Here is a 57,671-nt window from a genome sequence, read left to right as displayed (position 1 = left end):
GGGGTGGCTTTGCCGGAAATGATGGGGATGCATAACGTGCTGTTGGTGCCCGCCCTGCCAGCGGCCCGCTGTTCTCCATCTGCTGAGGAGCCTGCCTGATGCATGACGACCGCACCCTGGTCGAAGCCCGTCTGAAGCGCGTACTGACCGAGCGGATCCGCCCCGCGGTCTATCCCGAGTCGGTGCCGCTGGAGGTGGGCGTGTGGCACGCGCCGGGCGAGCCGGTACCGGTGGCCGAGGGCCTGGCCGCGCCGCGCGAGCCGATCGCGGTCGGCACGCCGTGGGGGCCGCCGTGGGGCACGAGCTGGTTCACTGTGAGCGGCACCGTCCCCATGGAGTGGACGGGCAAGATCGTCGAAGCGGTGCTCGACCTCGGGTTCAACCCGGACAAGACGGGCTTCCAGTGCGAGGGGCTGGTCTACCGGCCCGACGGCACCCCCGTGAAGAGCCTCAACCCCCGCCAGCAGTGGGTCCGCATCGCCGGACCCGCCGAGGGCGGCGAGGAGGTGCGCCTGCACATCGAGGCCGCCTCCAACCCGGTCATCCTCGACTACCACCCCTTCCTGCCGACCCAGCTGGGCGACAAGGAGACGGCCGGCACCGAGCCGCTCTACCGGCTGGCCCGCATGGACCTCGCCGTCTTCGACAAGACGGTGTGGGACCTGGTGATGGACCTGGAGGTGCTCGGCGAGCTGATGCAGGAGCTGCCCGTCGAGGGCGCCCGCCGCTGGGAGATCCTCCGGGCGATCGAGCGTGCGCTGGACGCCGTCGATCTGCAAAACGTGAACGGCACCGCCGCCGCGGCCAGGGCCGAGCTGACCGGTGTCCTGGCCGCGCCGGCCGTGCCGTCGGCGCACCGGATCAGCGCCGTCGGGCACGCCCACATCGACTCGGCGTGGCTGTGGCCGCTGCGCGAGACCGTGCGCAAGGTGGCCCGTACCGCCTCCAACATGACCACGCTGCTGGAGGAGGACCCCGACTTCGTCTTCGCGATGTCGCAGGCCCAGCAGTGGGCCTGGCTGAAGGAGCACCGGCCCGAGGTGTGGGCCAAGGTCGTCAAGGCGGTGGCGACCGGCCGGTTCGTGCCCGCGGGCGGCATGTGGGTGGAGTCCGACACGAACATGCCGGGCTCCGAGGCGATGGCCCGGCAGTTCGTGCACGGCAAGCGGTTCTTCATCGACGAGTTCGGGGTGGACAACGAGGAGGTGTGGCTGCCCGACACGTTCGGGTTCGCGGCCGGCCTGCCGCAGATCATCAAGGCGGCCGGGTCGAAGCGGCTGCTCACCCAGAAGATCTCGTGGAGCCAGACCAACACGTTCCCGCACCACACCTTTCTGTGGGAGGGCATCGACGGGACCAGGATCTTCACCCACTTCCCGCCCATCGACACCTACAACGCCTCCCTGCGCGGCGGCGAGCTGGCGCACGCGGCCCGCAACTTCAAGGACAAGGGCGTGGCCAGGCACTCGCTGGCCCCGACCGGGCACGGCGACGGCGGCGGCGGCACCACCCGCGAGATGGTGGCCAGGGCGGCCCGCGTCCGGGACCTGGAGGGCTCGCCCACCGTGACGTGGGAGACGCCCGCCGAGTTCTTCGACAAGGCCGAGGCCGAGTACCCCAATCCGCCGGTCTGGGTGGGCGAGCTCTATCTGGAGCTGCACCGGGCCACGCTGACCAGCCAGGCCAAGACCAAGCAGGGCAACCGGCGCAGCGAGGCGCTGCTGCGGGAGGCCGAGCTGTGGGCGGCTACGGCGGCTGTACGGGCGGGGGCCGGCTATCCGTACGAGGCGCTCGACCGGCTGTGGAAGACGGTGCTGCTGCACCAGTTCCACGACATCCTGCCCGGCTCGTCGATCGCGTGGGTGCACCGGGAGGCGCGCAGGACGTACGAGCTGGTGACCGAGGAGCTGAACGGCATCATCGGCACCGCGCAGCGCGCGCTGGCGGGCGAGCCGTCCGGCGGCACGCTGGTCTTCAACGGCGCCCCGCACGCCCGCCACGGCGTGCCCGCGGGCGGCGCCGCCCCCGAGAGCCCGGCCGCCGCCGTGCGGGCGGCGCCGCGGCCCGAGGGCGGGTTCGTGCTCGACGACGGGCTGCTCAAGGTCGAGATCGACGGGCGCGGGCTGGTCGTGTCGGCCTACGACCTGCGGGCCGGGCGCGAGACCGTCGCGCCAGGGCGGGCGGCCTGCCTGCCGCAGCTGCACCCGGACTTCCCGAACAAGTGGGACGCCTGGGACGTGGACGAGTTCTACCGCAACACGGTGACCGACCTGACGGCGGCGGACGACGTGCGCCTCGACGGGGTCACGGTCGTGGTCGAGCGCTCGTTCGGGGTCTCGTCGATGGTGCAGCGGCTCACACTCGCCGAGGGGCGGCTGGAGATCGACACCGAGGTCGACTGGCACGAGACCGAGAAGTTCCTCAAGCTGGCCTTCCCCCTCGACGTGCGCGCCGACCGGTACGCCTCCGAGAGCCAGTACGGCCACGCCTTCCGCCCCACCCACACCAACACGAGCTGGGAGGCCGCCAAGTTCGAGGCCTGCAACCACCGCTTCGTGCACCTGGAGGAGCCCGGCTGGGGCGTGGCCATGGTGACCGACTCGACCTACGGCCACGACGTCACCCGCGACGTGGACGAGCACGGCACCACGACCACGCTGCGCGTCTCGCTGCTGCGCGCGCCGCGCTTCCCCGACCCCGAGACCGACCAGGGCGCGCACCGCTTCCGCCACGCGCTCGTGCCGGGCGCGGAGATCGGCGACGCCGTGCGCGAGGGCCACTTCATCAACCAGCCCGAGCGCCGCGTGCCCGGCTCCGCGCCGGTCGAGCCGCTGGTCACGGTGGACGACGACGCCGTGGTGGTGACCGCGGTGAAGCTGGCCGACGACGGCAGCGGCGATGTGGTGGTCCGCTTCCACGAGTCGCGCGGCGGCCGGGTCCGCGCCACGCTGCGTCCCGGCTTCCCCGTCGCGGAGGTCGTCACGACCGACCTGCTGGAGCGGCCGACGGCCGAGCCCGAGCGGCCCGGCGACGGGATCGCCGTGGCGCTGCGCCCGTTCGAGCTGGTCACGCTGCGCATGAAGCGGGCCTGAGCCCGCACCGGCAGAGCCCCGGCGCCGGAGACCGCGCGCCGGGGCCCGGCCGCGTGTGACGCGGGCCCGAGCGCCGGCGGGGGTCAGCCGCTGAGCAGCGTGCCGAGGCGAGGCGCGTAGGTGGCGTGGAAGACGAGGGAGGCCGCACCGATCGCGGCGGCGTCGGCCGCGATCGGTGAGGTCTCCACCCGCACGGCGTGCAGCCGCCTGGCCATCGTCCGCCCCGCCACGGCCGCCGCGATCGCCTCCCGGTAGATGCCGCCGACCTCCCGCAACGCGGGCCCGCCCAGCACGAGCAGGTCGATGTCCAGCATGTTCACCACGCTGACGGCGGCCACGGCGAGGCGGTCGGCCACCCGCTCGATCACCGCGCGCGCCGCCGGCTCGCCGCGCGCCGCGGCCGCGCAGACGTCGGCGTGGTCGGCGCCGCCCGCGGCCACCTCGATCGCGCTCGGGCAGCACACCGCCTCCACGCAGCCCCGGTTGCCGCAGTAGCACGCGGGCCCGTCGGGCTCGACGGTGATGTGCCCGAACTCGCCGGCGTTGAGCGAGCGCCCGCGGTAGATCTGGTTGTCGAGGAACAGCCCGCCGCCGATGCCGGTGCCGAGGTAGAGGTAGGCGAAGCTGGGCGCCGAGCGCGCGATGCCGGCCCACCGCTCGCCGATCGCCGCCGCCGTGGCGTCGTTGTCGACGGTCACCGGGAAGCGGGTGTACTCCTGGAGCAACTCCTTGATCGGCGTGCCGGCCCACGCGGGCAGCCGGGGCGGGCTCACCATCACGCCGTCGCCGTCGAGCGGCCCCGGGCAGGCCAGCCCCACCCCGAGGACCTTGCCGTCCGGCACCCCCGCCTCGCGCAGGATGCGCCTGGCCGCCCGCGCCATCTGCCTGACCACCGCGTCGGGCCTGGCCCGCGGGCGTACGGGCAGGTGCAGCCGGGCGACCGGGCGGCCCGCCAGGTCCGCCAGCACGCACGACAGCGCCTTGGGATCGAAGTGCACGCCGACCGCGTAGCCGGCGCCGGCGTCGACCCGCAGGATGGTGGCCGGCTTGCCGCCGCGCGACGGCGCCGAGCCGTCCTCGACGACCAGGCCCTCCTCCAGCAGCCTGCGTACGATGACCGACACCGTCTGCGCCGTCAGCCCCGTCACGGACGCGACCTGGACGCGGCTGATCCCGTCGGAGGCCTGGATGGCCTCCAGCACCACGGCCCGGTTGTAGCTGCCGACCTTGGGCAGGTTGGTGCCCTGCTGCATGTGAGTCATATCACCACAGAGTGTTGACTTAGTAAATCAAAAAGACTTACGTTCTCCGCAACCCAAAGGAAACAAGGGGAGGCCGTGATGACACGTAGGCTGGCCGGTTCCCTCCTGCTGTTGACAGCGCTGACAGCAGCCGGTTGCGGCGGTGGCGCCGCCGAAGAAGCCTCAGGAACCAAGGAGCTCGAGGTTCTCTACAAGGTCGAGCCCACGTGGCCGCACCTGGAGAAGATGCTCACGGACGCGAAGAAGCAGTACGAATCCAGCCACTCCGGCGTCACGATCAAGCTGACCGGGGTGCAGGGCAACAACGAGGCCTACTACACGAAGCTGGCGCTGCTGAACCGCTCCGCGGACTCGGCGCCCGACATCTACTACCACGACACCTTCCAGGTGAACGCCGACGTCGCCGCGGGCAAGCTGGCCCCGCTCGACGAATACCTCACGAAGTGGCCCGACTGGAGCTCCCAGTTCCCCGACTCGGTCAAGGAGGCCGCGAAGGGCGCCGACGGCAAGATCTACGGCGTGCCGATCAGCACCGACACGCGCGGCCTCTGGTACCACAAGGACGTCTTCGCCAAGGCGGGCCTGCCCGTGCCGTGGGAGCCGAAGACCTGGAACGACGTGCTGACCGCGGCCCGCACGATCAAGCAGAAGGTGCCGGACGCCGTCCCCTTCAGCATGTACTCCACGAAGATCCACGGCGAGGCGTCCACCATGCAGGGCTTCGAGATGCTCCTGTACGGCACCCCCGGCGGCACCCTGTACGACAGTGCCCAGCAGAAGTGGGTGAGCGGCGGCAAGAACTTCACCGACGCGCTGACCTTCATCAACACGATCTACCGCGAGGAGCTCGGCCCCAAGCAGGCCGACGCCCACAACGCCAAGCTCGCCGACAAGGTCAACCACGAGTGGTTCCCGTCCGGCAAGATCGGCATCTCCCTCGACGGCGCCTGGACGCCGTCGGCCTGGAAGGAGACCAGCACCAAGCCGTGGCCCGCCTGGCAGGAGAAGATCGGCTGGACGGCCATGCCGACGCAGAACGGCGAGGAGCCCGGCGCGGTCAGCATGTCGGGCGGCTGGGTCATGGCGATGAGCTCCTACACCAAGCTCAAGCAGGAGGCGTTCGACTTCATCACCGTGGCCATGAACAAGGAGAACGCGATGACGTACTCCGTGAGCACCGGTGACCTGGCCGTGCGCAAGGACGTCGCGGCCGACCCGAAGTACACCGCCGACAACCCGTCGGTGAAGTTCTTCACCGAGCTCGCCGAGGTGACGCACTACCGGCCCGCCTACGAGGCGTACCCGAAGGTGTCGGCGCAGATCCAGGAGGCCATGGAGGCCGTCACCACCGGCTCGCAGACGCCTGAGGAGGCCGCCGCGGCCTACGCCAAGGCGCTGCCCGGCGCGGTCGGAGGCCCGGACAAGGTCGTCGCCGAATGACGGTCGCCACGGCGCCGTCCCCGCACGTGACGGGCACGCCCGCGGGCGGCCCGTCACGGCGGCGGGTCATGCGCTGGCTGCTGCCCCTGGGCCCGGCGCTGGTGCTGCTGGCGCTGTTCCTCGCGGGGCCCATCCTGTGGAGTGTCTACATCGCGTTCACCAACGAGACCCTGACCGGCTCGGCCTCGGTGAACTCCCAGTTCGTCGGGGTGGACAACTTCGTCAAGCTCTTCGACGACCCGAACTTCATCAACTCGTTCCTGCTCACGTTCGTCTTCGTGATCGGCTCGGCCGTCATCGGCCAGAACACGCTGGGCCTGATCATCGCGCTGCTGATGCGCGGGCGCGGCAGGGTGACGCGCAGCGCGGTCAACGGCGTGGTCATCGCGGCCTGGGTGATGCCCGAGATCGTGGCGGCGGCCTGCTGGTTCTCCTTCCTCGCCGAGGAGGGCACGCTCAACGCCGTGCTCGGCATCTCGCAGGAGTGGCTCTACACCGCGCCGATGCTCGCGGTGATCCTGGCCAACGTCTGGCGCGGCACCGCGTTCTCGATGCTGGTCTACTCGGCGGCGCTGTCGGAGGTGCCGAAGGACCTCGTGGAGGCGGCGGCGGTGGACGGCGCGGGCCCCGGCAAGCGGCTGCTGCACATCACGCTGCCGCTGATCCGGCGCTCGATCATGTCGAACCTGATGCTGATCACGCTGCAGACGCTGGCGAGCTTCGGGCTCATCTACGCCCTGACCGGCGGCGGTCCTGGCACGGCCAGCCAGACGACCCCGCTCTACATGTACGAGCAGGCGTTCCGCTACTTCGAGATCGGCTACGGCTCGGCCATCGCGCTGGTCATGCTGGTCATCGGAGCCCTGTTCTCGCTGATCTACCTGCGTCTGATCAAGGTGGAGGACGCATGACCAGACTCGCCGCGAGGGGCGCGGCCACGCTGTCGCTGCTGGTGATCGCGCTGGCGTTCCTGGGGCCCTTCATCTGGGTGCTCATCGCCTCGGTGCAGCCGGAGGCGACGCTGGCCGCCGCGCCGACCCTGACCTTCTCCCTCGCCAACTTCAAGGCCGTGCTGACCTGGGAGACGATCGTGCTCCCGCTGATCAACTCGGTCGTCATCTCGGGCTCGACGGCGCTGTTGACGGTGGTGGTGGCCGGGCTCGCGGCCTATCCGCTCTCGCGCTACCAGCTGCGCTACCGCCGCCACTTCATGCTGACGCTGCTGTTCACCACGGGCCTGCCGATGACGGCGATCCTGGTGCCGGTCTACGCGATGTTCTTCCGGTTCAACCTGTACGGCTCGGTGCCGGCGATGGTGCTGTTCCTGACGGCCAGCTCGCTGCCGTTCTCCATCTGGATGATGAAGAACTTCATGGACGGCGTGCCGGTCAGCCTGGAGGAGGCCGCCTGGGTGGACGGCGCCGGGTGGGTGCAGTCGCTGCGCGCCGTGGTGGGGCCGCTGATGGCGCCGGGTATCGCGGTGGTGGCGATCTTCGTGTTCGTCGGGCAGTGGGGCAACTTCTTCGCCCCGTTCGTGCTGCTGGACGCGCCGGAGAAGCAGCCGGCCGCGGTGACCATCTACACCTTCTTCTCGCAGTACGGGCAGGTCGCCTACGGGCAGCTGGCCGCGTTCTCGATCCTCTACACGGCGCCCGCGGTGATCCTCTACGTGGCGGTCAACAAGTACCTCGCGGGGTCGTTCAACCTCGGCGGCGCGACGAAGGGGTAGCTGGCGGATTCACGACAAGTCAGGATGTGGCCACCTCCATTTCATAGACACCGCAGTTCGGGACCACTAGAAATCCGGTATTCGTGCTTACCGATTCTCTGGAGGTCGTCCCATGCTGCGTGGCTTAAGCCGGTTGAGGTGGGGGTCGGCGCTCGCGCTCCCCACGGTCATGGCGGCCGCGCTGCTCGCGGCGCCCGCCGCGTACGCCGAAAGCGCCGGGCCCTTCACGGCCGCGGCGGCGAGCGGCGAGATCACCCTGATCACCGGAGACCGGGTGCAGGTGCGCGACGTGGACGGCGATCACCACGCCGTCACCGTCACGCCCGCGCCGCGCGCCGACGGCTCCGTGCCCACCTTCCAGGTGATGGAGACCGAGCGCGGCGTCACCGTCATCCCCGACGACGTCGCGAGCCTGGTGCCGGGCCGGCTCGACCCCGCGCTGTTCGACGTGACGGCGCTGGCCGAGCAGGACTTCGGCGCCGCCATCCCGCTCATCCTCACCTACGGCGCGAACGCTCCCAAGGCCGCTGTGCCCGCCGCCCGGCAGGAGCGCACGCTGGAGAGCATCGGCGGCGCCGGTGTGACGGTCGCCGTGTCCGACGCCCCCGCCTTCGGCGCCCAGCTCGCCGCGCTGGCCGCCCCGTCCCCGCAGGCCCGCGCGACGGGCGCGCTGGCCGGCGTCGAGAAGATCTGGCTCGACCGCAAGGTCAAGCCCACGCTGACCGAGAGCGTGCCGCAGATCGGCGCCCCCGCCGCGTGGGCCGCCGGGCACGACGGCGCCGGCACCACCGTGGCCGTGCTCGACACCGGCGTCGACGCCACCCACCCCGACCTCACCGGCAAGGTGGCCGGGCAGCGCGACTTCACCGGCGAGAACGCCACCGGCGACCCCCACGGCCACGGCACCCACGTCGCGGACACGATCGCCGGCGCGGGCGTGGACGGCGGCAAGGGCGTCGCGCCGGGCGCGCGGCTGCTCAACGGCCGCGTCCTGGCCGCCGACGGCTACGGCCAGCTGTCCTGGATCATCGACGGCATGGAGTGGGCGGCCGGCGAGCAGCACGCCCAGATCGTCAACATGAGCCTCGGCAGCCCAGAGGCGGGCGGCCCGCTCACCGAGGCGCTGTCCACGCTGACGCAGGAGTACGGCACCCTGTTCGTGGTCGCGGCCGGCAACGACGGCTGCGAGTCCTGCGTCGGCTCGCCCGGCGACGCCCCCGAGGCGCTGACCGTCGGCGCCGTGGACAAGCAGGACAAGCTGGCCCCCTTCTCCAGCCGCGGCCCGATCACCGCCACCCAGGCGGTCAAGCCCGAGGTGACCGCGCCCGGCGTGGACATCATCGCCGCCAAGACCGGCGGCGGGCTGGTCTCCATGTCCGGCACCTCGATGGCCACCCCGCACGTCGCGGGCGCCGCCGCGCTGCTGCGCCAGGCCCGTCCCGGCCTCACCGGCGGCGAGCTGAAGGCGCTGCTCACGGCCACCGCCAAGCCGGGCCAGGACATCCCCGTGGACGCCCAGGGCCTGGGCCGCATCGACGTGGCCGCCGCGCTGCAGAGCACGGTCGTCGCCTCGACCGGCACGCTCGACTTCGGCAGGAACGACGAGGGCGCGGCCAAGACGCTCACGATCGGCTACCGCAACCTCGGCGACCAGCCCGCCGACCTCGACCTGAGCGCCGGTGACGCGTTCACCGTCGAACCCGCCAGGCTCACCGTCCCCGCGGGCGGCACCGCGGAGGCCAAGGTCACGCTCAAGGCCGACCGGCCGGGCGTGCTGCGCCAGGAGCTCGTCGCGGGCGGCGCCCGCACGCTGCTGACCGGCAGCGTCGAGGAGGAGAAGGTCGAGCTGCGGGTACGCGGCATAGCCAGGGACGGCAGGACGGCCCGCGGCGGCTTCACCGTGCTCAACCTGGACGAGGGCACCCTCGTCGGCCGTGTGCTGCCCGGTGACCCCGCCCAGCCCTGCACCGACGCCAAGTACGGCTCGGGCACCTGCCTGCTGGTCAAGCCCGGCACCTACTCCGTGCTCGGCCACATCTTCACCATGCCCGCCACGCAGGACAGCACCGCCACCGGCGACCCGCTCAACGAGAGCCTGGTAGGCGACCCGGAAATGAAGATCACCAAGGACACCGAGGTCGTCCTGGACGCCCGCAAGGCCGTCGAGGTCAAGGTCGAGACCCCCGACCACGAGACCAAGCGCAACACCGGCGCCGCCGCCGCGATCAAGTGGTACCGGGCCGGCGAGCAGGGCACCGCGCTGCGCGGCGGCACCACGATCACGCCGGGCTCGCAGATCGAGGAACGCCTGTTCATCCAGCCGACCAGGAAGGTCACCAAGGGCACGTTCGTCGTCGCCACCCGCTGGCGGCTCACCGCGCCCGAGATCGCCTTCTCCACACTCGGGCTGAAGCTCGACCCCCAGTACGTCGACCCCGTCCAGTTCAGCGACTACGCCACCGAGTACCCCCGGCTCGACGGCACCCGGCTGCTCCTCGCCGTGGACGCCGGGCGCGGCACCCCCGCCGAGATCAAGGCCCGCGACCTGCGGGGCAAGCTCGCCGTCATCCGCCGCACCGACGGCGTGCCGGTCTCCACGCAGGCCAACGCCGCCGCCGCGGCCGGCGCCGCGATGGTCGCCGTCTACAGCGACCGGCCCGGCCCCGACGCCACCACCGGCGGCAACGGCGTCAAGCTGGCCGTCCCGACCGTGCGGCTCACCCACGAGGAGGGGACGAAGCTCGTCCAGCGGGCGCGCTACCTGCCCGTGCTGATCGTCGCCAAGGGCATCGTGGCCAGCCCGTACGTGTACGACCTGTACCTGCGCGAGAAGGGGCGGGTGCCGGACAAGCTCACGTACAGGGTGAGGTCGAAGTCGCTGGCGAAGATCGAGACCGGCTACCACAGCCAGCTCGCCGACGACGTGACCGTCAACGAGGCGCGCTTCGTCTTCGAGCCCTGGGACACCTCGTCCATCTCGACGAACCACCCCATGGCGAAGACGCCGCGCACCCGTACCGAGTACGTCACCCCGGACCCCGAGGTGGTGTGGACCTCGTCGGCGATCACGCCGGAGCGGGCGTACAACAACCTGTGGCCGCACCCCGACACGCCGCGGATCTCGCTGTCGTCGCCGGAGTTCCGGGCGTACAAGGCGGGGGAGCGGGTCAGCCGCACCGCGTTCAAGCAGCCGCTGCTGCCCGGCTTCAACCCGCGCAACCCGACGCGCAGGGAGGGCGACAAGCTGTTCCTGTCGCCGCAGGGCTTCGTGGACGCCCAGGGCAACTTCGGCGACGCGTACACCAGCGACTTCGAGCACGGGCTCAAGACCGACTTCCGGCTCTACCAGGGCGACGAGCTGCTGTGGCAGACCAACTACCTGCCCTCGGGGTCGGGGACGCTGCCCGCCGAGAAGGGGACGTACCGGATCGCGTACGACGTCGCCAACGAGGCCGAGTGGGCGAAGCTGGCCGTCCGCACGCGCGGCGAGTGGACGTTCGGCTCCGAGCACGCCGCCGAGCCGACCGTGGTGCCGCTGCTGCTGGCCTCCTTCGACGCGCCGGTCGACCTGAAGAACCGGGCCGGGGCCCGCAAGCTCGGGCTCACCCTGCGCCACCAGGAGGGCGCCGAGCGGAGCGCGATCAAGGACGTGTCGCTGGAGGTGTCGTACGACGACGGCGCCACCTGGAAGAGCGCCCGGCTGCGCGCCAAGGGCGAGGGCCGCTATGAGACGTCGCTCACCCAGTCGCGGTCCGGGTTCGTCTCGCTGCGGCTGCGGGCCTCCGACGTCAAGGGCAACGCGGTGGCCCAGGAGGTGATCCGCGCCTACGCCCTGCGCTGATCTGTTGAAGGGGGAGCGCCTGACGGGTGCTCCCGGCTGAGGGGGAGCGCCGCACCGGCGCTCCCCCTTTCGTCATGCCCGGCTCTTCCCGATGACCTCCTCCGTCGTCAGCGGCGACTTCGGGTGCCACGTCAGGCACATCGGGACGCGCGTCTTGGTGAACGCGCTCTCCTCGGACGCCACATAGAACTGGCCCGCGCCGAGCCGCGAGATGTCCGGCACGTCGCCACCCTTCTGCCTGGCCATCTCCTTGGCCGCCGTGATCTGGATCGGGGCGTTCAGCAGGCCGAAGAACTGCGTGGCCGCGTTGCCCGGGATCTGGTTGTGCAGGCCCTTCGGCGCCTGGGTGGCGAAGACCAGGCCGAGGCCGTACTTGCGGGCCTGCGAGGCCAGCAGCACCGTGCTGCGGGTGGAGGCCGCGGTGCCCGTCGCCGGGGCGAACGTCTGCGCCTCGTCCGTCACCAGCAGCGCGCCCAGCGGCCGGTCCTGCGCCGGGTGCCGCTTGAACCAGACGAACAGCTCCATCTGCAGCTGGCTCACGAAGCTCTGGCGCTGCTCCAGCGACGGCAGGCCGACCAGGCTGATCACCGACACCCTGGCCCGCTTCCCCGCGGGCGGCGTGATCAGCAGGCCGGGGTCCACCGGCGTGCCCGTCCCGCCGAACAGCGGGTCGTTGTCCATCGCGGCGGTCAGCGACTGGGCCAGCTCGGCGGCGATGCGCTGGGCGCCGGCCAGCTCGCTCACGCCGCCGGGCAGGTCCGACAGCAGCGCGGTCAGGCCCTTGAGGCTGGTCGCACCCCGGCGGCCGTAGTACGCGAGCGCCTTGCGCAGCACCGCCTGGCCGCGCTGCGCCTTCTCCGTACGGGCGTCCAGCCTGATGCGCGGCACGATGAACGACACCGCCGCCTCCACCGCCTCCGCGAACTCGTCGGGGTCGTTCGCGAGGCTCGTGAAGTCGGGCAGCGGCTGGAAGGCCAGCGGGCGGCCGCCCGCGCGGCCCGGCGTCCACACCACGACGTCGGTGTTCTCCAGGTACTCCCGCGCCCGCTCCCGGTCACCCGCCTCCCACCCCGGCGGCTCCTGCGGCCAGGGGTCGCCCAGCCTGGCCAGGTCGTTGTTCGGGTCGATCACGATGGCGGACACGCCGCGCAGCGCACACTCCTCGACCAGCCGCCGGATGAGCACGGTCTTGCCGGACCCGGACCCGGCGAAGATCGCCACATGCTTCCTGAGCGCCTCCAGCGCGACACTGACGTCCACCCCATCGGAGACCCGCCGCCCGACCACCAAGGACAGCGCATCACTTGCGCCCCCCTGCCGCGCGCCCACGGGCTGCGTGGGGGTGGGGGGCTGCGCGGGCACGGGACCTCTCGAGGACGTGGGAACGGTCCAGGGGCCGGTCAGGGCCTCGGTGAGGAAGGGGATCGCTTTCGTGGGGCGGCGGGAGGTGAGCCAAGCTCGTAGGTTCGGGGGGTTCTCCGACAGCAGAGTCTTCAAGGCAGCCAGAGCCCGCAGGTCGTCGTCGGCCCAGCTCAGGGTGCGGCCGCCGGCGCGTTCGAAGGCGGCGATCGCGGCCTGGGTGGCCCCGCCCTTCGACCAGGGCGTGTTGCGGAGCAGGAACAGGTGGCGTTTCGGGACGTCGGCGTCGAGGCCGGCGGCCACGCACGCCTTGCGCACCCGGTTGAGCGCCGCGTTGCCGTGCCCGGCGGTGACGGCGCGGAAGGCCCAGTGGACCTCGTCCTCCCTGGCCTCGTCCAGCGTGCGGCGCAGCCTGGCGTGCAGGGGCGGCTTCTGGCTGGGCGGCGGGTCCACGCTGAACGGCGTCCCGGCCTCGCCCCGCTCGGCGATCCAGGCCGACAGTCCGGCCGCGAGCAGCGGGGGCAGGGCGGTGTCCTCGCTCGCCTGGTCGATCACCGGGGCGGGCCCGGCGTCGCGCAGCTCGGCGAAGCGGGCGTCGATCGCGGCCAGGGCGCCGGAGGAGGGCGGCGCGGGCACGGGCGCCGGCTCAGGCCGGTCGGTGGTGAAGCCGGTGAGCTCCCTGACCTCGCCGTCCTGGACGCAGGCCCGTACGTGCTGGTCGATGCGGATGAGGAGCTGGCGCGGCGTGAAGCCGGGAGCCTGCTCGAACGCCTCGGGACGCACCGGCCACGTCGGGTGGGGCGGCTTGACGCCGGCCTCGCCGTACTGCACCTCGAACCGCCGCGCGACGAGGGTCCGCGCGGTGTCGGCGTCGGGGATGGTCATGAGCTGGACGGCGTGACGGAACCGGTCGCGTACGGTGTCCACGGCCACGTTCTCGATGAGCGCCCAGGTGGCGGGGATGCAGGTGACCACGGTGAGCGTCCGCCGGGTGACCTCGCGCAACGCCATGAGCCCGCCCGCGATGCGCTCGATCAGCAGCGCCTCGCCCGGGTCGAGCCCGCCGCTCTGGGTCGCCGTGGAGGACTGCGCGACCAGCGGGTCGATCTGGTCCACCGCGATGACCGTCGGACCGGTGAGCGCGAGCAGGCGGGAGACGTCCCTGACGATCTCCTGCGGCGTCCTGCCGACCTGGCGGATGCCCCACCGCGCCCGCTCGCCCGGCTCGCCCTCGGGAGCCGACGACAGGAACGCCTCGCCCAGGTCCTGCAGCGCGAGGTCCTCGCCGGCCAGCAGCACCAGGGCACGCGCCGCGTCCTGGCAGTCCTTGCCGACCTGCGGGTGCGACTGGCGCAGCCGGGTGATGAACGTGTCGAGCTCCTCCCTGGTGATGCGCCGCTTGCCGGTGACGGCGCGGCGCGTCATGCGGGAGACGCCCACCTGGACGGCCAGCCGGTCGAGGAACACCGCGAGCTGCACCTGCCCGTCCTCGCGCGGCCGGAAGAGGCTGTCCAGGATCGACACCACGGTGCTCTCCCAGAAGCCCTTGGCGTCGAGCAGGCTCACCAGCACGAAGTAGCCGCCCTGGCGCTGGGCCTGCTCGCGTACCCAGCCGAGCAGGTGCGTCTTGCCGGTGCCGCGCTGCCCCTGCACGACGACGCCGATGGGGCTGCCGTCCGCGCGTCCCGCCGCCTCGGCGAGGCCGTCCAGGACGATCTGGGCGGACGCGCCGTGCAGCCCCTCCACGTGGTACTCGGAGCGGCGCCACACGTCGTCGGCGCTCTCGGTGTAGTTGAAGCTGAGCGCGGCGAGGTCCTGTGCGCCGCCCGTCACCGCTGACCGATCCAGAGCAGGTGCTTGGCCTGGTCGCCGATGACCACGGCGGCGTCGCGGTCGCGCGGGCCGAGCGTCTTCTGGTTCGACTCGGGGACGAGGTTGACGTCGGGGAGCCGCTCCATGCGGACGAGCGTCGCGTCCACGTCGGCGCGCGGCACATCGGGCAGTCGGTCGCGGACGTCCGTCAGGCTGACCCACGCGCCGGGCCGGGCGGCGAGCGCGGTGTACGCGGCCCGGATGCGCTCCTCGACGTCAGCGGCCTCGGCCGGATCGTCGGGCTGGAGGACATCGGCCAGGCTCTGCTCGGTACGCCGCATGTAGCGCGGCAGCCACCCCAGTAACGCGACCGCGATCGCGCCGGCCGAGCCGCTCATCACCGGGAACGTTCCCGTGCCGAGGTCCTCGGCGAGGCGCGCCCACCCGGAGTCGGTCAGCGTGTGGGAGTACCCCCGTCCCACCCGCCGGCTCTCGACCAGCTTCATGTCGTTGAGCCGCACCCGATGTCTACCGTCGAGTGACAGCTTGTACCGCTGTTTCAGCTCGGTGTTGGGCACCTCGCGGGCCTCGACGGCCAGCACGACCAAGGCGGCGAATTCGGGAAGCGACAGCCCGTTCGGCATATTTCATCCTTCCGTCCCGCGGCGGTTCCGCAGGAACCGCGCGATCGAGTTGATCACGGTAGTGGTGTCGGTCAACACCTGAACATCGAGGAAGCGCAGCACGGCGTAACCGTCGAGTTGCAGCCGCACGTCGCGGGCCCGGTCGGCGGCGAACGTGGCGGCCTGCCGGTGGTCGTCGCCGTCGATCTCCACCACGCACCGCTCCCGCTCCCACACCAGGTCGAGCCGGATCGGCACGGCCAGCGGATGCGGCTGGTACGTCTGGTTCCACGCCCGCCCGTACGCCCACGACTGCCGGGAAAGGGCCGCCTCCAGCGCCTGCTCGCCGGGACTGCCGGGATGCGGCCGCCCGACCGGCGCCGGGTACGACACCCGCGGCGGCTCGGGGACGACGGGGAGGACGGGGACGGTGAGAGCGGGAAGAAGCGGCTTGACCGTCTCCAGCCGATCGACGGCCTCCAGCGGCGCGCCCGCCAGCCACACCCCCAGCGCCCCCCGGTGCGCCAGCCACTCGCACGCGGCGACCAGTACCTCCTGCCCGGCGGCGGTGAGCCCCTCGGGGACGCGGACCAGCAGGGCGGTGCGGCTCCTGCCGAAGCTGTCGGCCAGCGCCCTGGCCAGCCCGGCCGCCCGCACCTCGGGCCGTAACCGGCTGGGCCCGCCCGCCAGCGCTCGCTCGGCCAGCTCGGCCAGGAACGGTCCATAATGCTCACTCGCGGCGGCCCTGCGCAGCGCCAGAGCACGGACGGCGGGCAGGTGCGCGCCGCCCGGCCCCTCGATGCCCTCGGCCCCCGGCAACCAGGCGGGGAACAGCGCGACGGCCGCCGCGTCCAGCTCGTCGAGGACGGCGGCGACCAGCCCGGAGACGGAGGTCACCGGGCCTGGCCGGTAGGTGAGGACGGCGGGGGCGTCCGGTGGCAGCGGGTCGACGCTCACGGCGATCGCCTCGGCGTCGGCGTCGAGCCGGACCACCCGGCCGACCGGCAGCTCTGACCACGACCGCACAGGACACCACTCCATCGAGCATTCAGGGGGCAGCAGCGACCGTATCGGGCCGCCGGCCCGGCTGTCAGCCCCTGGGTGTCAGCGGAAGCCGCGGGCCGCGCGGTCGGAGCGGAAGGCGTCCAGGCGGGCGAAGTCCAGCTCGTGGACCGAGACGGGCGCGTCGGGCGGGCCGGTGAAGAACCCTGTGTGCGTCTTCGGGCAGGGGTTGGCCAGGCCGGTCACGCCCGCGCACGGGTGCCCGTGGTACGTGGTCTCGTGGTGCCAGTCGCTGACCGCCACGTACGTCATGAACTCGTACGCCCGCGCCACGCTCATGTGCTGCCACAGCTCCCTGGCGGGGGCGGGGCCGTCCCAGCGGGTGACGGAGAAGGCGGGCACCAGCACGGCGTCGAGGCCGTCGCGCCCGGCCAGGCTGGCGGAGTACCACAGGTCGGCGCAGAGCAGCACGTGCAGCCGTCGGCCGGCCAGCTCGAAGCCGGCGCTCGGACGGCCGGGCCGGATGCCGGAGCGCAGCTCCAGCCCGTACGGGTGCACCTTGTCGTACTCCAGCAGCAGCGTGCCGCCCGCGTCGAAGACCGCGCCCCGGTTGACCGGCCCGTCGTAGTGCGAGCCGCCGACGACCGCCATGCCCGAGCCGGTGGCGAGATCGCGCACCCTGGCCAGGTAGTCGGCGCGGGGCAGGCTGGAGCCGGCCAGCTCGGGCAGCAGCAGCACGTCGGCGCAGGGACCGGAGGAGCCGATCAGGGTCTCGACGGCGTCGAAGTTGGCGTGACCGTCGGGGGACCAGTGCGGGGGCTGGGCTAAAAGGATCTTCACGTGACTACTGTGGCTCGTGCACGCGCAGCGTGGCCATCTCCTCGGCCTGCACCGGCTTGTTGCAGCTCGCGCAGACCGTGACGGGCTCCAGCACCTTGCCGCAGGTGTGGGCCCAGACGGTGGGCGGCGGGCCGTCGGTGACGTAGCGGTCGCCCCACGACATCAGCGTCAGCAGCACCTCGTGCAGCGCCCGGCCCGACTCGGTGAGCACGTACTCGTGGCGCGGCGGGCGCGACTCGTACGGCCGGCGTTCGAGCAGGCCGGCCTCCTCCAGCTTGCGCAGCCTGGCGGTCAGGATGTCGCGGCTGGCGCCGGTGTTGCGGGCGATCTGGTCGAAGCGGCGCACGCCCAGGAAGATCTCCCGCAGCGCCAGCAGGCTCCACCGCTCGCCGACGATTTCGAGCGCGTTGGCGATCGAGCATTGTCTGGGCATGACCACCCCTCCCACCTGTAAGTCTGAAATTCCAACTTACCTGCTGCCGGGGATCGCGGCGAGCAACTCCTGGGTGTAGCCGTCGGACGGGTGGCCGAAGATCTCGCCGGCCGTGCCGCTCTCCACGACGCGCCCGGCCCGCATGACGTGCACCCGGTGCGAGATCATCCGCACCACGGCCAGGTCGTGGCTGATGAACAGGTAGCTGAGTCCCAGCTCCCGCTGCAGCTCGGCGAGCAGCTCCAGGATCTGCGCCTGCACCAGCACGTCCAGCGCCGAGACGGCCTCGTCCAGCACGACCAGCTCGGGCGACAGGGCCAGGGCGCGGGCGATGGCCACCCGCTGGCGCTGGCCGCCGGACAGCTCGTGCGGCAGCCGCCCGGCCATGGAGGCCGGCAGCGACACCTTCTCCAGCAGCTCGGCGGCCGTCTTCCTCCGCTCGGCCGGGGTGCCGACGCGGTGCACGCGCAGCGGCTCGGTGATCGACTTCTCGACCGTGTAGCGGGGGTCGAGCGAGGCGTACGGGTTCTGGAAGACCGGCTGCACCCGCCTGCGGAAGGCGAACAGCTCACGCCGCCCGAGCCCGGCGAGGTCCGTGCCGTCGAAGCGGATGCTTCCCGCGGTGGGCTCGTCCAGGCCGAGCAGCAGGTTCGCGGTCGTGGACTTGCCGGAGCCCGACTCGCCCACGATCGAGACCGTCTGCCCGCGCGGGATCGTGAACGACACCTCGTCCACGGCGGTGAAGTCGGGGTCGCCGTCCCTGCCGGGGAACACCTTGCGCAGCCCGTCCACCACGACCAGGTCGGCCGTGTCGCGGGGCGGCTCCGGCACCCGTACGGACGACAGGCTCGGCACGGCGCCGAGCAGCCGCCGGGTGTACTCGTGCCCGGGATCCCCCAGGATGCCCGCGGCGGGCCCGGTCTCCACGATCTCGCCGTGGTACATCACGGCGACCACGTCGGCCCGCTCCGCGGCGAGCGCCAGGTCGTGCGTGATGAGGAAGACGGCGGTGCCCATCTCGGCGGTGAGCTGTTCGAGCTGGTCGAGGATGCGCCGCTGCACGGTCACGTCGAGCGCGGAGGTCGGCTCGTCGGCGATGAGCAGCTTGGGCCGGCAGGCCAGCCCCATGGCGATCAGCGCCCGCTGCCGCATGCCGCCGGAGAACTCGTGCGGGTACTGCCTGGCCCGCCGCCGCGCGTCCTGGATGCCCACCATGTCCAGCAGCTCGGCCACCCGCTCGCGGGCCGCCTTGCCGGTGGCCACGCCGTGCACCTCCAGGGCCTCGGCGATCTGGTCGCCGATGCGCATGAGCGGGTTCAGGTTCGACATCGGGTCCTGCGGCACCAGGCCGATGCCGGCGCCGCGGATCGCGGTCATCTCCCGCGCCGACGCCCTGACCAGGTCCCGGCCGTCGAACACGACCCGCCCGCTCGTGATGCGGCCGTTGTCGGGCAGCAGCCGGTTGACCGCCGCCGCCGTGGTGGACTTGCCCGAGCCCGACTCGCCCACGACGGCGACGGTCTGGCCGGGCAGGATGCTCATGGAGACGTTCTTGACGACGGTGACGTCCTGCTTGCGGGTGCGGAAGGCGACGGAGAGGTCGTCGATCTCCAGAAGCGGGGTCGTCATGCGGTCCTCGATCGCTGTTCGACGGCCTGCAGCAGGCCGGCCCAGAGGGCGTCCGTGGGGGTGGGGGTGCCCTCGACGAGCAGGCGGTTGCTCGCCAGGGCCAGCACGATGTCGCGGCCGGGCACGAAGCCGACCGCGCAGCCGACGTAGCCGGGATGCCCGAGCACGGTGACGGTCTCGCCGGGCAGGTCGAGCGCGTACCTGCGGAAGCCCAGCGCCTGCTCGGGGTCGGGGCCGGGGGAGAGGAACTCGCGGACGACCTCCGGCCGCCACAGGTGGTCGTGCTCCTCGTACCTGGCCAGGGCGGCGCCGTACTTCAGCAGGTCGGGCACCGTCGAGAACAGGCCCGCGTGGCCCGCCACGCCGCCGAAGGCGTGGTGGGCGTTGCCGTCGGCCACCTCGCCCAGCACCGGCCCGGTACGCCAGCCGGCGAAGTCGCCGCTGCGATACGGCACCGGGTACGGCCGGCCGGTGTCCAGCATGGTCATCTCGGCCCGGTCGTCCAGCGCGCTCATGGCGACCTCGGAGCCGGCCGGGCGGGCGTACGTGGTGGAGGTCAGGCCGAGCGGCCTGGTGACCAGCTCGGCCAGCGCCCGGTCCAGGCGCAGCCCCGTGACGGCGGCGACGATCCGGCCGAGCAGGATGAAGCCCAGGTCGGAGTAGTGGCGGGCGCGGCCGGGACGGTAGCGCGGCGGCGGCAGCCGGTGCTGGACGTAGAGCGGCCACCACTCCCACAGGCCGCCCCGGTGCAGCAGCAGGTCGCGCACGGTGATGGCCTCGTACGAGTGCGGCAGGTACGCGCTGAGCGGCGCGTCCAGGTCCACCAGCCGGTCGGAGACCAGCCGGATGAGCATCGCCGTCGTCGCCATGACCTTGGTCACCGAGGCCAGGTCGTGGTAGGTCTCCAGGGTCATCCTGGCCACCCCCTCGAGCCCGGCGTCGGTCGCGCGCACCGTGCGGTGCCCGGTGACCTCGGTGAGCTCGAACCACGGCGTACGCGCCGCCATGATCAGGCCAGGCGGCGGCTGCGCGGTGACGGTCATCGGGTGAGCACCAGCGAGCGCGGCGCCGCCGCGAGCGGCGCGGGCAGCACCAGCGGGCCCGCGCCCGGGGTGAGCGTGCCGAGGACGCGGGCGGCGCTCGCGCCCGTGCCGCCGGGGACGGTGCCCGGCAGGCCGTGCGCGGTCAGCCAGCCGATCAGCGCGAACGCGATGGCCTCCTTGTCGTCGGCGGGCGCGCCGTACGCGTCGGACGGCGCCACCCGCACACCGGGCAGCGCGGCGCGCAGCCCGTCCATGATCACGGGGTTGCGGGCGCCGCCGCCGGAGACGACCAGCGCGCCCACGCCCGCCGCGCGCACGTCCTGGGCGACGGTCCGCACGGTCAGCTCCGTCAGCGTGGCCACCAGGTCGGCGTCGCCGACCGGCGCGGCGGTCCGCGCCAGCGCCTGCTCGACGTAGCCGGGGTGGAACAGCTCCTTGCCGGTGCTCTTGGGCGGGCCGAGCCGGTAGTACGGCTCGTCCAGCAGCACCGCCAGCAGGCCCTCGTGCACCTGGCCTGAGGCGGCGATGCGGCCGTCCTCGTCGAAGCCGCGCGGGTGCAGGCCCCTGCCGGTCACCACGGCGTCGATCATGGCGTTGGCGGGGCCGATGTCGTAGGCGTACAGGTCGTCGCCGCGTACCACGGTCATGTTGGAGATGCCGCCGAGGTTGAGCGCCGCCGCGCCGCCCTCGTGCGCGCCGAGCAGCAGGCCGTCCAGCACCGACACCAGCGGGGCGCCGTGCCCGCCGGCGGTGATGTCCCTGATGCGCACGTCCGACAGCACCGGTGCGCCGGTGCGCTCGGCGATCCAGGCGGGCTGGCCGATCTGCAGGGTGCCGCGCGCGTGCGCGCCCTCCACCCAGTGGTAGACGGTCTGCCCGTGCGAGACGATCAGGTCCACGGGCCCGCCCGCGGCGACGGCCGCCGCGGCGGCGTCGGCGAAACGCTGCCCGATGAGCGTGTCCAGCTCGCACACCTCGGCCAGCGTGGTCGGCGCCGGCGGCAGCGCCGCGATCAGCCGCGCCCGCAGCTCCTCCGGATACGGCGTGCTCGCGGTGTACCCGACCCTGCCTTCGAGCACGCCCCCGGTGAGCTCGAAGTCCGCTGCGAAATCCACGATGGCGGCGTCGATCCCGTCGTGCGAGGTGCCGGAGATCATCCCGAGAACCCTCATGCCGTCTCCCCCAGAGCGACCCGCAGCCGCCCGCCGGCCGCGGCCAGCCGGGCCGCGGCGTCCTGCGGTGACAGGTCGAAGCGCGAGGCCACGACCGCCTGTTTGACGTTGAACCCGTTGGTCTCCAGGGCGGCCAGTGCCTCGTCGCGGCCGGCCCCGGTGATCGTCGCGACCATGCGCACGGCCCGCTCGCGCAGCTTGCCGTTGCTGGCCTTCACATCGACCATGAGGTTGCCGTACGTCTTGCCGAGCCGCACCATCACGATCGTCGAGAACATGTTGAGCACGAGCTTCTGCGCGGTGCCCGCCTTGAGCCGGGTGGAGCCGCTGATCACCTCGGGCCCGACGAGCACCTCGATGCCGTGCTCGGCCGCCGCGCTCAGCGGGGTGCCCGCGTTGCACGACAGCCCCACGGTCAGCGCGCCCAGCTCGCGGGCCCGCCGCACGGCGGCCAGCACGTACGGCGTCCGCCCGCTGGAGGCGATGCCCACCACGGTGTCCAGCGGCCCGATGCCCGCGGACTCGACGGCGGCGGCGCCGGCCGCCTCGTCGTCCTCGGCGCCCTCGCACGGCGAGACGATCGCGCTCTCACCGCCCGCGATGATCGCGAACACCTGGCCGGGCGGCGTGGAGAAGGTCGGCGGGCACTCGGAGGCGTCCAGCACGCCAAGCCTGCCGGGAGTGCCCGCGCCCACGTAGACCAGCCGCCCGCCGGTCTCCATGCGGGCCGCGGCGGCCTCGATGGCGGGGGTGATGCTGGGCAGCGCCGTCCGCACCGCGGCGGGCACGCCCGCGTCGGCCGCGTTCATGGTCGCCGCCAGCTCGCCCACGCTCATGGTGTCGATGCCGGCGAAGCGCGGGTCGGCCGACTCGGTCGTCAGTTCGGAGAGATTCACCGCTTTCCTCAGGTTCCTCGGTGTCCGCGGTTTCTGGGGTCGAGAGTGTCGCGCAGGCCGTCGCCGAGCAGGTTCAGCCCGACGACGAGCAGCACGACGACCGCGCCGGGCGCGATCAGCGTCCACGGGGCGATGAACACCAGGCTGCGCGCCTCGAAGATCATCGAACCCAGTGACGGTGCGGGGGGAGGGGTGCCGAGGCCCAGGAAGCTCAGCGACGCCTCGGTCAGCACCGCCCACGACAGCGACAGCGCGACCTGGACGACGATGATCGAGGTGATGTTCGGCAGCACGTGGCGCAGCATGATCTGCCAGCGGCTCTGGCCGGTCGAGACGGCCGCCCTGACGTACTCGATCTCCCTGAGCGAGAGCACGGGCCCCCTGGTGACCCTGATGAAGATCGGCACGTAGACGATGGCGATGGCCACGGCGATGGTGAACCAGTTGCGGTTCAGCACCGAGGCCAGCGACAGCGCGAGCAGCAGCGGCGGGAACGCGAACAGCACGTTCGTCACACCGCCGATCGCGCCGTCGGCGAAGCCCCGGTAGAAGCCCGACACCAGCCCGCCCAGCGTGCCCACCACGGTCGCGAACGCCACCGCGACCACCGCGATCAGCGCCGAGTTGCCCACCCCCGCGGCCACCCGGGAGAACACGTCGCGCCCGAACTGGTCGGTGCCGAAGAGATGCTCGCCCGACGGCCCCAGGAAGCGCGACGGCGGATGCTGCGCGATCGGGTCGTAGGGCAGCATCCCCAGGTACGACAGCACGGCCACGACCGCCAGCACCGCCAGGATCACGATGCCCGCGAGGGCGGCGGGACTCCGCCTCATGACGCCCTCACCCGCGGGTCGATCACCCGGTAGAGCAGGTCGGTCAGCAGGTTGACCAGCACGAACGCCAGCGCGATCACCAGGACGGTGCTCTGCACGACCGCGTACTCCTTCTGCTGGATGCCGAGCAGCACCTGCCGTCCGATGCCCGGCACCGAGAAGATCTGCTCCACCACGACCGCGCCGCCCAGCAGGTAGCCGAACTGCAGCCCGGTCATGGTCACGATCGGCACGAGCGCGTTGCCCAGCACGTGCCTGATCTGCAGCCGCCGCTCGGGCACGCCCTTGGCGCGGGCGGTGCGCACGAAGTCGTCCGAGCGCACCTCCAGCACCGCCGTACGCGTGGTGCGCAGGATCGGCGCCGCGATGCCGAAGCCGAGCACGAGCGCCGGCAGGAACATCTGCTGCAGGTTGAGCAGCGGGTTCTCGAAGAGAGGGGCGAAGCCCTGCCCGTTGGGGTTGAACCCGAACGACGCGGCGAAGACCGACAGCAGCGTGGTGGCCAGCAGGAACGCCGGGATCGACAGGCCCGCCAGGCTCACCACCTGGCCGGCGGCGTCGCGCACCGAGTTCGTCCGCGAGGCCGCCAGCATGCCCAGCGGCACCCCGATCAGCAGCGCCAGCACGATCGAGAACACGGCCAGCTCGAACGTCACCGGCAGCGCGTTCATGGTCAGCTCCAGCACGCTCTGCTGGGAGCGGGCCGAGTAGCCGAAGTTGCCGGTGAACATGTTGCCGAGCCACGAGAAGAACTGCGTGACCAGCGGCTGGTCCAGGCCGTAGTACTGCTCGAGGGCCTGCCGCTGGGCCGGGGTGAGCGCGGCGGCCTCCGTGCCCAGCCCGGCCGTGATCTGGTCGCCGGGCAGCGCCCGCAGCATCACGAAGACGACCACGGCCACCCCGAACAGGATCCCGATCGTCTCCGCGACGCGGCGCAGCGCCCGGTTGCGTACGAACTTCATGTCAGCCGACGGACGTCGTCCGCAGGTACTGCAGGGAGCCGCTGGCCATCGGCACGAAGCCCTGCACGTTCTGGGTGGTCGCGGTGTAGGTGTAGCCGGCGAACAGCCAGATCCAGGCGGCGTTGTCCTCCAGCTCGGCGGCCACCTTGTCGTAGATCGCCTTGCGGGCGGCCTGGTCGTCGGTGGCCTTGCCCTCCGCGAACAGCTTGTCCAGCGCGGGCGAGCTGTAGCCGGCGACCTTGTTGAGGTTGCCGTCGCTGGTGAAGTAGCGGCCGTAGGAGCCGTCGGGGTCGGGCCTGCCGCCGTTCAGCGCCACGGCCGCGTCGAAGTCGGCGGCGACCCAGCGGTCCACGAACGCGCCGGACTCCAGCACCTCCAGGTCCAGGTTGATCTTGGCCTCGGCGAGCTGGGCCTTGAGGTTCTGGGCCTCGTTGACGGAGGTGGCGTACTCGCCCTGGGAGACGATCGCCTTGACCGTCACGCCGCCCGGCTTGCCGGCCTTGGCGAGGTAGTCGGCGGCCTTGGCCAGGTCGCGGGTGGGGCAGGGGCGCTTGTTCGGGTCGGACTTGAACGCGGGCGCGGTCATCGGCCCGGTCACCTCGCCCTCGCCGAGCGCGGCCGTGTCGAGCACCTGCTTGCGGTCGATCGCGCACTGCATGGCCAGGCGCACGTTGACGTCCTTGAGCTCGCCGCGCTGCGCGTTGAGCTGCAGGACGTGGTAGTTGAGCTGCGGCGTCTTGGCCACGCTGATCGTGCCGCCGCCCTCGGCGGTCTGCGCGACGAGCGGGTCGTTGAAGACCGCGAGCTGGACGTTGCCCGACTGCATGGCCGAGACGATGGACGACTCGTCGGGGATGACCCGGAACTCGACCGAGCCCGCCTTCGCCTTCTCCGCGCCCCAGTACTTGTCGTTCCTGGTCAGCGTGAGCGACTGGCTGGGCACCCGCTTGCCGAGGGTGAACGGGCCGGTGCCGTTGGGCGTGGTGGTCAGCTTCTCCTCGGTGTCGTCGGAGGAGAGCATGGCCATGTTGACGGTGGCCAGGTTGGCCGGCAGCGCGGCGTCGGGGCCGCTCAGCTCCAGCACCACGGTGTTCTTGTCGGGCGCCTTCACCGACTTCACCGACGACAGGGAGGCGCGGGCGACCGCGGCCGTCTTCTCGTCCATGATCTTGTCGAGGGACGCCTTGACGTCCTCGGAGTCGAACGCGCTGCCGTCGGCGAACGTCACGCCCTGGCGCAGCTTGAGCGTCAGCTCCTTGCCGTCCTTGCCGGTCTCCCAGGATTCGGCCAGGCCGGGGACCACGTTGAGGTCCTTGTCGAACTCGGTCAGCGTGCCGTACAGGTTCTGCAGCACGTTGACGGCGGTGAACTGGGTGGCCTTCCAGGGGAAGAGCGTGTCAGGGTCGGAGGTGACGCCGACGACGAGGGAGCCGCCGCCCTGGGCGGTGGCGCCCGGATCGGAGGCGGGGGCTCCGCCGGAGGACGAGCAGGCGGTCAGTGCGACGGACAGCGCAGCGGCGACGCCGACCGCGGAGAAGGCGCCACGGGGCATGTGCTCTCCTTGGGGCAGTAGGTCATAAAATTACACAGACCCTACCACCTGGGTATTTATTTTCCTTCGACGGGGATGAGTGATGACGGGCGAGGACGCGGAGACCCTGCTGATCCGGATCCGCGCGGCCATGCCCGCGCTGCGTCCCTCCGAGCGGCGCATCGCCGAGGAGTTCACCGAAGAGCCCGCCGCCGCGGCCAACCTGTCGATCGCCGAGCTGGCCGCCCGCTGCCAGACCTCCACGACCTCCGTCGTCCGCTTCTACCGCCGCATGGGCTACAGCCACTACCGCGACTTCAGGATCGACCTCACCCGGGCCGTCGCCAGGGAGGAGCTGGCCACGGCCAGCCTGCCCGAGGTCTCCGGCGACATCGACAGGAACGACAGCCTGGCCGGCATCGTCTCCAAGGTCGCCATGAACGAGACCCTCTCCATCGCCGACACCGCACGCTACCTCGACATGGACGCCCTCGGCCGGGCGGTCGAGCTGCTGCTCGGGGCCCGCAGGATCGACACCTTCGGCGTCGGCGCGAGCGCGCTCGTGGGGCTCGACCTGCAGCAGAAGCTGTCGCGCATCGGGCGTACCGCGATCAACTGGCACGACTCCCACTCCGCGTGGACCTCCGCCGCCACGCTCGGTCCCGGCTGCGTGGCGGTGGCCGTCTCCCACACCGGCGCCACCGTGGACACCGTCGAGTTCCTCGCCATCGCCCGCAAGCCGGGCGCCGCCACGATCGCGATCACCAACTTCGGCGACTCGCCGCTGGCCCGCGCGGCCGACGTGACGCTCACGACGGCCGCACGGGAGACCAGGTTCCGCTCCGGCGCGCTGGGCAGCCGCATCGCCCAGCTCATGGTCGTGGACTGCCTGTTCACCGGGGTCGCGCAGGCCTCCTACGACGCGTCGATGGAGGCGCTGCGCAACACGTACGCGGTGGTGCACGACCGGCGCGTCACCCGCGAGTGAGCCACTACTGCTGGACGGTCTCGCAGTCCACGCCAACCCGGTCGCGCGCCCCCGGGTCGATCAGCGCGACGTCCTGGCCGTCGCCGCAGAACGACAGGTGGTCGCCGGTGGTGTCGCGCAGGTCGATCAGGTCCGCGCCGCCGGCCGCCGACAGGTCGTCCCTGCCGTTGCCGCCGACCAGCTTGTTCGCCAGGCCGTCGCCGGTGAACCGGTCGCCGAACGAGCTGCCGGTCAGGTTCTCGGCCTGCACGTTGTCCTGGTCGGCCGGGCGGGAGCCGTCGGCCGGGCGCCCGTCGTCGTACGCCTGGTCCAGGCTCACCGTCACGCCGGTGTTGCCGCCAGGGCCGCTGGCGAGCACGCCGGAGTAGTCGGCGGTGTCCTCCCCGGCGCCGCCCACGTACAGGATCCGGCTGGTCGCCGCGCCCACCGTGCCCTTCGACTGGCTCGGGCGGAACACGTCGTCGCCCGCGTCGCCCTCGACCGTGCCCTGCAGCGGGACCAGCGAGATGAACCGGTCGGCGCCGGCGCCGAGCCGGGCGGCGATCCTGGTGATGCCGACCGAGCAGCGCGCGGTCGTGAGGTCGCCGGGCGCGTTGACGCAGCCGGCGCCGGGGACGATGCGCACAGAGTCGCTGATCCGCAGCGCGTTCGTGCCGGACTCCAGGGTGATCATGACGTTGTTGGCGTCGGTGGAGCCGAGGTAGTCGAGCTGGAGCAGGCCGCCGGCCACGCGGACGGACGCGGACGAGGTGCCGGCCGCGGCAGCGGAGGCGGCGGTGGCGTGGCCGGCCGCGGGCAGCGCGGCGAGCGCCCCGGCGGCCAGACCGCCGAGTAACGACAGGCGCAGGGCTCGTCGTGCGAGCTTGTGCATGACTCCTCCTCAAGGAGTGGTTCAACTGCTGACGGGTTCATAGTGAGCCGGAGTCATGTTCCGCTCCGCGCACAAGTGCACGGATGAGCTGTCATCTCGGCGACACGTTCACAGCCCCGATTCACCTGCGGTTCACGGGCGGCCCCTACCTTGTGGGGCCATGAACTGGAGGTATCGGGCCAACGCCACGCTCGAAGGGCTGACGGGATACACGCTCACGCGCCGGCCGCGCAGGCAGCCGCAGAAACCGCCGCCCAAGACGCCGCCGAAGCCGCCGCTGGAGCTGCAGCGCCTGCCCGGCGACCAGGTGCGGGCCCCGGAGGACCCGGCGCACGACCGGCTGCTGCGCGCGCCGGTCTTCCTGCTGTCGTCCGTACGCTCGGGCTCCACGCTGCTGCGCGTCATGCTGAACAGCCACTCCCACGTGCACGCGCCCATCGAGACCCACTTCAGGCGGGTGAGCGTGGGCCTCGGCACCGACCCCGTACGCCAGGCCATGGAACTGCTCGGCCACACCCACAGCGACATCGAGCACCTCGTCTGGGACCGGCTGCTCCACCGCGAGCTGACCCGCAGCGGCAAGCCGGTGCTGGCCGAGAAGACGCCGAGCAACGTCTTCGCCTGGCGGCGCATCGCCACCTGCTGGCCGGACGCCCGCTTCGTCTTCCTGCTGCGCCACCCCATGTCGATCGTGCAGTCCTGGCACGAGGCCGACCCCGGCAAGCGGCCCATGGAGGAGGCCGTGCCGCGCACGCTCAGCTACATGACCTACCTCCAGGAGGCCCGCACCCACCTGGAGGGCCTCACCCTGCGCTACGAGGACCTGGTCGCGGGCCCCGAGGCCGAGCTGCGCCGCCTGTGCGCGTTCCTCGGCCTGGAGTACGAGCCCGCCATGCTCGACTACGGCCGCCAGGACCACGGCGGCTTCGTCAAGGGCATCGGCGACTGGCGCGACAAGATCCGCGCGGGCACCGTCGTCGAGGGCCGCCCGCTGCCGGAGCCGGAGGAGATCCCCGAGGAGCTGCACGGCATCTGCCGGACATGGGGATACCTTTCGTGATGGTGTGACAGAGTTCGCCGGTCATTCGCCCACCATTCGCCATGGCCTCCGATATGTTGCCCTTCGTGATCAACGGGCCTTCGCGCCGTGCCTTATTCGCCGGTACCTTCGCCGGCCTCGCCCTGCCCGCGGCCACCTCCGCGGGCGCACCGGCGAGCGCCGAATCGTCCATCAGCCGCGGCACCCTGCCCGAGCGGCCGAACATCCTGCTCATCCTGGCCGACGACCTGGGATGGGGAGAGATCGGCAGCAACGGGCAGCGTTCCATCCGCACCCCCAACCTCGACAAGCTCGCCGCCGAGGGGGTGAAGTTCGCGACCGCGTACTCGGGGGCGCCGCTGTGCGCGCCGTCCCGCTGCGCCCTGCTCACCGGCCTGCACGCCGGGCATGGCACCGTACGCGAGAACCCGGAGGGCGGGCCGCAGCACGCGCTGACCGACGCCGACCTCACCTTCGCCGAGCTGCTGCGGCTGGCGGGCTACCGGACGGCGTGCATCGGCAAGTGGGGGTTCGGCCCCGAGGACCCCGGCCACGTCTCGCACCCGAACGCCCGCGGCTTCGACGAGTTCTACGGCTACATCGGCCACAAGCACGCCCACCAGTACTTCCCCACGTACCTGTGGCACAACGGCAAGAAGGTGCAGCTCAGCGGCAAGTCGTACGCGCCGCACCTGTTCCGCGAGCGCGCCGTCGAGTTCATCAACGACGACAGCGACAAGCCGTTCCTGCTGTACTTCGCCACCAACCTCCCGCACGCCCCCAGCGCCGTCCCCGGCGACGCCGGCCCCTACGAGAGCCGCCCGTGGAGCGGTCCGAACCGGCGGCACGCCGCCCAGGTGGCCCGCCTCGACACCGACGTGGCCGCGCTCATCAGGGCGCTGCGCGACGCGGGCGTGGCCGAGCGCACGCTGGTGCTGTTCACCAGCGACAACGGCCCGCACCACGAGAAGGGCGTGACGCCCGAGCTGTTCAACTCCAACGGCCCCTTCCGCGGCGACAAGCGCGACGTGTACGAGGGCGGCATCCGCGTCCCCATGATCGCCTGGTCGCCCGGCCTGCGGCACCGCGTGGTCAGGCAGCCGGTCGCGTTCTGGGACGTGCTGCCCACTCTCGCCGACCTGGCCGAGGTGCCGGTACCCGCCCGCATCGACGGCCTGTCCTTCCGCGGCCTGCTCACCGGCGGCAGCGCGCCCAAGCACGACCACCTGGTGTGGAACCGCCCGCGCAAGGCCCAGGCCATCCGCAGGGGCCGGTGGAAGGCGGTCAGGTTCAACCCGCACATCGCGGGGGCGGGCCCGCAGGGCAGGATCGAGCTGTACGACCTCGGCACCGACCCGTACGAACGCCGCGACCTGGCCGAGACCCACCCCGACCTGGCCAGGCAGCTGCTGGCCAGGCTCGACCGGTCGATCGGCCCCGACCCGCGCCTGCCGTACGGGCTGCGCACGGAGATGACGGGGGACCAGGTCGTGGTGACCCTGCACAACGGCTCCGCCGAGCCCTGGAGGGATGTGCGGCTCAGCCTCGACGGCGAGCGGGGCGCGCGGGCGCGCAAGGTGGCCTCGGTGGCCCCCGGCATGGCGATCTCGGTGGGCTTCCCCGTGCCGTCCGGCCGGTTCACCGCGCGCGCCGACTTCAGGGCCGCCGGCAGGAAGCAGGTCTTCCGGCACGCCCACAGGGCGCTCACGCCCGGCTGACCACCCTCACCTGGACGGCAGCCCACTCTAGTCACGAAGAGTTATGACACAACTACAGAAAGTTGACATTCTGGTGACCAGGACATTCCTGCGAAGAGAGGCCCGCATGAACCTGGTCACCAGAGCCGAATGGAACGCCAAGAAGCCGAGCAGCCCCTACACCCGCCTGCGCTCCACCAAGGGCGTGAAGATCCACTACACCGGCGGCAAGGTGCCCGCCGACCTCGCCGACGCCGGCAACCACGACCGCTGCGCCGACCTCGTCCGCGACATCCAGCGCATGCACATGGCGGGCGGGCGCGGCGAACGCTACATCGACCTCGGCTACAACATGGTCTGCTGCCCCCACCGGCAGGTCTTCGTCGGGCGCGGCCCGCACCACCTGCCGGCCGCCAACGGCGCCGGCCTCAACTCGGGCCACTACGCGGTGCTCGCGCTGCTCGGCAGCTCGGGCCTGACCGAGCCCAACGACGACCTGCTGCACGCCCTGGTCGACGCCATCGAGTACCTGCGCGAGCACGGCGACGCCGGCCGCGAGGTCAAGGGACACCGCGACGGTTACGACACCTCCTGCCCCGGCGACCCGCTCTACCGCTGGGTCGAAGCCGGGGCGGAGCGTCCCTGACCTCAGACCAGCCGGCCCACGTGGGCCAGCGCCTGCTTGAGCAGCACACCCTGACCGTTGGCCATCTCCTGCTGCACCACCGGCGAGGCCGCCTCCTCCGGGGTGAACCACACCAGGTCGAGCGCGTCCTGACGGGGCCGGCAGTCACCGGCCACCGGCACGATGTAGGCCAGCGAGACGGCGTGCTGGCGCGGGTCGTGGTAAGGGGTGACGCCGGGCGTCGGGAAGTACTCGGCCACCGTGAACGGCTGCGGCGAGGCCGGGATGCGGGGAAGGGCCACAGGGCCGAGGTCCTTCTCCAGGTGACGCATCAGGGCGTCGCGGATCCGCTCGTGGTGCAGCACCCGGCCGGAGACCAGTGCCCGGCTGACCGTGCCGTCCGACGAGATGCGCAGCAGCAGCCCGACATGGGTCACCACGCCGGTGTCATCGACGCGCACCGGCACGGCGTCGATGTAGAGGATCGGCATCCGGCCCCGCACCGACTCCAGGTCCTCGGGTGCGAGCCAGGCGGGCGTCGTTTCGGTCTTTTCGGTCATCTGCTGATCGTAAGGCCAGCGGGCTCAGCGCCGTACCCTGGCCTTGCCCCACGGGATGCCCCACGGGATGCCCCACGGGACGCCCTCCGGCGGCGTACGGCCCGCCAGCCACGACGCCGTGCAGACGACGACCACGATGCCGAAGAACGGCAGATATTCCGCGACTTTCCGCTTCATGTGAGATCACGCTCCGCTCTCGCCTTGGCCAGCCGCCTGCGCTGCGGCTGGACGGTGTAACGGGGGTCGCGCGCCGACTCCATCCCCGCCTGGAAGATCCCGAACCGGGTGCACGCCGACCCGGCCAGCAGCGCCACGCCCGCCGCCATCGCGGCGACCCTGCTGCGCCGGCCCACGGTGGCCCCCGCGACCGCCCCCGCCACCGACAGCGCCTCGCCCAGCCGCAGCAGCCTGCTGCGCTTGAGCGGCTCGGCCAGCGGCCCCAGCCTGCGCTCCATGCGCAGCGCGGCCACGCACTCCACCGCCGCGCCCAGCACCGCCGCCCGCCGCGCCGGCCCCGCCTCGTCCAGCGGCGCGGCGAACATGCCGAGCCCGCCCGCCGAGGCCGCCGCCGACCCGGCGAACAGGAACGGCATCTCCCGGTAGCCCTCGTGCCAGGCCGGCACCGCCGTGTCGCAGATCAGCGCCGCCGTGTACGTCGCCACCGCCGGACCCACCAGCCCCGCCCCCACGGTCGCCGCCCGGCCCACGCCCGGCGCCACCCCCGTGAGGCTCGCCGCCGCCGCGAGCCCGGCCTGCGGCCCGTACGCGCTCAGGAGCCACGTGCCGACGCTCATCGGCGAGGTCACCTTGAACACCCGCAGCATGTTGACGAACCGCTCGGGCCTGCCCAGGTCGTGGATGAGCGCGTACAGCGAGCCGCCCAGCGCGCACACCGCCCCCACCTTGCCCACTCTGGCCAGGCGCGGCCTGCCGGTCAGGTCGGCCGCGGCGGCCAGCGTGGACGACGCGCCCGCCAGGCCGCCGAGGAACAGGTAGCCGGCGATGTCCGGCGCCTGCCAGGTCGGCTCGTTCAGCACCGGCCGCCCGTAGTAGGAGTCGAACTCCGCCTTCGGCACCAGCAGCCGCTCGCGCCGGCGGCCCGCCGAGCCCGGCGTCGCCTCGCGCTCGCCGCGCAGCTCCGCCGAGCCGTCCATCCGCACGTCGGTCTGGCTCATCCGCGCCGCCCCCTCCATGTCCCCGTCCATGCCCCCCGCCATGCCCCCGCCCATGTCACCGCCATGCCCCCCGCCATGTCACCGCCATGTCACCGCCATGTCACCGCCGCGATGCCGGCGACCAGGCCCAGCGCCGCCACGGCCGCGTGCCGCCACATCGACGGCAGGTCCCTGGTCGTCACCACCGGGTCCGGCGGCAGGCCGTACACCTCGGGCTCGTCCAGCAGCAGGAAGAACGCGCCCGTGCCGCCCACGCCGTCGTCCGGGTCGTGGCCGTACAGGCGGGCCGACGTCGTGCCCGCCTCCCGCAGCTGCGCGAGCCGCCGATCGGCGCGCTCGCGCAGCTCGTCGAGGTCGCCGAACTGGATCGAGTCGGTGGGGCACGTCTTCGCGCAGGCCGGCTCCTCACCGGCGCCCAGCCGGTCGTAGCACATCGTGCACTTGGCCGCCGTGCCGCTCGTCTCGCGCTTGCCGATCACCCCGAACGGGCACGCCGGCACGCAGTAGCCGCAGCCGTTGCAGACGTCCTCCTGCACCACCACCGTGCCGAACTCGGTGCGGAACAACGACCCCGTCGGGCACACGTCGAGGCAGGCCGCGTGCGTGCAGTGCTTGCACACGTCGGAGGACATCAGCCAGCGGAAGTCCATGTCGCCGACACCGGGCTCCTGGTGGCCGAGCGGCCTGCGCTGCTCCACGAACGCCACGTGCCGCCAGGTGTCGGCGCTCAGCCCCACCGTGTTGTCGTAGGACATGCCGGTGAACTCCATGCCGTCGTCCGGCACGGCGTTCCACTCCTTGCAGGCCACCTCGCACGCCTTGCAGCCGATGCAGATGCTGGTGTCGGTGAAGAAGCCGACCCTGCGCCCGTCGAGCTGCTCCCTCAGGTCGAAGGCCACGGCTCACACCTCCGTTCCTGTGCGCTCGTCGATGCCGGCCCGCCGCTGGTACGCCTTCACCAGCTCGGGCAGCGCCGGACCCCGGGGCCGGCGGCCCGGCCTGATGTCCGCCGACAGCGCCTTGACCTCCTGGATGTGCGAGTTGGGGTCGAGCGAGATCGACGACAGCTCGTTGGCCGCGTCGCCCGTGACCACCCCGTTGGGCCCGAAGTGGAACGGCAGCCCGATCTGGTGCAGCACCCGCCCGTTCAGGTGCAGCGACGGGATGCGGTCGGTGACCAGCACCCGCGCCTCGATGGCGTTGCGCGCCGTGATGATCGTCGCCCAGTCGCCGTGCACCAGCCCCCGCTCGGCCGCCAGCGCCGGCGACACCTCGCAGAACATCGCCGGCTGCAGCTCCGACAGGTACGGCGTGAACCGGCTCATCCCGCCCGCCGTGAAGTGCTCGGTCAGCCGGTACGTCGTCACCACGTACGGGTAGACCGACGCCCCCGGCTCCTCCCCGCTCGGCTGGTAGCGGTTGTGCTCGTGCGGATAGACCTTGCGCACCGGGCTGCGCTGCCGGCCGTACAGCGGGTTGTCCACCGGCGAGTCCTGCGGCTCGTAGTGGGTGGGCAGCGGCCCGTCCACCACCCCGGTCGGCGCGAACAGCCAGCCCTTGCCGTCGGCCTGCATGATGAACGGGTCGATGCCCGACAGCGCCTCCACGCCCTGCGCGCCCGGCGGCGGCCGGTAGCCGGGGCTCTTGCCGGCCTCGAAGTCCGGCACGTCGTGGCCGGTCCAGCGCTGCGCCTCCGCGTCCCACCACACCAGCCGCTTGCGCTCGCTCCACGGGCTGCCGTCCGGCCGCGCCGAGGCCCGGTTGTAGAGGATGCGGCGGTTGGCCGGCCAGGCCCACGCCCACTCGGCGGAGATCCAGTCCTGCTCCGACGCCGGCTTGCGGCGGGCCGCCTGGTTGACGCCGTCGGCGTAGACGCCGCAGTAGATCCAGCAGCCGCACGCGGTGGAGCCGTCGTCCTTGAGCGCGTGGTAGCCGGGCAGCGGGTCGCCCTGGGCGTCCCAGCCGTTGATCTCGGCCAGCACCGCCTCGGCCGACGGCTCGGCCGTCTCGCCCTCCACCGGGTAGTCCCAGGTGAGGTCGAGGACGGGCTGGTCCATCGGGTCCTGCGAGCCGGCCAGCTTGCGGCGGATGATGCGGCCGAGGTGGTACATGAACCACAGGTCGCTGCGGGCGTCGCCGTGCGGCTCGACCGCCTGGTGGTGCCACTGCAGCAGCCGGTTGGTGTTGGTGAAGCTGCCGCTCTTCTCCGTGTGGCTGGCCGCCGGCAGGAAGAACACCTCCGTACGGATGTCCTCCGTCTTCAGCTCGCCCGTCTCGATCTCCGGGCCGTCCTTCCACCAGGTGGCGCTCTCGATCAGGCTGAAGTCGCGCACCACCAGCCAGTCGAGGTTGGCCATGCCGAGCCGCTGCATCTTGGAGTTGGCCGACCCCACCGCCGGGTTCTCGCCCAGCAGGATGTAGCCCTTGCAGGCGCCCTCGAGCTGCGCCAGCACCGTGTCGTACGTGCTGTGCGAGCCGGTCAGCCGGGGCAGCCAGCCGAAGCGGTAGTCGTTGTCCGGCTGCGCCGACTCGCCCCACCACGCCTTGAGCAGGCTGATGAGGTAGGAGGGCATGTTGGCCCAGAAGCCCTTGTGCGGCGCGTCGGCCAGCAGGAAGTCGTGCAGCCGCTCGTTCTCGTGGGCGTGCGGCATCGGGATGTAGCCGGGCAGCAGGTTGAACAGCGTCGGCACGTCGCTGGAGCCCTGGATGCTGGCGTGCCCGCGCAGCGCCTGGATGCCGCCGCCCGGCCGGCCGATGTTGCCGAGCAGCAGCTGCAGGATGCTCGCCGCCCTGATGAACTGCGAGCCGTCGCTGTGCTGCGTCCAGCCCACCGCGTAGACGAACTCCGCCGTCTTGTCGGGCCCCGAGTTCTCCGTCAGGTGCCGGCAGACCTCCTCGAACAGGTGGCGCGGCACCCCGCACACCCGCTCCACCATCTCCGGCGTGTAGCGGGCGAAGTGGCGGCGCAGCACCTGCAGCACGCAGCGCGGGTGCCGCAGCGTCTCGTCGCGCTGCGGCGAGCCGTCCAGCGGCATCCCGGTGGAGCCCTGCACCTCGGGCCGGCCCGGCGGGGTGCGGCCCTCGCGCCGCTCGAAGTCCGAGTCACGGTCGCCCGAAGCGGCGACCGTGGACATGCCCTCGTACTGCCAGGAGTCGGTGTCGTAGGTGCGGCTCTCCTCGCCGAAGCCGGAGAACAGGCCGTCGAGGTCCTCGGCGTCGCGGAAGTCCTCGCGCAGGATGGTCGCGGCGTTGGTGTAGTTGACCACGTACTCGTGGAAGTACAGCTCGTTCTCCAGGACGTGGTTGATGATCGCGCCGAGGAAGGCCACGTCGGAGCCGGCCCTGATGGGCACGTGCACGTCGGCGACGGCGCTCGTCCTGGTGAAGCGGGGATCGACGTGGATGACGACCGCGCCGCGCGCCTTGGCCTCCATCACCCACTGGAAGCCCACGGGATGGCACTCCGCGAAGTTCGAGCCCTGGATGACCACGCAGTCGGAGTGCTGCAGGTCCTGCATGAACGTGGTGGCGCCGCCGCGCCCGAACGACGTGCCGAGCCCCACCACGGTCGAGCTGTGGCAGACGCGGGCCTGGTTCTCGATCTGCACCACGCCGAGCGCCGTCAGCAGCTTCTTGATGAGGTAGTTCTCCTCGTTGTCCAGCGTCGCGCCGCCCAGGCTGGCGATGCCCATGGTCCGCGCGGTGCGCCGTCCGCCGTGCTCCTGCTCCCAGGTCTCGCGGCGGGTCGCGATGATCCGGTCGGCGATCATCTCCATCGCCGTGCCGAGGTCGATCTCCTGCCAGCCGGCCCCGCCCGGCGGCCGGTAGAGCGCCTTGTGCATGCGGCCTTCGCCGGTGGTGAGCTGGAGGCTGGCCGCGCCCTTCGGGCACAGCCGGCCCAGGCTGATGGGGGAGTCGGGGTCGCCCTCGATCTGGATGACCTTCTCGTCCCGTACGTACACGTTCTGGCCGCAGCCCACCGCGCAGTACGGGCAGACCGACTTCACCACCCGGTCGGCCGTCGTCGTACGGGCCCGCAGCGCCTCCGTCCTGGCCGACTTGGCCGCCGGCCCCCGTGCCGTGCGGTCCGCCCCCGTGAGCTGCCGCAGCAGCGGCCACGCGAGATCCATGGCATCCCCCCGATGTCCCCGGCCCGAGTCCTGCCCTGGACAGGCCGGGGGAAAACCGGCAGGTCAGAACAGCCGGGCGGCCGCCTCGTCCCAGGCGCGCAGGTCGCCGGACGGCTCGTAGCGGCGCAGCGGCTGCGTCCCGGCGACCAGCGCGCGCATCTCGCCGAGATCGGAGACGAGCCCGGCCGCGCGCGCCTGCACCAGCACGTTGCCGAACGTGGTCGCCTCGGCGGGCCCCGCCACCACGGGCAGCCCGCACGCGTCGGCGGTGAACCGGCACAGCAGCTCGTTCCGCGACCCGCCGCCCACGAGGTGCACCACCTCGACGTCGCGCCCGGACAGCTCCATGGCCTGCCGCACGGCCGTCCTGTGCCCGATCGCCAGGCTCTCCAGCACGCACCGCACGTAGCCGGCGGGGGAGGAGGGCGGCCGCTGGCCGGTGCGGCGGCACTCGGCGGCGATCCTGGCCGGCATGTCGCCCGGCGGCAGGAAGACCGGCTCGTCCGGGTTGACCACGGCCGCGAACGGCGGCTCCTGAGCCGCGGCGGCCAGCAGCTCGCCCAGATCGGAGCCGGGCCAGGCGCGCAGGCACTCCTGCAGCAGCCACAGGCCCATGACGTTGCGCAGGTAGCGGACGGTGCCGTCGATGCCGGCCTCGTTGGTGAAGTTCGCCGCCCGGCTCTCGGGGGTCAGCACCGGGCCGGGCAGCTCGACGCCGGCCAGCGACCAGGTGCCGCAGGAGACGTACGCGAAGGTGGGGCCGGCGGCGGGCACGGCGGCGACGGCGGAGGCGGTGTCGTGCGAGCCGACCGCCCTGACCGGCGCCGACCAGCCGATCTCGGCGGCCACGTCACGCCGCAGCCCGCCCACCGCGTCGCCGGGGTCGCGCAGCGGCGGCAGGATGCCCGCGGGCAGTCCGAGCTGCTTGACCAGCGGTAACGCCCACGACCTCGTGCGGACGTCGAGCAGCCCCGTGGTGGAGGCGTTGGTCACCTCGGCGCCGCTCTCGCCGGTCAGCCAGTAGCCGATCAGGTCGGGGATCAGCAGCATCGTGGCGGCGTCGTCGAGCCGGTCGGCCAGCAGCTGGTAGAGGGTGTTGAACGGCAGCACCTGCAGGCCGTTCACGTCGTACAGGGCCTCGGCGCCGACCGCCCGCGCCACCTGCTCGGGCACGCCGCTCGTGCGGTCGTCGCGGTAGTGCACCGGGTTGCCCAGCATGTTGCCCGACGCGTCGAGCAGCGCGTAGTCGACGGCCCACGAGTCGACCCCGATGGAGGAGACGGGCCCCGCCGCGCGCAGCCCGGTCAAGATCTCCCGGTAGAGGCCGAGCACGTCCCAGTAGAGGCGGTCCGCCACGCGTACGGGGCCGTTGGGGAAGCGATGGGCCTCCGTGAGCGTCAGCCCGCCGGACAGGTCGGCGAGCATCACCCGCCCGCTGGAGGCCCCCAGGTCGACGGCGGCGAAACGGCGGCTCGTCCTGCTCATTGCGTGGACTCCCTGGCGATGAGCTCAGGCTGGAACATGATGTGCTGGTGCGCGTGCGTGTCGGGGTTGTCGCACTCGTCCAGCAGCAGCTCGGTGGCGATGCGCCCGAGCTGGTACGTCGGCTGCCGCATCGAGGTGAGCGACACCGTCGAGGCGGCGGCGAAGTCGATGTCGTCGTAGCCCATGAGCACGATGTCCTCGGGCACCCGCACCCCCGAGCGCAGCAGCGCGCGCAGCACGCCGAGCGCCAGCAGGTCGTTGGCGCAGAAGATCGCCTCCGGCAGCCCGGCGGCGACCAGCTCGCCGGCCGCCTTCTCGCCGGCCTTGGCGGTCATCGTGGCCGCCTCGACCACCCGCAGCGCGGCGGGGTCGAGCCCGGCGCCGGTCATGGCCATCTTGGCGCCCTCACGGCGCTCCACGCACTGGCGGATGGTCAGCGGCCCCGTCACGTACGCGAGGCTGCGCGCGCCCTTGCCGAGCAGGTGGGCCACGGCCGCGCGGCCGCCCGCGACATCGTCCACGGCCACCGCGCACTGGTCGGGCCGGTGGGCGGGATGGTCGACCAGCACCACGCTGATGCCGTGCTCGCGCAGCCGGTCGAGCCTGGCGGGGTCCTCGCCCGAGGGGGTGATGAGCACGCCGCGCACCCGGTGCTCGGCCAGCACGCGCAGGTTGCGGTCCTCCTTGTCGGTGGAGCCCGCCGAGTTGCCGAGGATCACCGCGTAGCCGAGCTCGCTGGCGACGTCCTCGACGCCGGCGGCGACCTCGGTGAAGAACGGGTTGCCGATGTCGATCACGCTCAGGCCGATCGTCCTGCTGTGCCCCGCGCGCAGCGTGGAGGCCGAGCCGTGCCGGACGAACCCCAGCTCGGTGATGGCGGCCTCCACTCGCTCCCGGGTGGCGGGCGCGACTTTGCCCGGCCGGTTCAGTACGTTGGAGACCGTGCCCGGGGAGACGCCGGCGAGTGCGGCGACGTCCTTGATGCTGACCATGGCCATGAAGAGCAATTAAAACGTACAAACGGGCGCTTGGCCAGTCGCGCCGCCGCTAGGAGCGCGGATCTCCGCTGCGAACCGCCGGCGATTGAGCGGTGGGACTAAAAACGTTCAACCGAAATCGCCCCGCGAGGCGGCGCATCGCGCCCGCGCGCGTGGACACCACCGCCCGACGAGCCCCGCCACCCCGCCTGAGCAGCGCCGATCGTCGCAAGACGCTTGACGGGACTTGTGCCTCACGCTGTGGGAACGTTTTAATCCCCAGGTACACCACCCATCGAAAGGCAGGCTTCATGCCGGATGTCATCGCGTACGGCGGCGACTGGAACCCCGAGCAGTGGCCCGAGGAGATCTGGGAACAGGATGTCGCGCTGATGCGCGAGGCCGGCGTCAACAGGGTCAGTCTCGGCATCTTCTCCTGGTCGCTGCTCGAACCCGTCGAAGGCGTCTTCGACTTCGGCCGGCTCGACCGGGCGATGGACCTGCTGGCCGCGAACGGCATCCGGGCCAACCTGGCCACCCCCACCGCCTCGCCGCCGCCCTGGTTCGGCGACGCCTACCCCGAGGCGCTGCCGGTGGACGCCGACGGCCGGCGGCTGCACCACGGCAGCAGGCAGGGCTTCTGCCCCAGCTCGCCGATCTACCGGGAGAAGGCGCTGCGCATCGCCGAGCAGGTGGCCGTGCGCTACCGCGAGCACCCCGCGCTGGCCCTGTGGCACGTGCACAACGAGTACGGCTGCCACAACGCCCGCTGCTACTGCGACACCTCCGCCGCCGCCTTCCGCGCCTGGCTGCGCTCCCGCTACGCCACGCTCGACGAGCTGAACGACGCCTGGGGCACCGCGTTCTGGTCGCAGCACTACAGCGACTGGGCGCAGATCCTGCCGCCGCGCGCCACCCCCAGTTTCCCCAACCCCGGCCAGCTGCTCGACTTCCGCAGGTTCAGCTCCGACGCCCTGGTCGAGCTCTACCTGGCCGAGCGCGACCTGCTCAGGCAGCTCGCCCCCGGCGTGCCCGCCACCACCAACCTCATGGCCGGCGCCCACTGGGACATGGACTGCTGGGCCTTCGCCGCCGAGCTGGACGTCGTCTCCACCGACCACTACCTGATCGGCGCCCGCGCCGAGCCGCACATCGACCTGGCCTTCGCCGCCGACTACGCCCGCTCACTCAACGGCGGCCGGCCCTGGCTGCTCATGGAGCACTCCACCAGCGCGGTCAACTGGCAGCAGCCGCGCAACCTCGCCAAGGCGCCCGGCGAGCTGCGCCGCAACTCCCTCGCCCACCTCGCGCGGGGCGCCGACGGCATCATGTTCTTCCAGTGGCGCCAGTCCAGGGCGGGGGCCGAGAAGTGGCACTCGGCGATGCTGCCGCACGCCGGGCCAGACACGAAGGTCTTCCGCGAGGTGAAGGCGCTCGGCGCCGAGCTGGACGGGCTCGCCGAGGTGGCGGGCAGCCGGGTCGAGGCCGAGGTGGCGCTGCTCGTCGACCACTCCAGCGTGTGGGCCCAGGACCACCCCGCCCAGCCCAGTTCCGAGCTCGACCCGGTGGAGGAGGCCAAGCGCTGGCACGCGGCGCTCTGGCGGGCGGGCGTGACCTGCGACATCGCACACCCCGAGGGCGATCTCAGCGCCTACCGGCTGGTGCTGGTGCCGCAGCTCTACCTGGTGAGCGACGCGGGGGCGGCCAACCTGGAGGCGTTCGTACGGCGGGGCGGGGTCGTGCTGGTGGGGCCCTACAGCGGGGTCGTGGACGAGCACGACCGGGTGCGGCTCGGCGGCTACCCCGGCGCCTGGCGGGAGCTGCTGGGCGTGAGCGTCGAGGAGTTCCTCCCGCTGGCCGCGCCGATCCGGCTGGCCTCGGGCGCGACGGGCCGGGCCTGGAGCGAGGCGGCGCGGGTCACGACGGCGAAGGTGCTGGACACGTACGCGAGCGGGGAGCCCGCCTGGACCCGCAACGAGTTCGGCGACGGCGCCGCCCACTACCTGACGACCCTGCTCGACGACGCCGCGCTGGCCGAGGTCGTCGCCACCGTGTGCGGCGAGTCGGGGGTCGCGCCCGCCGCCACGGCGGAGCCGGGCGTCGAGGTGGTCCGCCGCGCGCACGAGGACGGCCGCTCGTTCCTGTTCGCGATCAACCACACCGCCGCCGACGCCACGGTGACCACCCGCGACGGCCGCACCGTGACGGTCGCGGCCGGCGACGTCGCCGTGCTGCGTGGTTGATGCGGTGTTGATGCGTTGAAACGTGTCAGATCCCTGGTCAGGCCCCGCCTCCCGAGGCCGGGGCCGGCCCGCGCATTGACAGCGGGCAACGGGAATCATAGTTTCTCGCACAGAGGATTAAAACGTTTTGAAAGGAATGTCAGTGCAACGCGTCTGCTTCCTGCTGAAAGTCCGCCCGGAGCGGCTGGCGGAATATCGCGAGCGGCACCGCGACGTCTGGCCGGAGATGCGCGCGGCGCTGTCACGCACCGGCTGGCACAACTACTCGCTCTTCCTCAGGGACGACGGCCTGCTCGTCGGCTACCTGGAGACCGACGACTTCGAGGCCGCCAAGAAGGCGATGGCCGAGACCGAGGTCAACGCCCGCTGGCAGGCGGAGATGGCGCCGTTCTTCGAGGACCTCGACGGCCGGCCCGACGAGGGCATGACACCGCTGACCGAAGTGTTCCACCTGGACTGATCGGGGAGTAATGACTGACATCAAGGCCGTGCTGCGGGCGCAGCACATCGAGACGCCGTCCTGGGCCTACGGCAACAGCGGCACCCGGTTCAAGGTGTTCGCGCAGCAGGGCGTGCCGCGCGACCCGTACGAGAAGCTCGCCGACGCCGCCCAGGTGCACGCCCACACCGGCATCGCCCCCACGGTCGCCCTGCACATCCCGTGGGACAAGGTGGACGACTACGCCGACCTGGCCAGGCACGCCCGGGAGCTGGGCGTCGGCATCGGCGCCATCAACTCCAACGTCTTCCAGGACGACGACTACATGCTGGGCAGCGTCACCCACCCCGACGCCCGCGTCCGCCGCAAGGCCACCGACCACCTGCTCGAATGCGTCGACATCATGGACGCCACCGGCTCCGACACGCTCAAGCTGTGGTTCTCCGACGGCATCAACTACCCGGGCCAGGACGACATCAGGGCCCGCCAGGACCGCCTGGCCGACTCGCTCGCCGAGGTCTACGACCGGCTCGGCGGCGGCCAGCGCTTCCTGCTGGAGTACAAGCTGTTCGAGCCCGCCTTCTACGCCACCGACGTGCCCGACTGGGGCACCGCGTACGCCCACTGCGTCAAGCTCGGCCCGAAGGCCCAGGTCGTCGTGGACACCGGCCACCACGCGCCGGGCACCAACATCGAGTTCATCGTGGCGTTCCTGCTGCGCGAGGGCAAGCTCGGCGGCTTCGACTTCAACTCCCGCTTCTACGCCGACGACGACCTGATGGTCGGCGCCGCCGACCCGTTCCAGCTCTTCCGCATCATGTACGAGGTCGTGCGCGGCGGCGGGCTCGACCCCGAGGCGGGCGTCGCGTTCATGCTCGACCAGTGCCACAACATCGAGCCCAAGATCCCGGGCCAGATCCGTTCGGTCATGAACGTGCAGGAGGCCACCGCCAAGGCGCTGCTGGTCGACCGCGACGCGCTGGCCGCCGCCCAGGCCGCGGGCGACGTGCTGGGCGCCAACGCCGTCTTCATGGACGCCTTCAACACCGACGTACGGCCGCTGCTCGCCGAGCTGCGCGAGGAGATGGGCCTCGCGCCCGACCCGATGGCCGCCTACGCGAAATCCGGATACTTCGAGAAGATCGCCGCCGAGCGCGTCGGTGGCGAGCAGGCCGGCTGGGGGGCCTGAACCGTCATGTCCAACGTCATCAACGAGCTGCTCGACCGCTCACACCGCCTGGGCGCCGACCCGCGCAACACCAACTACGCCGGCGGCAACACCTCCGCCAAGGGCGCCGCGCCCGACCCGGTCACCGGGGCCGACGTCGAGCTGCTGTGGGTCAAGGGCTCCGGCGGCGACCTCGGCACGCTCAAGGAGTCCGGCCTCGCCGTGCTCCGCCTCGACCGGCTGCGCGCGCTCAAGGACGTCTACCCGGGCGTCGAGCGCGAGGACGAGATGGTCGCCGCGTTCGACTACTGCCTGCACGGCAGGGGCGGCGCCGCCCCGTCGATCGACACCGCCATGCACGGCCTGGTCGAGGCCGCCCACGTCGACCACCTGCACCCCGACGCGGGCATCGCGCTGGCCACCGCCGCCGACGGCGAGGAGCTGACCAGGCGGGTCTTCGGCGACCGCGTGGTGTGGGTGCCGTGGCGCCGGCCCGGCTTCCAGCTCGGCCTCGACATCGCCGCCATCAAGGACGCCAACCCGCAGGCCATCGGCTGCATCCTCGGCGGGCACGGCATCACCGCGTGGGGCTCGACCTCCCAGGAGTGCGAGGAGCGCTCGCTGGAGATCATCCGCACGGCGGAGGCGTACCTGGCCGAGCACGGCCGCCCCGACCCGTTCGGCCCGGTCGTCCACGACCCGCTGCCCGAGGCCGAGCGGCACGCGCGGGCCGCCGCGCTGCTCCCGATCGTGCGCGGCCTGGCCTCCACCGACGTACGCGTGGTCGGCCACTACACCGACACGCCCGAGGTGCTCGACTTCGTGGCGCGGGCCGAGCACCCGAGGCTGGCGGCGCTGGGCACGTCCTGCCCCGACCACTTCCTGCGTACGAAGGTCGCGCCGCTGGTGCTCGACCTGCCGCCGGACACGCCGCTGGAGCGGGCCGCCGAGCGGCTGCGCGAGCTGCACGCCGCCTACCGCGCCGGCTACACCGCCTACTACGAGCGGCACGCCGAGCCGAACTCGCCGCCCATGCGCGGCGCCGACCCGGCGATCGTGCTGGTGCCCGGCGTCGGCATGTTCTCCTTCGGCAAGGACAAGCAGACCGCCAGGGTGGCCGGCGAGTTCTACGTCAACGCCATCAACGTCATGCGCGGCGCCGAGTCCGTCTCCACCTACGCCCCCATCCCCGAGTCGGAGAAGTTCCGCATCGAGTACTGGGAGCTGGAGGAGGCCAAGCTCCGCCGCATGCCCAAGCCGAAGCCGCTGGCCACCAGGGTCGCGCTGGTCACCGGCGGCGGCTCGGGCATCGGCGCGGCCACCGCGCGCCGGCTGGCCGCCGAGGGCGCCTGTGTGATCGTGGCCGACCGCGACCTCGCCGCCGCCGAGAAGGTGGCCGCCGAGATCGGCGGCCAGGCCCACCGGGCCTCCGACGTCGCCGTGGCGGTCGGCGTGGACGTCACCTCCGAGGAGCAGATCGCCGCCGCCGTACGCGCGGGCGTGCTCGCCTTCGGCGGCGTGGACCTGGTCGTCAACAACGCGGGGCTGTCGCTGTCGCGCTCGCTGCTGGAGACCACGCTCTCCGACTGGGACCTGCAGCACGACGTCATGGCGCGCGGCTCGTTCCTGGTCTCCAGGGAGACCGCCAAGGTCATGATCGACCAGGGCATGGGCGGCGACGTCGTCTACATCTCCTCCAAGAACGCCGTCTTCGCCGGCCCGAACAACGTCGCGTACGGCGCCGCCAAGGCCGACCAGGCCCACCAGGTCCGGCTGCTCGCGGCCGAGCTGGGCGCCCACGGCATCAGGGTCAACGGCGTCAACCCCGACGGCGTCGTGCGCGGCTCCGGCATCTTCGCCTCAGGGTGGGGCGCGAACCGGGCGGCCGTGTACGGCGTGGAGGAGGAGAAACTGGGCGAGTTCTACGCCCAGCGCACGCTGCTCAAGCGCGAGGTGCTGCCCGAGCACGTGGCGGCGGCCGTCTTCGCGCTCACGGGCGGCGAGCTGACCCACACCACCGGCCTGCACATCCCGGTGGACGCCGGCGTCGCCGCCGCGTTCCTGCGCTGATCACGCCCTGATTCTGGCGGGGTGAGCGAAGCCCCGGGCCATACGGCTCGGGGCTTTTTACGTGTGGCCGACCGGAAAACGGACAAGTACTGGTGCATGGCTTGCATCGGGCCCGCATGTTTTCGGCCCCCAACGGCGGGTGACAAGTCTCACGATACGGTCAATAGTCCCAGCCTGGCTTGCATGCTCATCCTCTAGAGTGCATCATCTTCACAAGCAAGGTCATAAGCTATGATGCATATTCATGCAGCAGGAGGAAGTTGAATGAGGGCAGCGATCGCGGGAGCCAGTGGCTACGCGGGAGGGGAGCTGCTCCGCCTCCTCCTCGCTCATCCCGAGTTCGAGATCGGCGCGCTCACCGCCGCCTCCAGCGCCGGCACCAGGCTCGGCGCCCACCACCCCCACCTCACCCCGCTGGCCGACCGCGTCATCTCCGAGACCACGGCCGAGGAGCTCGAGGCGCACAACGTGGTCTTCCTGGCCCTGCCGCACGGCCACTCCGCCGCCGTCGCCGCCCAGCTCGGCGACGAGACGCTGGTGGTCGACTGCGGCGCCGACCACCGCCTCGCCGACCCCGCCGCCTGGCAGGAGTTCTACGGCGGCGAGCATGCCGGCACCTGGCCCTACGGCCTGCCCGAGCTGCCGGGCCAGCGCAAGGTGCTCATGGGCGCCACCCGCATCGCGGTCCCCGGCTGCTACCCGACCTCCGTGCTGCTCGCCCTCGCCCCCGCCTACGCCGCCGGCCTGGCCGGCCCCGACGTCGTCGTGGTCGCCGCCAGCGGCACCAGCGGAGCCGGCAAGTCGCTCAAGCCCCACCTGCTCGGCAGCGAGGTCATGGGCTCGGTCAGCGCCTACGGCGTGGGCGGCGTCCACCGGCACACCCCCGAGATGGAGCAGGGCCTGTCGGCCGTCGCCGGGCAGCAGGTCCGCGTCTCGTTCACGCCGACGCTGGCCCCCATGAGCCGCGGCATCCTCGCCACCTGCACCGCGCCGGCCGCCCCTGGGCTCACCAAGGAGGCGCTGCGCACCGCGTACGAGGTCGCGCTCAAGGACGAGCCCTTCGTCCGCCTGCTGCCCGAGGGCACCTGGCCGGCCACCTCCATGACCTACGGCGCCAACACCGCCGCACTGCAGGTGACGCTCGACGAGCGCGCGGGCCGCGTGGTCGCCGTCATCGCCATCGACAACCTCACCAAGGGCACGGCCGGAGGCGCGATCCAGAGCGTCAACCTCGCCCTCGGCCTGCCGGAAGAGCTCGGCCTCCCCACGACAGGAGTTGCTCCGTGAGAGAGCGCAGCGAAGCAAGCAGCAAGCACGGGTGCCCGGCATCCCTGCCGAAGGCGGGGGAGGAGGCATGAGCGTGACCGCTCCTCTGGGATTCAGAGCCACCGGCGTCGCCGCGGGCATCAAGTCCGGCGGCTCCCGTGACCTGGCACTCGTCGTCAACGACGGGCCGAGCCGCGCCGCCGCGGGCGTCTTCACCGCCAACCGCGTGCAGGCCGCCCCCGTGCTGTGGTCGCGCCAGGTCCTGTCCGGCGGCCGGCTGCGCGCCGTCGTGCTCAACTCCGGCGGCGCCAACGCCTGCACCGGGCCCGAGGGCTTCCAGGACACCCACGCCACCGCCGAGAAGGTGGCCGAGGTGCTCGACGACTCCGCGGGCGAGGTCGCCGTCTGCTCCACCGGCCTCATCGGCGAGCGGCTGCCCATGGACGCGCTGCTGTCCGGCGTCGAGACCGCGGCGGGCCAGCTCTCCCGCGACGGCGGCCTGGCCGCCGCCGACGCCATCCGCACCACCGACACCGTCTCCAAGATCTCCTTCAAGCGCGGCAGCGGCTACATGGTCGGCGGCATGGCCAAGGGTGCCGGCATGCTCGCCCCCGCCCTGGCCACCATGCTCTGCGTGATCACCACCGACGCCGAGGTCAGCGCGGAAGAGCTCGACACCGTGCTGCGCGCGGCCACGTCCAGGACCTTCGACCGGCTCGACACCGACGGCTGCATGTCCACCAACGACACCGTGCTGCTGCTCGCCAGCGGCGCCGCCGAAGTGCGCCCCGACCTCGCCGAGTTCGAGGAGCGGGTCACCGAGGTCTGCGCCGACCTCGCCAGGCAGCTGCTCGTGGACGCCGAGGGCGCGTCCAAGGCGATCGCCATCGAGGTGGTCGGCGCCGCCGACGAGGACGACGCCGTCAAGGTCGGCCGCGCGGTCGCCCGTTCCAACCTGCTCAAGTGCGCCATCCACGGCGAGGACCCCAACTGGGGCCGCGTGCTCGCCGCCGTCGGCACCACCGACGCCGAGTTCGAGCCCGACCGGCTCAACGTCGCCATCAACGGCATCTGGATCTGCCGCGGCGGCGCCGTCGGCGACGACCGCTCCAAGGTGGACATGCGTCCCCGCGACGTCACCATCACCATCGACCTGTCGGCCGGGCCGCACACCGCGACCGTGCACACCACCGACCTGACCGCCGACTACGTCCACGAGAACTCGGCCTACTCCTCATGAGACTCACCACCGCGCAGAGCAAGGCCCAGGCGCTCATCGAGGCGCTGCCCTGGCTCACCCGCTTTCACGGCGCCACCATCGTCGTCAAGTACGGCGGCAACGCCATGACCGACGAGTCGCTCAAGCACCGCTTCGCCGAGGACGTCGTCTTCCTGCACCACGCCGGCCTGCGCCCGGTCGTCGTGCACGGCGGCGGCCCGCAGATCAGCAGCGCCCTCGACAAGCTCGGCATCGAGTCCACCTTCACCGCCGGGCTGCGGGTCACCACCCCCGAGGCCATGCAGGTCGTCAGGATGGTGCTCACCGGCCAGGTCAACCGCGAGATCGTCGGCATGATCAACCACCACGGCCCGTTCGCCGTCGGCATGTCAGGCGAGGACGCCCACCTGTTCACCGCCGTGCGCAAGCACGCCCTCGTCGACGGTGAGCCCGTCGACATCGGCCAGGTCGGCGAGATCATCAAGGTCGAGCCCGGCGCCGTGCGCGCGCTGCTCGACGACGGCCGCATCCCCGTCGTCTCCAGCGTCGCCAGAGGCGACGACGGCGAGATCTACAACGTCAACGCCGACACCGCCGCCGCCGCGCTCGCCGTGGCGCTCGAAGCGCACAAGCTGATCGTGCTGACCGACGTCGAGGGCCTCTACGCCAACTGGCCCGACGACACCGACGTCATCGACCAGCTCACCGCCGACGAGCTCGCGGCCCTGATGCCCACCCTGTCCAGCGGCATGGTCCCGAAGATGGAGGCGTGCCTGACGGCCGTGCAGGGCGGGGTGCCGCAGGCCCACGTCCTCGACGGCCGGGTGCCCCACTCGCTGCTGCTGGAGCTTTTCACCAATGAAGGAATCGGAACGATGGTGATCCCGTCATGAACCTGCACGAGCGCTTCGGCAACGCCTTCATGCCCAACTACGGCGTCCCGCCGATCGCGCTGGCCCGCGGCGAGGGCACCCGCGTCTGGGACGCCGACGGCAGGCAATATCTCGACTTCATCGCCGGCATCGCCACCAGCTCGCTCGGCCACGCCCACCCGGCGCTGGTCGAGGCGGTCTCCCGGCAGGTCGCCACCATCGCCCACACCAGCAACCTCTTCCTGCACGAGCCCGAGGTGCGGCTGGCCGAGAAGCTGCTCGACCTGCTCAACGCGCCGGCCCGCGTCTTCTTCGCCAACTCCGGCACCGAGGCCAACGAGGCCGCCTACAAGCTGGCGCTCAAGTACGGCCGCCGCGAGGGCCGCTCCTACTTCGTGGCCGCCGAGAACGGCTTCCACGGCCGCACGATCGGCGCCCTGTCGCTGACCGGCAAGCCCTCCATCCGCGACCAGTTCGGACCGTTCCCGGTGGACGTGCGCTTCGTCCCGTACGGCGACGCCGCCGCGCTCAAGGAGGCCGTCACCGGCGACTGCATCGCGGTCTTCCTGGAGCCCACCCAGGGCGAGGCCGGCGTCGTGCCGCCGCCCGGCGGCTACTTCGAGGCCGCCCGCGAGATCTGCGACTCCACCGGCGCGCTGCTGGTCGCCGACGAGATCCAGTCGGCCATCGGCCGCACCGGCCACTGGTTCGCCCACCAGGCCGAAGGCGTCACCCCCGACATCGTCACCCTCGCCAAGGGCCTCGGCGGCGGGCTGCCCATCGGCGCCTGCATCGGCTTCGGCGAGATCGGCGGGCTCTTCGAGAAGGGCGACCACGGCTCCACGTTCGGCGGCAACCCGGTCTCGTGCGCCGCCGCGCTGGCCGTGCTCGACACCCTCGACCTCGACCACGTCAAGTCCGTCGCCGCCCGGCTGCGCACCGGCCTCGAATCCGCGGGCCACCCGCTGCTCAAGGGCGTCCGCGGCCGCGGCCTGTGGCTGGCCGCCGTGCTCGCCGAGCCGCGCTCGGCGCAGGTGCAGCAGGCCGCCGCCGAGGCCGGCTTCCTGGTCAACGCGCTGCAGCCGGACGCCGTACGCATCGCGCCGCCCCTCGTGGTGAGCGCGGACGAGGTCGACGCGTTCGTCACCGCGTTCCCGTCGATCCTCGCGGAGGCCGCGAAGTGAGCACCAGGCACTTCCTGCGCGACGACGACCTGAGCCCCGCCGAGCAGGCCGAGATCCTCGACCTGGCCGCCGCCATGAAGAAGGACCGCTTCGGCTACCGCCCCTTCGAGGGGCCGCAGACCGTCGCCGTGCTGTTCGACAAGCCGTCGGCCAGGACCCGCGTCTCCTTCCACACCGGCATCGGCGAGCTGGGCGGCCTGCCGCTGGTCGTCGACAACGTCTCGGTCCTCATGGGCCGCGGCGAGCCGGCCGCCGACATCGCCCGCGTGCTCGACCGCCAGGTGGCCGCCATCGTCTGGCGCACCACCGGCCAGGAGCTCATCGAGGAGATGGCCGCCCACTCCAGGGTGCCCGTCGTCAACGCGCTCACCGACGACTTCCACCCCTGCCAGATCCTCGCCGACCTGCAGACCGTGCGCGAGCGGCTCGGCCGCACCGCCGGCCTCACCTTCACCTACCTCGGCGACGGCGCCAACAACATGGCGCACTCCTACCTGCTCGGCGGCGCCACGGCCGGCCTGCACGTCCGCATCGCCGCGCCCCCCGGCTACCAGCCCGACGCCGTCATCCTCGACCAGGCCGCGGCCATCGCCGCCAAGACCGGCGGCTCGGTCATCGCGCTGTCCGACCCCGAGGCCGCGGTCCAGGGCGCCCACGTCGTCGCCACCGACACCTGGGTCTCGATGGGCCAGGACGGCAAGGAGCAGCGCGTCGCCGCGCTCAAGGCGTACCAGGTGAACGACGAGCTGCTCGAACACGCCGCGTCCGACGCGATCGTACTGCACTGCCTGCCCGCCTACCGCGGGCTGGAGATCACCGACGAGGTGCTCGAAGGACCCCGCAGCGTCGTGTGGGACCAGGCCGAGAACCGCCTGCACGCCCAGAAGGCGCTGCTGCACTGGCTGGTGTCCCGGCGATGATCCCGATGACCAAGGCGGCCCGGCAGGCGAAGATCACCGAGCTGCTGCAGCGCAAGGCCGTACGCTCCCAGCCCGAGCTGGCCAAGCTGCTGTCCGAGAGCGGCGTCGAGGTCACCCAGGCCACGCTCTCCCGCGACCTCGACGAGCTCGGCGCGCTCAAGCTGCGCGCCGACGACGGCTCGCTCGTCTACGCGCTGCCCGGCGAGGGCGGCGGCCGCATCCCGCTCGCCCGCCTCGGCACCGGCGAGACGCCCGCCGCCCGGCTGCACCGCATCGCCGAAGAGCTGCTGGTCGGCGCCGAGGCGTCGGCCAACCTGGTCATCGTGCGCACGCCGCCGGGCGCCGCGCAGTTCCTCGCCTCCGCCATCGACCACGCCGACTGGGAGTCCATCCTCGGCACGGTGGCGGGCGACGACACCATCCTGGTCATCAGCCGCGACCCCAGCGGCGGGCAGGCCGTCGCCGACGCACTGCTCAAGGTCGCCGACCGGCGCGCCTAACCCCCGGACGCCCGGCCGCGGCTAGGATCGCGGCGGCCCACGACGCCAAGCTGGACCGACTTGCACTAAGGTCGCGCAGGAGCTCGGGGGGAGCGCGCGAGGGCACGCCCGGCCACCGATGCCGGGACCACCGGCGCGGGCGTGTCCAGCGAAAACGTATATGGAGGACACAACGGTGAGTGATGGCAAGCCGATGCGGCTGTGGGGCGGACGCTTCGAGAGCGGCCCGTCCGACGCGCTGGCCCGGCTGTCGGTGAGCGTGCACTTCGACTGGCGGCTGGTGCCGTACGACCTGGCGGCGTCCAGGGCGCACGCCCGCGTGCTGCACCGGGCGCAGCTCCTGACCCACGAGGAGCTCGAGCGCATGATCGGCGCGCTCGACGACCTCGAGCAGGCCTGCAAGGCCGGCGAGTTCCGCCCGACGGTCGCCGACGAGGACGTGCACACCGCGCTCGAACGCGGCCTGCTCGAACGGCTCGGCTCGCTCGGCGGCAAGCTGCGCGCCGGCCGCTCGCGCAACGACCAGATCGCCACCGACCTGCGGCTCTACCTCCGCGACCACGCCCGCTCGATCGTCTCCCGCCTGGTCGAGCTGGAGACCGCGCTCATGGCGCAGGCCGAGCAGCACGCCGAGACCGCCGCGCCCGGCATGACCCACCTGCAGCACGCGCAGCCCGTCTCGTTCGGCCACCAGCTGCTGGCCCACGTGCACGCCTTCGCCCGCGACGTCGACCGGCTCACCGACTGGGACAAGCGCGCCGCGATCTCCCCGCTCGGCTCCGGCGCCCTCGCCGGCTCGTCGCTGCCGCTCGACCCGCAGGCCGTGGCCGAGGAGCTGGGCTTCTCCGCCGCCGCGCCCAACTCGATGGACGCCGTCGCCGACCGCGACTTCGCCGCCGAGTTCCTCTTCGACGCCGCCATGATCGGCGTGCACCTGTCGCGGCTGGGCGAGGAGATCGTCCTGTGGGCCTCGCAGGAGTTCCGCTGGATCGAGATGGACGACGCCTACTCCACCGGCTCGTCGATCATGCCGCAGAAGAAGAACCCCGACGTGGCCGAGCTGGCCCGCGGCAAGTCCGGCCGCCTCATCGGCAACCTGATGGCGCTGCTCACCACGCTCAAGGGCCTGCCGCTGACCTACAACCGCGACCTGCAGGAGGACAAGGAGCCGGTCTTCGACGCCGTCGACACCCTGCTGCTGGTGCTGCCCGCCATGGCCGGCCTGGTCGCCACCATGCGCGTCAACACCGCCCGCATGGAGGCCTCCGCCCCCGACGGCTACGCCCTCGCCACCGACCTGGCCGAGCTGCTGGTGCGGCGCGGGGTGCCGTTCCGCGAGGCGCACGAGGCCGTCGGCCACCTCGTCGTCTGGTGCCAGGTCAACGACAAGGACCTCGGCGAGCTGACCGACGACGAGCTCGGCAAGGTCTCGCCCCACCTGACCCCCGACGTGCGCGACGTGCTCAGCGTGCCCGGCGCCCTCGCGGCCCGCAAGGCCCACGGCGGCACCGCGCCCGACCGCGTACGCGACCAGCTCATCGCCCTCCGCGAGGCGGTCGACGCGCAGGCGGCATGGGCAGCGGGCAGCTGAGCTCCGCACCGCTGCCGCGGAGCTTCTTCGACCGGCCGTCCCACGAGGTCGCGCCCGACCTGCTCGGGCGCGTGCTCGTGCACGGATCGGTCGCCGTACGCCTGACCGAGGTCGAGGCGTACGGCGGCCCCGGCGAGGACCCGGCCGCCCACACCTACCGCGGCAAGACCCCGCGCAACGCCGTCATGTTCGGCCCGCCCGGCCACATCTACGTCTACTTCACCTACGGCATGCACTTCTGCGCCAACCTCGTTTGCCTGCCCGAAGGGTCCGGCTCGGCGGTGCTGCTGCGCGCGGGCGAAGTGGTCGAAGGGGTGGCCGAGGCCCGCGCCCGCCGCTCGTCCGGCCGGCCGGTGCCCGACCGCGACCTGGCCCGCGGCCCCGCCAGGCTGGCCGTCGCCCTCGGCCTGCTGCGCGAGCACAACGGTCTCGACGCCGTGCTCGACGGCTCGCCCGCGGGGCGGCCCCACCAGTCGGCCACCGTGCTCGCCGGGTGGCCCGCCGACCCCGCGACGATCAGGTCAGGCCCCCGCACCGGCGTCTCGACCGCCAAGGAGACGCCGTGGCGGTTCTGGATCGACGGCGACCCGACCGTCTCCCCCTACCGCGCTCACGTGCCACGGCGCCGCAACGCCGCGGCCACCTCCGTCGGCGAGGCACCCAAGTCGTGAGGGCTGAAGATGTGCAGGTAGTCGCCGGTGTCGATCTCCAGCATCTCGCTGCGCAGCCCCCACCGCCTGCGCACGTCCACCTTGATGTCCCAGATCGACTCCCATGGCACGTGCCGCCGCCCCGCGAACCCGTGCACCACCGTGATGCCGCTCTCGTCGGCCGCCAGCCGCACCGGCGCCAGCACGTCACGCAGTCCCATCGCGGCCAGCAGGACCGTCGCGGGAGCCGCCAGGATCACGCCGCGGAAATCGTCCCCCGCCCACCAGTGAACGCCGAGCCCGGCACACACCAGAGCCCCTAAGATCTTGAAAACGGCCAGCTCGCGACGGACCCTCCACATGGGCACCCAGCGTATCCAAGTGGCGCGCATCCGCACCGATCGGGCAGGCTAAAGGCACCGACATCCGACAGGAAAGCCAGATCACCGTGACCGACTTCCTTGACGACCTCGCGTGGCGAGGCCTGATCGCCCAGTCCACCGACCTCGACGCGCTGCGCGCGTCCATGGCCAAGGGACCGATCACGCTCTATTGCGGTTTCGACCCGACCGCACCGTCCCTGCATGTCGGTCACTTCGTGCCGCTGCTGACGCTGCGCCGCTTCCAGCAGGCGGGCCACCGCCCGATCGGCCTGGTCGGCGGCGCCACCGGGCTGATCGGCGACCCCAGCGGCCGCAACACCGAGCGCTCGCTCAACGCCACCGAGGTCGTCGAAGGCTGGGTCGAGCGGCTGCGCGGCCAGGTCGGGCGCTTCCTCGACTTCGACGCCCCGACCAACCCCGCCCTCATGGTCAGCAACCTCGACTGGACCGGCGAGCTGAGCGCCATCGACTTCCTGCGCGACATCGGCAAGCACTTCCCGGTCAACCGCATGCTCGCCAGGGAGTCCGTCTCGGCGCGGCTGGCCGGCGAGGGCCTCAGCTACACCGAGTTCAGCTACCAGATCCTGCAGTCCAACGACTTCCTCGAGCTCTACCGCCGCTACGACTGCACGCTGCAGATCGGCGGCAGCGACCAGTGGGGCAACATCACCGCGGGCGCCGACCTGATCCGCCGGGTCGAGGGCGGTCACGTGCACGTGCTGACGCTGCCGCTCATCACCAAGGCCGACGGCACCAAGTTCGGCAAGACCGCCGGCGGCGCGCTCTGGCTCGACCCCGAGATGACCTCGCCGTACGCCTTCTACCAGTACTTCCTCAACTCCGACGACCGCGACGTGATCCACTACCTCAAGGTGTTCACGTTCCGCGGCCGGGAGGAGATCGAGGCGCTGGAGAAGACCGTCGCCGAGCGGCCCTTCGCCCGCGAGGCCCAGCGCGCGCTCGCCGAGGACCTCACCGAGCTGCTGCACGGCAAGGAGGAGCTCGACGCCGTCGTCGCCGCCTCCAAGGCGCTGTTCGGTCAGGGCTCGCTGGAGGAGCTGCCGGCCGCCACGCTCGGCGCCGCGCTGGCCGAGGTGCCCAAGGCCGACATCCCGGCGCTCGGGACACCCTTCATCGACCTGCTCGCCGACAGCGGCCTCGTCGAGTCCAAGTCGGCGGCCCGCCGGGCGGTCAAGGAGGGTGGCGCCTACCTCAACAACCGCAAGATCACCGACGAGGCGTACGTGCCGGGCGCCGAGGACCTGCTCGCCGGGCGGTACATGGTGCTTCGCCGCGGCAAGAAGTCGATCGGCGGCGTCGAGGTCGGCTGACCTCTCCGCTTTATGGGAGCGCCCGCCCCGCCGGAGTCTCCGGGGCGGGCGCTTCCTTGCGCGCCCGCGCCGACGTCTCCGGTGGGCGCTTCTATCGAGTGCGCCCGCCGGGCTCCTGAGCCTGCCTGCGCCGCCGTTCCGTGCCCTGCGCGGGGGTCTTCGTGGCGCTTCTGCGGGTCGCCCGGGTGGACTGCTCGGTGCGGGTGAACAGGGCGACCGTCAGGCCGGGCAGGTCGGTCGAGTGCTTGGCCGTCTCCAGCTCGTACCCGGCCTGTCTGACCTCCTCGACCGGCTTGAGGCCGTCCTCCTTGAGCCCGGAGTCCTTCGTCCCGCGCCACACCACCCAGAGCCGCTCGCGCCCGGCCAGCGCCGCCGCGACGTCGGGCTGCTCCGGGTAGCCGAACCCTTCGGGGTCCGGCGCGTCCCCCGAGCGCAGGACGTCCACCGGCATGAGCGAGTCGGCGTAGTAGTCGAAGCCGGCACGCAGCTGGCTCTGCCCGTAGACGATGGCGTCGTCCGGCTCCGCCTTGATCACCCGCAGTGCCCAGGGGATGTTCTCCATCCGCCCGTTCTCCTCGCGTACGTCCACATGCTCGGGCAGCGCGACCAGGCAGCCCAGCACCACGACCGCCACCCCGGCAACCACCTGGAGGCGCGGCAGGCTCGCCACCGCCAGCCCGGCCAGCAGCGCCAGCGCGGGGGCGGTGACGAAGAGGTAGCGGTCCACGTACACGGGAGTGACGAGCCAGGAGACCAAAAGCAGCAGCACCGGCGGCAGCACCAGCCACCCCGCGAGCGCCGCGGCCCAGGCGCGCACGCCGTTCGCCCGCCACAGCAGCACGGCGCCCGCCAGGGCGATCGCGAACAGCGCGACGCCCAGCACCTCCGCCTCCGCCGCCATCTTCGGGAACGTCAGCAACACCTCGGGCCCGCGCTGCGGGATCCAGCTGATGGCGTGCCGCTCCCCGTACCCGATCAGGCCCAGCACCGCCGCGGGCACGCACCCCACGGCGAGCGCGGCCGCCATCCTGCCCAGCACCTCCCGCCGCACCAGCAGCACGTGGGCGGGCAGGACGAGCACCGCGAACAGGTGCGTGCAGCACACGAGCGCCACCGCCACCCCGTACGCCACCCACCTGCGCCCGCTCGGCCGTTCCAGCGCCCGGTGCAACGCCCAGAACGCGAACACCACCGCGGCCGCCGCGAACGCGTACGACCTGGCGAAGGCCCCGTAGTAGGACACCGACGGCAGGATCGCGAACACCCCGGCCGCCACCACGCCCGCGCGCGTGCTGTGCAGCCGCCGCCCCAGATCCACCAGCAGCCATGCCGCCACCCCGATCGCCACCGCCGAGGGCAACCGCAGCCACAGCTCCGCCGTGCCTGCCTTCATCCAGAAGTGCATGAAGAGGTAGTAGGGCAGGAAATGCCCGTCGATGTGACGGGCCAGCTCGACCATGCCGGCGAGCGAGCGCGAGGCGGCGCTGATGGTGGCCAGCTCGTCGCCGTTCAGGGTGCTGGCGCCGGTGCCGGAGAAGGCGGCTAGTCCGCCGAACAATCCCATCCACCAGGTGGTGAACGTGCGTCTGTGTGTGGCTGGACGTGCTGGAGGTGTGAGAGTGGCGACGGAGTTCACCCGAGCCAGGATACGTCCGGTTATGGTCGGAGACATGGCGAACGTGATCGTTTTCGACCTGTACGGGGTGATCGCTCGTACGCAGGGGGACGCGGCCAGGCGACAGATCGAGGAACTCGCCGGGGTGGCGGGGGAGGCGTTCTGGGAGGCGTACTGGGCCTGCCGGCCTCCGTACGACGCCGGCCAGGACGGCACCGACTACTGGACCGCCGTCGCCGACCGGCTGGGCATGCGCTTCGCGGACATCCCCGCGCTCATCGCCGCCGACCTCGACAGCTGGTGCCATGTCGATCCCGTCATGGTGGAGCTGATCCACGAACTCGCCGACCGGGGGCACCGCCTGGGGCTGCTGTCCAACATCATCGCGGAGCTGGTGCCCGTCTGGGAGTCCCGGCACAGCGGGTGGCTCGATCGCTTCGAGTCGCTGACGTTCTCGTGCCAGGTGGGGGTGGCGAAGCCGGATCCGCGGGCGTACGAGATCTGCGCGGAGCGGATGGGGGTGGCTCCGGGGGAGGTGCTGTTCATCGACGACCGCGAGGAGAACGTGGTGGCGGCGCGGGCCGCGGGCATGAAGGCCGAGGTGTTCGTATCGGCTGAGCAGGTACGCGAGCTGGCCGGCACCCTCGCCCGGTGACGCCGCCCTTACCCCCGTGGCGGCCTCTTCTCACTTCCCCGGGCCGAGCGATTTGACGAGTCGCGGATCGCCACCTAATCTTTCACTTCGCCCCGGGGAGTGAGCCGGACGCCGGTCAGGCGGACGGGCCTCCAGGGCAAACCCCTTAGAGTAACGAGCCAACTCGGCGGAGCCGCTTCGGCGTGCTGTCGCATGGGTTCGTCTTCGGGCGCGCCGACATCACCGAAAAACCGGTTGATTCGACACGCGCCTGATGACACGGTAAGTTACGAGGGTTGCCCCAGATCGGGGCAGACAATCTTGGAAGTTCGAACCACTTCCCGTCAAGTCGCAAGATTTGACACGAGGTCGGGCGAACTGATAAGATAGAGGAGGACGAGATAGCGCCTTCTGGCTGAGGTTCACCGCAAGTGAGTCATCGGTTGGATGTACGCGTCCGTTTCTTGAGAACTCAACAGTGTGTTAAAAGCCAGTGCATGATGCACAACCCCGTCATTTTTTGACGGATTCCTTTGGTTG

Annotated in this window: 46 protein-coding genes; 23 read left to right on the top strand and 23 right to left on the bottom strand. The window is 72.0% G+C overall.

The annotated features are described in order from the left end of the window. Positions 1-98: 98 nt before the first annotated feature. Complete coding sequence (locus tag AB0K18_RS46910) at positions 99-3,092, top strand: glycoside hydrolase family 38 C-terminal domain-containing protein (protein WP_364928626.1); 2,994 nt, start codon at positions 99-101, stop codon at positions 3,090-3,092. An 83-nt stretch (positions 3,093-3,175) separates the two neighbouring features. On the opposite strand, the gene AB0K18_RS46905 is transcribed toward AB0K18_RS46910, so the two are convergent. Further along, a complete protein-coding gene (locus tag AB0K18_RS46905; RefSeq protein ID WP_364928625.1) occupies positions 3,176-4,354 on the bottom strand; it encodes an ROK family transcriptional regulator in 1,179 nt (392 codons plus the stop codon). 78 nt (positions 4,355-4,432) lie between these two features. Here AB0K18_RS46905 and AB0K18_RS46900 point away from each other — a divergent pair, with 78 nt between their 5' ends. The 4 genes from AB0K18_RS46900 (at position 4,433) to AB0K18_RS46885 (ending at position 11,364) form a co-directional block, all read left to right on the top strand. Then, the gene (locus AB0K18_RS46900; RefSeq protein WP_364928623.1) at positions 4,433-5,794 is read left to right on the top strand and encodes an extracellular solute-binding protein; all 1,362 of its coding nucleotides are present in this window, start codon (positions 4,433-4,435) and stop codon (positions 5,792-5,794) included. After that, positions 5,791-6,705 carry a sugar ABC transporter permease gene (locus tag AB0K18_RS46895; protein ID WP_364928620.1) on the top strand — a complete coding sequence of 305 codons (915 nt, stop codon included), beginning with the start codon at positions 5,791-5,793 and terminating at the stop codon, positions 6,703-6,705. Before AB0K18_RS46900 ends, AB0K18_RS46895 begins: the two co-directional genes overlap by 4 nt. Continuing rightward, the gene (locus AB0K18_RS46890) at positions 6,702-7,523 is read left to right on the top strand and encodes a carbohydrate ABC transporter permease (protein ID WP_364928614.1); all 822 of its coding nucleotides are present in this window, start codon (positions 6,702-6,704) and stop codon (positions 7,521-7,523) included. The genes AB0K18_RS46895 and AB0K18_RS46890 overlap by 4 nt, the downstream gene beginning before the upstream one ends. 112 nt (positions 7,524-7,635) lie before the next feature. Next, the gene (locus AB0K18_RS46885; protein WP_364928611.1) at positions 7,636-11,364 is read left to right on the top strand and encodes a S8 family serine peptidase; all 3,729 of its coding nucleotides are present in this window, start codon (positions 7,636-7,638) and stop codon (positions 11,362-11,364) included. 72 nt (positions 11,365-11,436) lie between these two features. Here AB0K18_RS46885 and AB0K18_RS46880 read toward each other — a convergent pair whose 3' ends face one another. From AB0K18_RS46880 to AB0K18_RS46825, 12 genes are all read right to left on the bottom strand, one after another. Further along, positions 11,437-14,556: a DUF87 domain-containing protein gene (locus AB0K18_RS46880; RefSeq protein ID WP_364928608.1), complete on the bottom strand. Its 3,120-nt coding sequence runs from the start codon at positions 14,554-14,556 to the stop codon at positions 11,437-11,439. Continuing rightward, complete coding sequence (locus AB0K18_RS46875; protein WP_364928605.1) at positions 14,553-15,179, bottom strand: hypothetical protein; 627 nt, start codon at positions 15,177-15,179, stop codon at positions 14,553-14,555. Before AB0K18_RS46875 ends, AB0K18_RS46880 begins: the two co-directional genes overlap by 4 nt. 3 nt (positions 15,180-15,182) lie before the next feature. Beyond that, positions 15,183-16,184: a DUF559 domain-containing protein gene (locus AB0K18_RS46870; protein WP_364928603.1), complete on the bottom strand. Its 1,002-nt coding sequence runs from the start codon at positions 16,182-16,184 to the stop codon at positions 15,183-15,185. Between the two features lie 78 nt (positions 16,185-16,262). Then, positions 16,263-17,000 carry a carbon-nitrogen hydrolase family protein gene (locus AB0K18_RS46865; RefSeq protein WP_364928600.1) on the bottom strand — a complete coding sequence of 246 codons (738 nt, stop codon included), beginning with the start codon at positions 16,998-17,000 and terminating at the stop codon, positions 16,263-16,265. A 4-nt stretch (positions 17,001-17,004) separates the two neighbouring features. Further along, on the bottom strand, positions 17,005-17,433 hold the full coding sequence (locus AB0K18_RS46860) for a helix-turn-helix domain-containing protein (RefSeq protein ID WP_364928597.1): 429 nt from the start codon (positions 17,431-17,433) through the stop codon (positions 17,005-17,007). 36 nt (positions 17,434-17,469) lie between these two features. Beyond that, positions 17,470-19,062 (bottom strand): ABC transporter ATP-binding protein, encoded by a 1,593-nt coding sequence (locus tag AB0K18_RS46855; RefSeq protein ID WP_364928594.1) that lies wholly within the window; start codon positions 19,060-19,062, stop codon positions 17,470-17,472. Then, entirely contained in the window at positions 19,059-20,105 is a 1,047-nt protein-coding gene (locus AB0K18_RS46850) for a serine hydrolase domain-containing protein (protein ID WP_364928592.1), read from the bottom strand. Before AB0K18_RS46850 ends, AB0K18_RS46855 begins: the two co-directional genes overlap by 4 nt. Beyond that, complete coding sequence (locus AB0K18_RS46845; protein WP_364928589.1) at positions 20,102-21,277, bottom strand: anhydro-N-acetylmuramic acid kinase; 1,176 nt, start codon at positions 21,275-21,277, stop codon at positions 20,102-20,104. Before AB0K18_RS46845 ends, AB0K18_RS46850 begins: the two co-directional genes overlap by 4 nt. Beyond that, entirely contained in the window at positions 21,274-22,173 is a 900-nt protein-coding gene (gene murQ, locus AB0K18_RS46840) for an N-acetylmuramic acid 6-phosphate etherase (protein ID WP_364928586.1), read from the bottom strand. The genes AB0K18_RS46845 and murQ overlap by 4 nt, the downstream gene beginning before the upstream one ends. A gap of 8 nt (positions 22,174-22,181) precedes the next feature. Continuing rightward, complete coding sequence (locus AB0K18_RS46835; protein WP_355429204.1) at positions 22,182-23,006, bottom strand: ABC transporter permease; 825 nt, start codon at positions 23,004-23,006, stop codon at positions 22,182-22,184. After that, positions 23,003-23,968: an ABC transporter permease gene (locus AB0K18_RS46830; protein WP_364928583.1), complete on the bottom strand. Its 966-nt coding sequence runs from the start codon at positions 23,966-23,968 to the stop codon at positions 23,003-23,005. Before AB0K18_RS46830 ends, AB0K18_RS46835 begins: the two co-directional genes overlap by 4 nt. 1 nt (position 23,969) lies before the next feature. Then, positions 23,970-25,520 carry an ABC transporter substrate-binding protein gene (locus AB0K18_RS46825; protein WP_364928580.1) on the bottom strand — a complete coding sequence of 517 codons (1,551 nt, stop codon included), beginning with the start codon at positions 25,518-25,520 and terminating at the stop codon, positions 23,970-23,972. 82 nt (positions 25,521-25,602) lie between these two features. Here AB0K18_RS46825 and AB0K18_RS46820 point away from each other — a divergent pair, with 82 nt between their 5' ends. Next, entirely contained in the window at positions 25,603-26,487 is an 885-nt protein-coding gene (locus tag AB0K18_RS46820; protein WP_364928577.1) for a MurR/RpiR family transcriptional regulator, read from the top strand. 4 nt (positions 26,488-26,491) lie between these two features. Here the strand turns inward: AB0K18_RS46820 and AB0K18_RS46815 are convergent, their stop codons facing one another. Continuing rightward, on the bottom strand, positions 26,492-27,358 hold the full coding sequence (locus tag AB0K18_RS46815) for a hypothetical protein (RefSeq protein ID WP_364928574.1): 867 nt from the start codon (positions 27,356-27,358) through the stop codon (positions 26,492-26,494). 160 nt (positions 27,359-27,518) lie between these two features. On the opposite strand from AB0K18_RS46815, the gene AB0K18_RS46810 reads away from it, so the two are divergent. The 3 genes from AB0K18_RS46810 to AB0K18_RS46800 all read left to right on the top strand — a co-directional run bounded on the left by AB0K18_RS46810 (position 27,519) and on the right by AB0K18_RS46800 (position 30,740). Further along, the gene (locus AB0K18_RS46810; protein WP_364928571.1) at positions 27,519-28,418 is read left to right on the top strand and encodes a sulfotransferase; all 900 of its coding nucleotides are present in this window, start codon (positions 27,519-27,521) and stop codon (positions 28,416-28,418) included. Between the two features lie 65 nt (positions 28,419-28,483). Beyond that, positions 28,484-30,115, top strand: coding sequence for an arylsulfatase (locus AB0K18_RS46805; RefSeq protein ID WP_364928568.1), 1,632 nt, complete (start codon positions 28,484-28,486; stop codon positions 30,113-30,115). A 106-nt stretch (positions 30,116-30,221) separates the two neighbouring features. Continuing rightward, on the top strand, positions 30,222-30,740 hold the full coding sequence (locus tag AB0K18_RS46800) for a peptidoglycan recognition family protein (RefSeq protein ID WP_364555805.1): 519 nt from the start codon (positions 30,222-30,224) through the stop codon (positions 30,738-30,740). A gap of 2 nt (positions 30,741-30,742) precedes the next feature. Here AB0K18_RS46800 and AB0K18_RS46795 read toward each other — a convergent pair whose 3' ends face one another. The 7 genes from AB0K18_RS46795 to AB0K18_RS46765 form a co-directional block, all read right to left on the bottom strand. Then, a complete protein-coding gene (locus AB0K18_RS46795; RefSeq protein ID WP_355429228.1) occupies positions 30,743-31,279 on the bottom strand; it encodes an NUDIX hydrolase family protein in 537 nt (178 codons plus the stop codon). Between the two features lie 24 nt (positions 31,280-31,303). After that, positions 31,304-31,456: a hypothetical protein gene (locus AB0K18_RS46790; RefSeq protein WP_364928565.1), complete on the bottom strand. Its 153-nt coding sequence runs from the start codon at positions 31,454-31,456 to the stop codon at positions 31,304-31,306. After that, a complete protein-coding gene (nrfD, locus tag AB0K18_RS46785) occupies positions 31,453-32,433 on the bottom strand; it encodes an NrfD/PsrC family molybdoenzyme membrane anchor subunit (protein ID WP_364928655.1) in 981 nt (326 codons plus the stop codon). The genes AB0K18_RS46790 and nrfD overlap by 4 nt, the downstream gene beginning before the upstream one ends. Before the next feature lie 110 nt (positions 32,434-32,543). Next, positions 32,544-33,353: a 4Fe-4S dicluster domain-containing protein gene (locus AB0K18_RS46780; protein ID WP_364928563.1), complete on the bottom strand. Its 810-nt coding sequence runs from the start codon at positions 33,351-33,353 to the stop codon at positions 32,544-32,546. A 3-nt stretch (positions 33,354-33,356) separates the two neighbouring features. After that, positions 33,357-36,584: a formate dehydrogenase gene (fdh, locus tag AB0K18_RS46775; RefSeq protein WP_364928560.1), complete on the bottom strand. Its 3,228-nt coding sequence runs from the start codon at positions 36,582-36,584 to the stop codon at positions 33,357-33,359. A 63-nt stretch (positions 36,585-36,647) separates the two neighbouring features. Next, a complete protein-coding gene (locus tag AB0K18_RS46770; RefSeq protein ID WP_364928557.1) occupies positions 36,648-38,069 on the bottom strand; it encodes a rhamnulokinase family protein in 1,422 nt (473 codons plus the stop codon). Further along, positions 38,066-39,067 carry a substrate-binding domain-containing protein gene (locus tag AB0K18_RS46765; protein WP_364928554.1) on the bottom strand — a complete coding sequence of 334 codons (1,002 nt, stop codon included), beginning with the start codon at positions 39,065-39,067 and terminating at the stop codon, positions 38,066-38,068. The genes AB0K18_RS46770 and AB0K18_RS46765 overlap by 4 nt, the downstream gene beginning before the upstream one ends. A 290-nt stretch (positions 39,068-39,357) precedes the next feature. Between AB0K18_RS46765 and AB0K18_RS46760 the strand changes: the two genes are divergently transcribed. The 12 genes from AB0K18_RS46760 to AB0K18_RS46705 all read left to right on the top strand — a co-directional run bounded on the left by AB0K18_RS46760 (position 39,358) and on the right by AB0K18_RS46705 (position 53,189). Then, on the top strand, positions 39,358-41,289 hold the full coding sequence (locus tag AB0K18_RS46760) for a beta-galactosidase (RefSeq protein WP_364928551.1): 1,932 nt from the start codon (positions 39,358-39,360) through the stop codon (positions 41,287-41,289). Between the two features lie 142 nt (positions 41,290-41,431). Beyond that, entirely contained in the window at positions 41,432-41,749 is a 318-nt protein-coding gene (locus AB0K18_RS46755; RefSeq protein WP_345386222.1) for an L-rhamnose mutarotase, read from the top strand. Positions 41,750-41,759: 10 nt separating this feature from the next. Further along, positions 41,760-42,917 (top strand): L-rhamnose isomerase, encoded by a 1,158-nt coding sequence (rhaI, locus tag AB0K18_RS46750; RefSeq protein WP_364928548.1) that lies wholly within the window; start codon positions 41,760-41,762, stop codon positions 42,915-42,917. 6 nt (positions 42,918-42,923) lie between these two features. Next, positions 42,924-44,966: a bifunctional aldolase/short-chain dehydrogenase gene (locus tag AB0K18_RS46745; protein ID WP_364928545.1), complete on the top strand. Its 2,043-nt coding sequence runs from the start codon at positions 42,924-42,926 to the stop codon at positions 44,964-44,966. A gap of 264 nt (positions 44,967-45,230) precedes the next feature. Beyond that, positions 45,231-46,253: an N-acetyl-gamma-glutamyl-phosphate reductase gene (gene argC / locus AB0K18_RS46740; protein ID WP_364928541.1), complete on the top strand. Its 1,023-nt coding sequence runs from the start codon at positions 45,231-45,233 to the stop codon at positions 46,251-46,253. Between the two features lie 67 nt (positions 46,254-46,320). Then, complete coding sequence (gene argJ / locus AB0K18_RS46735) at positions 46,321-47,472, top strand: bifunctional glutamate N-acetyltransferase/amino-acid acetyltransferase ArgJ (protein WP_364928538.1); 1,152 nt, start codon at positions 46,321-46,323, stop codon at positions 47,470-47,472. Further along, positions 47,469-48,344, top strand: a complete 876-nt coding sequence (gene argB, locus AB0K18_RS46730; RefSeq protein WP_364928535.1) for an acetylglutamate kinase — start codon at positions 47,469-47,471, stop codon at positions 48,342-48,344. The genes argJ and argB overlap by 4 nt, the downstream gene beginning before the upstream one ends. Continuing rightward, positions 48,341-49,507, top strand: coding sequence for an acetylornithine transaminase (locus AB0K18_RS46725; protein WP_364928532.1), 1,167 nt, complete (start codon positions 48,341-48,343; stop codon positions 49,505-49,507). Before argB ends, AB0K18_RS46725 begins: the two co-directional genes overlap by 4 nt. Continuing rightward, positions 49,504-50,427, top strand: coding sequence for an ornithine carbamoyltransferase (argF, locus tag AB0K18_RS46720; RefSeq protein WP_364928529.1), 924 nt, complete (start codon positions 49,504-49,506; stop codon positions 50,425-50,427). Before AB0K18_RS46725 ends, argF begins: the two co-directional genes overlap by 4 nt. Further along, positions 50,424-50,927 (top strand): arginine repressor, encoded by a 504-nt coding sequence (locus tag AB0K18_RS46715; RefSeq protein ID WP_345386209.1) that lies wholly within the window; start codon positions 50,424-50,426, stop codon positions 50,925-50,927. Before argF ends, AB0K18_RS46715 begins: the two co-directional genes overlap by 4 nt. Before the next feature lie 160 nt (positions 50,928-51,087). Further along, complete coding sequence (argH, locus tag AB0K18_RS46710; RefSeq protein ID WP_364928526.1) at positions 51,088-52,518, top strand: argininosuccinate lyase; 1,431 nt, start codon at positions 51,088-51,090, stop codon at positions 52,516-52,518. Beyond that, complete coding sequence (locus tag AB0K18_RS46705; protein ID WP_364928523.1) at positions 52,500-53,189, top strand: DNA-3-methyladenine glycosylase; 690 nt, start codon at positions 52,500-52,502, stop codon at positions 53,187-53,189. The genes argH and AB0K18_RS46705 overlap by 19 nt, the downstream gene beginning before the upstream one ends. Here AB0K18_RS46705 and AB0K18_RS46700 read toward each other — a convergent pair. Next, positions 53,129-53,530 (bottom strand): PH domain-containing protein, encoded by a 402-nt coding sequence (locus tag AB0K18_RS46700; RefSeq protein WP_364928520.1) that lies wholly within the window; start codon positions 53,528-53,530, stop codon positions 53,129-53,131. The genes AB0K18_RS46705 and AB0K18_RS46700 overlap by 61 nt on opposite strands. Positions 53,531-53,616: 86 nt before the next feature. Between AB0K18_RS46700 and tyrS the strand changes: the two genes are divergently transcribed. After that, positions 53,617-54,882: a tyrosine--tRNA ligase gene (gene tyrS, locus AB0K18_RS46695; RefSeq protein WP_364928517.1), complete on the top strand. Its 1,266-nt coding sequence runs from the start codon at positions 53,617-53,619 to the stop codon at positions 54,880-54,882. A gap of 91 nt (positions 54,883-54,973) precedes the next feature. Here tyrS and AB0K18_RS46690 read toward each other — a convergent pair whose 3' ends face one another. Continuing rightward, a complete protein-coding gene (locus tag AB0K18_RS46690) occupies positions 54,974-56,446 on the bottom strand; it encodes a glycosyltransferase family 39 protein (RefSeq protein ID WP_364928513.1) in 1,473 nt (490 codons plus the stop codon). Positions 56,447-56,552: 106 nt separating this feature from the next. Here AB0K18_RS46690 and AB0K18_RS46685 point away from each other — a divergent pair, with 106 nt between their 5' ends. Continuing rightward, positions 56,553-57,152 carry an HAD family phosphatase gene (locus tag AB0K18_RS46685; RefSeq protein ID WP_364928510.1) on the top strand — a complete coding sequence of 200 codons (600 nt, stop codon included), beginning with the start codon at positions 56,553-56,555 and terminating at the stop codon, positions 57,150-57,152. Positions 57,153-57,671 lie beyond the last annotated feature (519 nt).

This window comes from Nonomuraea sp. NPDC049421 (assembly GCF_040677005.1).
Lineage (GTDB): Bacteria > Actinomycetota > Actinomycetes > Streptosporangiales > Streptosporangiaceae > Nonomuraea > Nonomuraea salmonea.
The sequence above is the reverse complement of the archived record's forward strand: the minus strand, read 5'-3'. Positions and strand labels throughout refer to the sequence as shown.

Excerpts from the sequence above, each read along its gene's own strand:
- AB0K18_RS46910 (WP_364928626.1), top strand. The coding sequence starts at position 99 with ATGCATGACGACCGCACCCTGGTCGAAGCCCGTCTGAAGCGCGTACTG.
- AB0K18_RS46905 (WP_364928625.1), bottom strand. The coding sequence starts at position 4,354 with ATGACTCACATGCAGCAGGGCACCAACCTGCCCAAGGTCGGCAGCTAC.
- AB0K18_RS46900 (WP_364928623.1), top strand. The coding sequence starts at position 4,433 with ATGACACGTAGGCTGGCCGGTTCCCTCCTGCTGTTGACAGCGCTGACA.
- AB0K18_RS46895 (WP_364928620.1), top strand. The coding sequence starts at position 5,791 with ATGACGGTCGCCACGGCGCCGTCCCCGCACGTGACGGGCACGCCCGCG.
- AB0K18_RS46890 (WP_364928614.1), top strand. The coding sequence starts at position 6,702 with ATGACCAGACTCGCCGCGAGGGGCGCGGCCACGCTGTCGCTGCTGGTG.
- AB0K18_RS46885 (WP_364928611.1), top strand. The coding sequence starts at position 7,636 with ATGCTGCGTGGCTTAAGCCGGTTGAGGTGGGGGTCGGCGCTCGCGCTC.
- AB0K18_RS46875 (WP_364928605.1), bottom strand. The coding sequence starts at position 15,179 with ATGCCGAACGGGCTGTCGCTTCCCGAATTCGCCGCCTTGGTCGTGCTG.
- AB0K18_RS46860 (WP_364928597.1), bottom strand. The coding sequence starts at position 17,433 with ATGCCCAGACAATGCTCGATCGCCAACGCGCTCGAAATCGTCGGCGAG.
- AB0K18_RS46855 (WP_364928594.1), bottom strand. The coding sequence starts at position 19,062 with ATGACGACCCCGCTTCTGGAGATCGACGACCTCTCCGTCGCCTTCCGC.
- AB0K18_RS46850 (WP_364928592.1), bottom strand. The coding sequence starts at position 20,105 with ATGACCGTCACCGCGCAGCCGCCGCCTGGCCTGATCATGGCGGCGCGT.
- AB0K18_RS46845 (WP_364928589.1), bottom strand. The coding sequence starts at position 21,277 with ATGAGGGTTCTCGGGATGATCTCCGGCACCTCGCACGACGGGATCGAC.
- AB0K18_RS46835 (WP_355429204.1), bottom strand. The coding sequence starts at position 23,006 with ATGAGGCGGAGTCCCGCCGCCCTCGCGGGCATCGTGATCCTGGCGGTG.
- AB0K18_RS46830 (WP_364928583.1), bottom strand. The coding sequence starts at position 23,968 with ATGAAGTTCGTACGCAACCGGGCGCTGCGCCGCGTCGCGGAGACGATC.
- AB0K18_RS46825 (WP_364928580.1), bottom strand. The coding sequence starts at position 25,520 with ATGCCCCGTGGCGCCTTCTCCGCGGTCGGCGTCGCCGCTGCGCTGTCC.
- AB0K18_RS46820 (WP_364928577.1), top strand. The coding sequence starts at position 25,603 with ATGACGGGCGAGGACGCGGAGACCCTGCTGATCCGGATCCGCGCGGCC.
- AB0K18_RS46815 (WP_364928574.1), bottom strand. The coding sequence starts at position 27,358 with ATGCACAAGCTCGCACGACGAGCCCTGCGCCTGTCGTTACTCGGCGGT.
- AB0K18_RS46810 (WP_364928571.1), top strand. The coding sequence starts at position 27,519 with ATGAACTGGAGGTATCGGGCCAACGCCACGCTCGAAGGGCTGACGGGA.
- AB0K18_RS46800 (WP_364555805.1), top strand. The coding sequence starts at position 30,222 with ATGAACCTGGTCACCAGAGCCGAATGGAACGCCAAGAAGCCGAGCAGC.
- AB0K18_RS46795 (WP_355429228.1), bottom strand. The coding sequence starts at position 31,279 with ATGACCGAAAAGACCGAAACGACGCCCGCCTGGCTCGCACCCGAGGAC.
- AB0K18_RS46790 (WP_364928565.1), bottom strand. The coding sequence starts at position 31,456 with ATGAAGCGGAAAGTCGCGGAATATCTGCCGTTCTTCGGCATCGTGGTC.
- nrfD (WP_364928655.1), bottom strand. The coding sequence starts at position 32,433 with ATGGACGGCTCGGCGGAGCTGCGCGGCGAGCGCGAGGCGACGCCGGGC.
- fdh (WP_364928560.1), bottom strand. The coding sequence starts at position 36,584 with ATGGATCTCGCGTGGCCGCTGCTGCGGCAGCTCACGGGGGCGGACCGC.
- AB0K18_RS46770 (WP_364928557.1), bottom strand. The coding sequence starts at position 38,069 with ATGAGCAGGACGAGCCGCCGTTTCGCCGCCGTCGACCTGGGGGCCTCC.
- AB0K18_RS46765 (WP_364928554.1), bottom strand. The coding sequence starts at position 39,067 with ATGGCCATGGTCAGCATCAAGGACGTCGCCGCACTCGCCGGCGTCTCC.
- AB0K18_RS46760 (WP_364928551.1), top strand. The coding sequence starts at position 39,358 with ATGCCGGATGTCATCGCGTACGGCGGCGACTGGAACCCCGAGCAGTGG.
- rhaI (WP_364928548.1), top strand. The coding sequence starts at position 41,760 with ATGACTGACATCAAGGCCGTGCTGCGGGCGCAGCACATCGAGACGCCG.
- AB0K18_RS46745 (WP_364928545.1), top strand. The coding sequence starts at position 42,924 with ATGTCCAACGTCATCAACGAGCTGCTCGACCGCTCACACCGCCTGGGC.
- argC (WP_364928541.1), top strand. The coding sequence starts at position 45,231 with ATGAGGGCAGCGATCGCGGGAGCCAGTGGCTACGCGGGAGGGGAGCTG.
- argJ (WP_364928538.1), top strand. The coding sequence starts at position 46,321 with ATGAGCGTGACCGCTCCTCTGGGATTCAGAGCCACCGGCGTCGCCGCG.
- argB (WP_364928535.1), top strand. The coding sequence starts at position 47,469 with ATGAGACTCACCACCGCGCAGAGCAAGGCCCAGGCGCTCATCGAGGCG.
- AB0K18_RS46725 (WP_364928532.1), top strand. The coding sequence starts at position 48,341 with ATGAACCTGCACGAGCGCTTCGGCAACGCCTTCATGCCCAACTACGGC.
- AB0K18_RS46715 (WP_345386209.1), top strand. The coding sequence starts at position 50,424 with ATGATCCCGATGACCAAGGCGGCCCGGCAGGCGAAGATCACCGAGCTG.
- argH (WP_364928526.1), top strand. The coding sequence starts at position 51,088 with ATGGAGGACACAACGGTGAGTGATGGCAAGCCGATGCGGCTGTGGGGC.
- AB0K18_RS46705 (WP_364928523.1), top strand. The coding sequence starts at position 52,500 with ATGGGCAGCGGGCAGCTGAGCTCCGCACCGCTGCCGCGGAGCTTCTTC.
- AB0K18_RS46700 (WP_364928520.1), bottom strand. The coding sequence starts at position 53,530 with ATGTGGAGGGTCCGTCGCGAGCTGGCCGTTTTCAAGATCTTAGGGGCT.
- AB0K18_RS46690 (WP_364928513.1), bottom strand. The coding sequence starts at position 56,446 with ATGGGATTGTTCGGCGGACTAGCCGCCTTCTCCGGCACCGGCGCCAGC.
- AB0K18_RS46685 (WP_364928510.1), top strand. The coding sequence starts at position 56,553 with ATGGCGAACGTGATCGTTTTCGACCTGTACGGGGTGATCGCTCGTACG.